Genomic DNA, 54,775 nt, shown 5'->3' on the forward strand with positions numbered 1-54,775 from the left:
GCGATTACATATATGCAATCTCGAGTAGATATGATGAATTACCAAAAATATATCGAGGAGGATTTGCCGATTGGAAGCGGGATGGTTGAGGGAGCCGTTCGTAATGTAATCGGCGAACGGCTGGATTGTTCTGGGATGCGTTGGAAACCTGAACGAGCTGAAGCGTTGCTTCACCTGAGGTGTATCGAACTCAACGGCGATTGGGATCATTTTTATGACTGGGCATATGGCCAATGGGTCAAGCGAATGCAAAGCGAAGAAAGAAACATCCAGGTGAGATCAAGTAAACCGTTGGAACTACCAAAGGCTGCGTGAATTTTATGCTTTATGGGAGATCGGCTGCACCCCGAGCCACCAGACACTTGAACAAAGGTGGGAAGTAGTTTTAAGTAGTTAAATAAATTAATATCAACAGATGCGATTAAAAACCACTCAGGAGGCTGCTCAATGAAGGAAGCCAGTTGTTCGACAGTATAGGCACTATTAGAAATTTCCACAAACTTTCTAGAAATCTCTACAAATCCAAAAGTTGAAGAAATAACAAAGCCAGGGAACTCTTCGTCTACATAGCCCTGATGCCAAGAGATTATTTTATTAATAGCGTCGGCTAATACGTTGTTAATCTTATTGATAGGCTCAACTTGAAATGAATCAACTGAATTTTTGTTTGAAAAATATTGAATAAGCAACTCTGCTAATATATTTGTATCCAATACAATGTCAGTCATATCAATCATCTACCTTGATGATATTCTTCCATCTCTTTTTCGACTCTATCTGTCCACCATGTTGAGTCTCCACATAATTTCAAAGATAATATCCTTATAGATCTTCTTGGAGGTATATGAGAAACTGCAGCATCAACAGAAAGACCTACAACTATATCATTACCATCTCTTTCAAATAAGTTAATCAGAAGCTTTTCCTCATCAAGTTCAGATATGCAAACGAACCCATCTTCTTCCATTCTCCTGATTTTCCTATCGATCACATCTAAACTTATTGGGCTTGCTCCTTTTCTATGATCCTCTAATGCATGGAGAGTGTCACCAATGGAACAAATCCCTATAGTTGATCCAGAATTTATCTCATTACGCAAAGTATTATGCTCAATAAACTGTTTAATTTCTGCTGGGGAGAAAAAAGAGGTATCCATATCAGTCCATTAAATTAACTTTTGGTGGAGACAAACTCTCAATATCATCTTTTTCTTTCGGCTCTACAGGGGCACGACTTTTTGCGACTTTACTTATGTGTTGCTTATCTATTTCATCGAGTTCATCTTGAATTGCAAGTTCAACTGAGTTACTTAGTATTGTCAAAAATATTCCAGGTACCCTCCCTGATAAAAACAAAGCCTCCTCTATAGATTCTTCTGTAAAAGGGTTCAAACTACCAATTTTATCAGGTTCTATTCTTGATGCATTCAAATACTCAAGAGCTAAAGGTATTGCAAATTCTTCTTTTAGAGGATCAAAATAGATTGTATACAATTCACTTTGGTCTCCACTTAATGATGCAAAACGATCTAGGCCAGCAGTTTCCCAATGAGGGTTTAACAGTTCTTGAACATAAGGATGTATAGTAAGCAATATATTAAAAAATGAATATTTAGAACTTTCACTTTGACCGTCAATAAAATAATATCTCAATGACTCTACAAACGATCTCCTTTCCTGAGTGTTTTGCGGTGTAACTATTTTTTCAACTTCATCTACAAAGATCAAACTCTTTGTAAAACCGGCCTCTCTCAACAGACTGACTAAAGCATCGAAATACTGTATACCTACTTCTTTCTTCCAAAAGAAATCAGTTTTATTCTTAAGTGCTTTTTCTTCAAATTCTGTTGGATTATGTCCAAAGAATATAATTTCCTCACGCTGCTCTTCGCTAAACCCAAGAACATCTAATTTTGCCTTTAAATAGCTTCTCAAATCCCAATTAACATCGACGCCCTTGTTTTTTAGCCACGCATCATTTCCGATAGTATTTTCAGGATGATCTCCTATATCTGTCAATACATCAACTGGAATACAATCAGAAAAAGCTCTCATCCTCCACATAGCTTGAGCAAGCACATCCTGTTTAACTATTGATTGAATTATGAGTTTAATAAATTGCCAAAACTTACTATTTCTCCCTCCTGGAGATGGCAACAAGTATATGGCAAACAAGACTTGACTATCTCCACTTAACTCAGCTCCATGATCTTTATTTATGCGTCGACATTGTTGCTGAAGAAAAGCAGTTTTCCCAATACCCCGCCCTCTTCTTGTCGCATAGTCCATCAAGAAGGTAATCGGCTTTACTTGCGCACGCTCCGGGTGAGGAACCATTAATTGTTCAAATTTTGCCTCTTCATTCTTACGTAATTCAGCTAAATATATTGATCCGTTTTCTCTAGTATCAGGGCTATCAATCATTACACCAGGTTTAGGTGGAAACGGATTACGTGTAAACCCATATTTTTCGTATTTTGATTGTTTTACTGGCACATTAGTTTTATCTACTTTACGAAATAGACTAGACATTTAATTCTCCTTGTTAGATCTAGGCTGAGTAATAGCTATAAGAGAATGAGGAGTACCATTAAAAATTACTGGTCGTCTTATCAATCTATGAGCAGCTCTTTGATCCTCTCTAATATCTGTTTCGAGAGAAATTGATAATGAAGCAGTACAAGAAAGCGATTCTCTGATTATATTATGCAAAAACTTGTCAAAATGTTCAGCACTCAATCTTAATTGCCTACAAACCTCATCTCTAACATCAAGAAGTGGCACATATAATGAACCTACTCTCGAAAAGGTTTTATGATGTTCTGCAACTAATATTTCTGTAAAAGAATCTCTTAGCGAATCCCATTTTGGCGTATGTAAATATAAAGTTTTCCCTACTGGATTTTGAATATCAAGTTTTTCAAACTTTTCAGAATCATTACTAATGCGGAAAACAGAGGTGGGAAATATAATTCTTCCCGGAGCTTTTGGATGGGAATCTGTATAAAATAATAACTCTAACGCTTCCAACCTCGGGCACCATGCCATATATGTTCTGGGCTTTAACGGTGGTCGATTGATGGCGAAATCTCTTTTCTCGTTTTTTGAGAACTTATTCGAAAAAAAGAATGAGACTGCAGCTTCCTGCATAGCCATAGCTAACCTCCGCCTCGGGGCGAAGGTTTTCATTTTCCTTTTTTCTATACTTGAGTCGTCTTTTTTATCCTTAGCAACTTTACGCTGCTTTAGGTTACTAAGTCGATTCCAAGAAATTTCAACCAAGCTTATCCAAGCATCTATTGGAATAGGTAAACTTCCTGGAGACAGGCGTTGTATAATTTCATGAGAATTTGCGGTCTGATTAATTAAATCTTTACTCCAGGAATTATCTTCCCACGCTTTCGAATGAGGCCTCCATGATTGCACAGGTGTTGGAACAATTACCTCTCCTTGTCCTTCCGGATTAATTGTCCAAAGTCGATCGACAAACCAGCCAGGGATCGTATATACATTATGCATCTTGCGTGTTAGATACCTTATAAAACGAACCTTATCTGACTTTGAAAGCCGATAGGCTTTTTCTCCTTCATTAGTCAACGCATACTTGGAATTATTAGTCTGTGAAGAAGAATATTTTATTCTTTTTAGCCAACCAAAGTTCCTAAACTCTCTGACGAGATCTGTCATCCCCCGTGAACTTTGGTTTCTTACAAAAAGTAACCCCTTGACACGCTGTGGCATTTCATCGATCAACTCTTGAACAGTGATATATTCCTGCGAATGTGCTAACTCCAGAGCCTCGAAATATAGCCTTATGTCGTTAAACAGTGCGATACTTCTGCTTTTGGGTTTGTTCCAATATTGCATCTAATATGCTTCCACAAAAAAAACGGATAAGAAATTGAGCATAACCGAAAAAAAGATCGGCACTATAACACTATGAAAGACTTATTGACTAGCTTGCAAGACATGTTTATGCCTGAATACACAACAACATAACTCGAAAATTACTTACCCTCTATACTTATATCTTCCACTTACTAACTTAGTAGAGTGAATAATACCCTCCCTGCGTCAAAATAAGTATACTTCTCTTGACACTTTTTGACCTGCCTGGAGACTAAGGTTTAACGTGTAAAATTAAGCTTAAAACAAACCATATTGACATGCTGTAAAATATCGTCCAAGCTTGATTATACATAACCGCAGTTCACATGGAGACATTCATGGTCGGTGCAAAAATTGGATATATCAGAGTAAGCAGTATTGGTCAGAACACAGAACGACAGCTGGAAGGGGTTGAGTTAGCAAAAACCTTTACCGAGAAGATATCGGCCAAAAGTAAAGACCGACCGGTTTTGAATGACTGTCTTGATTATTTACGGGAAGGAGACGAATTGCATGTACACTCAATCGATCGCCTTGCAAGAAACCTAGCTGACCTGCAACATATGATTGGTGACCTACAGGCTCGGGATATTACAGTCTACTTCCACAAGGAAAACTTGGTTTTCAGTGGCGAAGAAAATCCAATGAGCAAGCTCATGATGCAAATGATGGGCGCTTTTGCTGAATTTGAAAGAAACCTGATCAAGGAACGCCAGGCAGAAGGGATAGCAGCGGCAAAGAAAAAAGGGGTTCGATTCGGGAAAGCTCCGAAACTGACGCCTGACCAGGTGGCCGAGGTAAAGGCAATGGCTACAGAAAAGTACAACAAAACTGAAATCGCTAAGAAATTTGGCGTTTCCAGGCAGACAATTTACAATGTACTGGCACAATAAACAGTTTCTACCGGCTTCCTCACTGATTCGGAATTGTGTTCTTTACTGAGAAATAGCCAGCGTTATGGGATTTCCCATAACGACATGTTAATTACCCCGAGCTTTCAGTTCCGATGTACGTCAATAATAACTGGTTGGTTATTTGTTCGGTACTTAGCGTTACAGGTGCTCGCGTTGATAAAGGTTGTTCCTTCTTTGGTGATCATTCCATAGCCTTCATGAATGTGACCAAATATATGGTACCTGGGGTGGATCTCCAGCACTCGTTCCCATAGGTCGACACAACCTTGGGGAATTCCCTTCACATTATCCAAAATTCCCGCTGGTGGTCCATGCGTTATGAGGACATCGGTTTCTTCAGGGATTCTGTTCCATTTGCGCCGGATATGCTCCCCTCGGTCAGCCATAAAGTACCACTGCATGAAAGTTGGCGTCCAAGGGGAACCATAAAAAGCCAAACCATCGATAGTAACCATCTTGTCCTGGAGATATGTTGCCTCTGGCGCTAGAGCGGCGAACATTTCCCTTGCCAGAGTATTTTTTCTTTCGAAAACTTCGTCATGATTGCCTGCAATAACCAACTTGTGGCGGAAAGGTTGGTCGTGCAGCCATTGGGCGAAGTCGTGAACGTCGGCAATTGTTCCCCAGGGACAGATATCTCCTGCCACAATGAGTATATCACCTGGCGGCAGGTCGATTTCGGCATGCATGCCGTGGGTATCCGCAATAGCCACGAGCTTCAAATTATTCATCATAAATCCTACTGGTTTTTATGGTTCAAAATAGGAAACTTGAAACAGGTGAAAATTTCCTGTCTAATTTCCATATAGTTGCCGTGCTGGTTTCCTTGTTTCTCGCAAATAACCGAAAAATTTTACCTAAATTTCCATGTAGTTTCCATAATGGTTTCCTTTAAACTACAGAAAGTTTCCTATTTCATATACTATGGAGAGGAAACCAGGAAACTTCCTTTTCTTTCATCTCTCGGAGCGGATCTCCTTTACCAGTTTTGAGCAGTACCCTTTGCTGATTTCCATCTCTTCGTCAATGTCCTTTTGGCTATAGCCTTCATCGAGGAGTTTCCCTACCTTATCCTGCAGGCTTTCCTCGATGGTTCACAGCTGCCAGTTCTCCAGCTATCAGGCTGGCTTCAAAGGTCTTTGCGTCGTCACTGTGGATGCCTCGGTTTTTACGGAAATGGACCTTGAACAGTGCGCCCTGGTCGGGCGTATACGATTTCGGCCGCAAGAGTTTGATGACCGTATCCAGTACATCTTCTTTCCTGGAGCTGCCGCGCTGCATTCCTCCTTTGCCGTCGTGGTGGACCAGTAGCACCGATTTTCCCATTGCCTACATAGGCAACGCCCATTCCTGTACTGGAAGCCAGGAGTCGGATTTGTTTTCCGATGTGCTCCGACAGACCGTGGAAATGTTGTCCAGGATTATCAGGCTTATATCGTCGGTCAAGACGGTATCTATTTGGGCCTGGCCTTCCGGTCTGCCAAGGTCGGGGATGCTTCCCGGCTGTAGGCCAGGGGAGATGATCTGCAGGTTGTCGGCTTTGGTCGTATCCATGTTGGCCATGATGCCGGGAGTTATGACCACAGGGGGTGATACACCCGGCAGGTTTAGAAATGGTTTCGGCTGAGCTGCCCCCACCCTGGTGGCTGTACGTAAAGAGGATTTTTCCCAATTTTGCGAACTAGAATCATACAATCACGCTAAAACAGCAACTTAAAGATTACACAAATGCCCTTATGGCACTACTTCTTTGTTTTATTCATATTGTGGTCTTTATCTGCTTACCAGCCATACTTTTTCCCCCCAATGCTGACAATATTTCCTGCTGGTGTGGCTCTGGCCGGGTGCTTTTTCTCACGTGGACTGTACTCCCGTTCTCACACTGCATGGTAATTGTTATCCTACACTGAGAGGAAAGAAGCTTTCATATACTTGCCCAGCTGCTCACTATACCTGACTTCCGCAAAGTGAGCCGAATCATATGCACAAGATGGTAGGCCAGGAACCTTGGAGACATGAAGGTTCAGGCCGTGGCCGTCGGCGAGCTTGTACGATTTATCTCACGGCTTGTCGTTGCAGATCTGGATTGCAGTGAGCTTGGACATATGGGTATCTTCTGCTGAAATGCGTGCGGGTCAAAAATCGTGAGGGTATTCGCCTCCTTTTTGAAATACCCACATTTGTACCCACAAAAATACTGGATGCCAATGGACGAAAATGGATAGAAAGGAAAATCAGGGAACGAAAAAACCCGCTAACCATTGCTGGTTGCGGGTTTTACGAATCAAGGTGGAAAACCTTGGATTAGTCTGATGGTGCCGAAGGCGAGAGTCGAACTCGCACGACCGTGGGCCACTACCCCCTCAAGATAGCGTGTCTACCAATTCCACCACTTCGGCACAATCTATTCTGCTAGTTACTGCTTGCTCGCTTGTTCTGCCGGTTGCTCTGTTTCCACAGGCTGTGCAACCTGCGGAGTAGCTTCCTGAGGCTCTGCCTTCTGCTCTACAGTGACGTTTACGTTTTTCATCACCGAGCTGGAGCTTTTATTCATCGACAGATAGGCCAAGGTCACAGAGGTTCCCATGAACACTATTGCTGCAAGAGTAGTTATTTTATTGAGCAACGGAACAGGACCTTCAGCACCAAACAGCGACTGACTGGACCCACCAAATGTTGCTCCTATATCGGCACCTTTTCCGTGTTGTAACAACACTATAGCGACCAAGAAAAGGCAAACGATTACGTGTATTATAATTAATAAATTAGTCATGTAAACTTGATAATTCGAGAAAAAGACTCGAACTGCAGTGCTGCACCGCCTACCAGCGCACCATCAATATCCGGTTGCGCCATCAGCGCATCAACGTTCTCAGGTTTGACCGAGCCACCATACAATATTCTTACGCGTTTGGCAACATTTTTATTCATTTTCTCTTCTAAAAGCTGCCGAATAAATGCGTGGACCTCTTGGGCCTGTTCTTTTGTGGCAGTTTTTCCTGTACCTATAGCCCAAACAGGCTCATAGGCAATAACAACAGATTCCATCTGTTTCTCATTCACACCTTGCAAACCATCTGTTATCTGTTGCTCAAGGACGGTAAACGTCTTGTCTGCCTCACGTTCCTCCAGGGTTTCACCTATACAAAATACTGGGACCAGGCCATGTTCCAAAGCGCCGAGAACTCTCTTGTTAATCATTTCATCACTTTCACCAAAGATTTGACGTCGTTCAGAATGACCTATAATCGCCATGCCAACATGCAGGTCCTGCAGCATAACAGGAGAAATTTCACCGGTAAAAGCTCCTTGCTTTTCCCAGCATACATTTTGTGAGCCAACATGCAGTTTTGATCCCTTCACTGCTGCGGTAACTGCATGAAGTGCAGTAAAAGGTGGTGCCACCATTACCTCTCGATCACTATAGGCATCAGCTACTGGTGCAAGTTGCTCTGCCAGTTCAACGCCCTGGGCAACGGTGAGATGCATTTTCCAGTTCCCTGCTATCAAAGGTTTTCTGGCCATGAAAATCTCCTCTCTGGTATTCTTTCAAGCGTTCGGCAGCAAACGGATTCTCCCTGCGAAAAATTGAGCCACCTGTGGAATATGGTAGAACGCTTAAAGTTATTCTGTGTTGTCAATATTTCCTTCACAGGTGAATGATCACCCTTTTTCGGTCTGATATTTACTGTAAAGCCAGGACACCTGGTAGTTCCTTACCTTCCATAAGCATTAGAAAAGCTCCGCCGCCAGTGGACATGTAAGAAATATTGTCAGCTTCGCCAGCCTTTTTAATTGCCGCATTGGAATCCCCCCCACCTGTAACACTGAGCGCATGGGAAGCGGCAACCGTATGGGCAATTGCCATGGTACCCCTGGAAAAAGCATCCATCTCAAATGCTCCCATGGGACCATTCCAGACAATGGTTTTAGCCTCATCCAGGGCTTCTGTAAAATACAGTACAGATGCAGGGCCAATATCGAGGGCCATCCATTGATCTGGGATATCCTGAATAGTTACCTGTTTGCTTACAGCCTCATTCTCGAATTTTTCAGCTGCAACCACATCAACGGGAAGATAGACTTTTACGCCTTTTTCAGAAGCCTGTTTGAGTAATGCCGATGCCGTGTCAACAAGATCGTCTTCAACCAACGACGCCCCCACATCATATCCCTGGCTTTTCAGAAAAGTATTGGCCATGGCACCGCCAAGGATGAGCCGATCCACTCTGTTCAGCATATTTTCCAGGGCTTGTAATTTGCCAGATACCTTTGCTCCACCTACAATTGCCACCAAAGGTCGTATAGGGGTATCAATGGAACGTTGAAAATAATCCAACTCTCGTTGCAACAAAAATCCGGGAGCCTTATCTTCGATGACTCCTGCTACTCCCACAACGGAAGCATGGGCGCGGTGAGAAACGGCAAAAGCATCATTAATGTATACCTCAGCCAAGGCACCGAGTTGTTGTGCAAACTGTGGGTCGTTTTCGGTTTCCTGCTTGTAAAACCTGACGTTTTCCAGCATCAATACATCACCGTTCTGCATCTGCTGGATACTTGCTTCAACTTCAGGTCCTATGCAATCCGGTGCAAGGGTTACCTTTTTGTTAATCAAGGTGGACAGATGCTCTGCCACAGGAGCAAGGGAAAATTTCTCCTGTCTTTCACCTTTCGGCCTTCCCATATGGGTACACAGAATAATTCGCGCTCCCTGCTCCATTAAATATTCAATGGTTGGCAAGGCCATCTGTATTCGAAGGTCATCTTGTACCCTTCCATTTTCCATGGGGACATTGAAATCAACTCGGACAAAAACTCTTTTCCCAGACAGGGATAAATCTTGGATTTTTTTCACGGGTTCCTCCGATCATCTATAGGTCTCTGTAAAATTATGGCATCCTCGAGAGGTTGCGTGTAATAGTTTTTTCTGGTTGCAATAGCAACAAACCCCAACTGTTCGTAAAACACCCTGGCAACGGTGTTGGAACTTCGAACTTCTAAAAAACAGGTCGTTGCCCCTACAGCGCTCAGAGCTTTGCTTCCCTGCTCCCAGAGGGCCCGCCCTACTCCTTGGCGACGATAATCAGATGCGACCCCAATGCGTAACAATTCTGCCTCGGAATCCACAAACCTGAAAATCACGTAGCCGCATATCGCCAATCCTTCAACTGCCAGCAGACGAATACCCTTGGGGTACTCCAATTCAGCCAGCAACTGGGTATTTGACCAGGGAGTGTCCATACCTTGCACTTCCAAGGTATGGACAACTTCCAGGTCGTCATGAGCAATCGTGCGGATTTTAAACCATTTTTTCTGCAACAGATACCGTGAGATCCCCTAACATATTTGTATAACTACCCAACTCATTATCGTACCAGCCATAGATAACCGCCTGAGTCACAGGGACATCTAGAATTGAAGGAACACTATCTCCGGTAAGAGATACTCCTTTAACATGTTTCAGATTAACTTTGATAGATGCTGTTCGAGTATGGATTTCCGTTGATTCGATCACAGCCGCTGCTCTTGGCACTCCAATAATATCTGAAGAGACATTCTGTTCTTTAGAGTGAACCAGATACGGTGTATTTTCCGCATACTCGCTGTAGATGGAGTTGATCAAATCTCGTTTTATAGGGTTATCCATCTCATCCTGCAGATTAAGGACAAGCACGATTAACGAGCCTGTGGAAGTTGGTATACGGACAGACTCGGCAATAAAACCGATTGTCTTCATCTCAGGGATAACAAGACCAAGAGCCTTGGCAGCACCAGTGGTGGTTAAAATGATATTGTTAAATATCGAACGATTCTTTCGAAGATCCGTAGCCCCTGAAGCTGGCATTCTGTCCAGAACCTGTTGACTGCCCGTTGCGGCATGCACAGTCACCATGGATGCTGAAAGCATCCGATCAGCTCCGAAATGATCAAGCAGTGGTTTTATCATGTAGGACAGACAGGTTGTGGTGCAGGAAGCGGCAGATATAATACTGTGACGTGATGGATCATAGTCATCATCATTGATGCCCATCACCGTGGTTATCGCGTCTTCAGGCATATCAAGGCCTTTTGCCTTTATTTTAAAAGGTGCAGATAACATGACTTTTTCAGCACCGGCCTGAAGATGACCGCGAATGGCTCCTTTTGCGTCATCGGGATCAGCGGTAGGGTCTTTGAACACCCCGGTGGTGTCTACCACCAGTCTGACATCATTTGTCTGCCAGCCAATATCTTTCGGATTACGTGCTGTCCTGAGAAAACGAACAGGTACCCCATCGATGGTCATGGTGCCTTCGGCTTCATTGAAATTCTCAATAACTCTGCCACCCTTATGCCCATGCAGGTACATGCTCAGTCGGCCATAGGAGGAATCTTTCTCTATAGATGCAGCAATATCTTCTAAACCAGAGCCCACATTTCTACCAAGATTAACCACAATCTCGGAAAAATGTTTACGTGATACATGATGCCATAATGATAACTTTCCTATTCTACCAAGTCCGTTCAGTCCAAGCTTCATGGGCCTTGTTCTCCTCTCTTATGTAATGGTTGCAAGTATATAGCGAACTTAATTATAGCCTGTTGGCAACTACAAACGTAACTACTCATAAGGGAAACGAATAAACTTGAAACTCCCCCTGTATTTATAACTGGTTACAGGGTGCCTGAGATTTTCGCAATCAGGATGGCGCAGCGTATTGGTCATACATAAGCCAGACTGATCGCGGCAAGATCAGATGCACGGTGAGCAGTTACCTACAAACATAAGTAGACAACAGGTGAGAGCGCTGCTCCTTGTATTCAAGGCAACGCCGGTAATTTCTTATTGCCCGGTTGTGAGCTCCTGAGTATAACAAATAATCGTTTCTCATACTTGTTACACAAAGAGTCGCATCCCTGAACGGATGAAAGAGACTTCACCCATCTTTTCACCTGGCATTGGCAGTATGTGACATACCGTATCACGCCTGAAACTTGCCTGTTACTGAAAAATAAACTTTAGAGAAAACCGGACTAAAGAAGAAACCGAGGATGTCCCTCCTTTCCTTATGAAATAAAAATCTACCTGAAAATGTCTACTCCCCTCATTTTTCCACTCAATGCCTGAGCAGATTCAGGTTGTACCTTTCTTAACAGATTGTTTTGACAGCTCAGTACAACTTACGATTATATTATTACTTTACCACTGATTTATCAGCCTTAAAAAAATGCTACTTCCAAAACAACAGACTGGCGCTACCCTGCTGAAGCGCTATAAACGTTTTCTGGCAGACGTCCAACTTGAGGACGGATCCATACTGACCGTTCATTGTCCAAACAGCGGGTCAATGCTTGGATGTTCTTCTCCGGGACTGCCCGTAATAATCTCTCGCTCCAATAATCCCAAACGGAAATATCCATGGACTCTGGAACTTGTCAAGCTTGACCAATACTGGGTTGGTGTCAATACCTCTCTAACCAATAAGCTGGTTCATGAGGCATTGCAAAATGGGCAGATTAACAATTTTGCTGCAATCAGTTCCATTCAACCTGAGGTAAAAATTTCAGAGAAAAGCCGCCTGGATTTCATGCTGGAACACAGGGACAAAACACAAAAAACGTATTTGGAAGTCAAAAATTGCTCCCTGGCACATAACGGGACAGCTCTCTTCCCGGATGCGGTCACAGCCCGCGGCACGAAGCACCTGGAAGAACTCATTCGCCTTTTACAGCAGGGCCATGACGCAGCGCTCATATTCTGTATTCAACGTGAAGATGCCCTTTCCTTCCGGCCTGCGGCGGATATTGATCCCAAATATGCCGATACCCTGCATAAAGCGAAAAAGGCTGGAGTAAAGCTCCTGGCCTATAAAGCCCACGTCTCACCAAACGAAATCTACATCCAGCAGGAAGTACCTGTGTCTGTATGATTCGCATAGAGTTTCAGCCTCATCGTTTACCAGCACCTGCGGGGACTCGGCGTTTGGTCGCCTGCCTCTGTGCGCCACACCACTGTGCAGATATGAAAAGATGGTAACCATTTCTAACCATGGGATGATAATTACATATCCAGATCGTGGTAAACAGCTGCATTTTTCCAAATGCTACAAGCTAAGGGTCACGGAAAAAATAAATTATCCAATCTTACTTGTCTCTTAACTCGGTAACGTTGTCGCGTCAATGGCTCAATACGGCCAGTATGGAACCATTGACGCGACAATGTTACCAAACCGATATCCTACGCAATTTTTGGATGTGTATTATTTTCCGCGACCCCAAACTGCACTATTCCATCCACCATGGTCAACACAGCCCTGCCTTTAAATTGCTGACCGATAAAAGGAGAATTCTTACTTTTGGAAACGATCATTTCTTCTGTGTATGTGAACACATCTTCAGGGTCTATGATCGTTATATCTGCTCGTGCTCCTGGTGACAAATGCCCCCCTTGCACGCCCAGAATCTTTGCAGGCCAAACGGACATCAATTCAACCATTCGTGAAAAATCTAAAACATTCTCCTGCACCAGCCTGAGCGTAAGGGGTAAGGCTGTTTCCAGCCCGATAATGCCGTTTGCTGCAGCATCAAACTCAAGCTCTTTTTCTAAAATGGAATGGGGGGCATGATCTGTAGCTATGACATCAATAGTTCCGTCACACAAGGCAGATCTTACAGCATCCACATCTGCCTGCTGCCGCAGTGGAGGATTCATTTTTGCGTTGGTATCATACCCTGTGACGGCATCGTCGGTCAGGCTGAAATAATGAGGGGCTGTTTCAGCCGTTACACGAACTCCCCGCTGCTTAGCCGCCCGGATAAGCTCCAAAGACTGGGCACAACTTACATGAGCGATATGCACGGGCTTTCCGGTAAACTCAGCCAAAGCGATATCCCGGTAAACCATCACCGACTCTGCAGCAACAGGGATACCTTTTAAACCCAGGAGTGTTGAGGTACTCCCTTCGTTCATCACCCCTGTACTCAACGCGGGATCCTCACAGTGGGAAATCACAGTTAACTGAAAGTCACTGGCATATTCCAGGGCACGTCGCATCAGCTGACTGTCTGTTACGGGAACTCCATCATCAGAAACCGCAACTGCCCCGTTCTCACGCAGGTCGCCCATTTCGGTCAACTCGTGTCCGTTGCTCCCCTTACTAATGGCACACACGGGATAAACACGAGCAGGCGCTTCTCTGGCCTTGTCCAGTATAAAACGGCATACAGAAGCGCTGTCATTTACGGGGCTGGTATTTGGCATACATGCCACTGCTGTAAAACCACCATGTACAGCACTGCGTGTACCGGAAAGGATATCTTCCTTATATTCCTGACCAGGTTCCCGCAAATGGACGTGCATATCAATCAGTCCGGGGACAACGATTTGTCCCTTTGCGTCAATAATTTGAACATCTGCAGGCAAGCTTGCAGCATCATCTGTAATTTTTCCATTCAAGACATAGATGTCCTGACATTGATCAACAGCATTTACCGGATCAATAACCCGGCCCTGTTTGATAATCCATGAAGTATTCATGAACACTAGATATAAGCAAATATTTCAGTGAAACGGCAAACAGTATTATGAATTGCCCATCACCAGATAGAGTAATGCCATACGAACAGCTACACCATTGGTAACCTGATTCAGAATGACAGACTGAGAACAGTCCGCAACATCCGGGCTCATTTCAATTCCCCGATTAACAGGACCAGGATGCATAACCAGAGCATCTGGTTTTGCAAGGGCTAATATTTTTTTTGAGATGCCGAAATGCCGGGCATACTCACGGAATGAAGGAAGCAATGGATCGTTCTGGCGTTCTTTCTGAATACGCAGGGTCATAACCACATCTGCATCACGTACAGCGTCCGGCAAGGAAGACTCAACCACTGCGCCTAATTGTTCCAACCCCTTGGGAACCAAGGTCGAAGGTCCATATACATGGACACTGGAACCCATTTTAGTAAACCCTTCGATACCGGAGTGAGCTACCCTGCTATGCATGATATCGCCAACAATGGCAACTTTAAGATCATGCAGACGCCCCTTGTGCTCTTTCACGGTCATCATATCCAAAAGCCCCTGGGAAGGATGTTCATGGGCACCATCGCCGGCATTGATGACAGAGGCGTTCACATACTTGGCAAGTAAATGGGGTGCTCCTGAAAATGAATGCCTGATAATGATAATATCAGGGTGCATTGCTGAAATATTACGGGCAGTATCTATGAGCGTTTCACCTTTCGTTGTACTGCTTGTGGACGGTGATATATTAAACGTATCTGCGCTCATCCTCTTCGCAGCCACCTCAAAACTCAGCCTGGTACGGGTGGACGGCTCGAAAAAGAGATTGATAATCGTATGCCCCCTAAGTGTAGGCACCTTTTTGATGGGGCGAGCAGATATTTCCTTAAAAGAATCTGCAGTGTTCAATATGTGGGTGATATCATCTGGAGAGAGTTGATCAATACCCAGTACATGTCGATGGGGAAAAAAATATCCTGTTGCCACGTGCACTCCGGTTCAATGAACAATGTCACAAATACGACCCCAGCGGATGGACCTGAAGCGATCAATGGAAAAGAAATCTTTCTGGACATCCCAGGACCAATAGATCATGAAAGCTTTGCCTCGCACTGCCTGTAAGTCGACAAACCCCCAAAAACGCCCATCATGGGAATTATCCCGGTTATCTCCCATAACAAAAAGGCTATGGGCTGGAACAGTTACCGGGCCAAAATTATCCCTTGGCCCATAGACTGCTGACAAAATATTGTCATCCCTATGAACACCATGGGCATCTGCAAACGGTACACCATCAATATATACCTTTTTATCACGAATTTCTACAGTCTGTCCTTCTGTCGCGATGACACGTTTGATGTAGTCCAATTTAGGATTTTCAGGATATTTAAAAACAATAATATCGTTGGGTTGAGGGTTCTTTACAGGTATAACCACTTTTCCGGTAAAAGGTACCTTCACACCATAAATAAATTTATTTACAAGAATATGGTCGCCAATTTGCAAGGTTGGCAGCATTGAGCCCGAAGGGATTTTAAATGCCTGCACAACAAATGTGCGTATAAACAGAGCCAAGATCAACGCGATGACAATGGCTTCGAAATTTTCACGTACAGCAGATTTTTTTTGTGGGGATTTGAGAGAAGTCACTCGTGAGCCTCTAAAAGAGATATTGGATATGAAATTGGATGGCAAGCTACCCCATAGCTGATGAAAATTCAAGCAGGATTTCGAGTGCAACCAATGCACACTATTCATAAAATCATTTCAGGAAGTTAACCAAATACAAGGAGATAAAGAACAAAATCCAGCCATATCTATCCCCTTGTTTTTAATGAAAGAAAAACATAAAAAAACGAGCTCAACTCTTGACAAAGGCTGGTGTTTATGTGCTTAATACTAAAAGATAGACGCACGCTTCCCTTTTGTGCTGTCAATTCAAGCTTCTGCATTCAATATTTCTAAGAGAACATTATGGCAAAAAAAGATCAACTCATCACAGGTGTAGACATAGGCTCTCACGCCGTGAAAGTTTGCCAGCTCCAGCGATCTGGAAAAGGATACAAACTATCGGCTATAGGCAGCGCTCTGCTTCCTGAAGGGGCAGTTGAAGACGGCATTCTTCAAGAACCTGAAATTGTCGGCAAAGCCATTGCGGCCTTATTTAAAAACCTCAAAATTAAAAGCAAACGCATAGGCATCTCCATTTCCGGCTATTCGGTCATTGTGAAAAAAATCAATCTTGAATACATGACCGATGATGAATTGGATAAGTATATCCTAGCAGAAGCTGAACAGTACATTCCTTTTGACATTGAAGATGTTTACCTGGACTATCGAAAACTTCCCACCAGCAGCAAGGAACGTGATCGCAGCGACCTGATGCTCGTTGCGGCTAAAAAAGAAGTTGTCGACGATTACCTCATGATGCTCGATGAGCTGAAATTAAAAACTGTTCTCGTCGATGTAGATGGCTTTGCTTTGGAGAATATCTGGGAGACCTCATCCAAAACAGGAGCCGAACAACAGAATATAGTCCTGGTTGATATCGGTGCCTCCAAGATGAATATAAACATCATCAAGGAAGGAATCAGCGTTCTGGCCCGTGATGTTGTTGTTGGCAGCAACCAACTCACCATGCAATTAGCCAATACTCTTGATATAGATGAGGAGCAGGCTGAACAGATAAAACTGGGGGCCATTTCCCCCGGCGAACATCAAGATCTGGTCGAAGACATTTTCAACCAGACCTGTACCCAATGGATTCTTGAAATAAAGAAAGCCGTTGACCTCTACCAGGCAAATAACCCGAATCATCCGCTTTCCGCTCTGGTGTTGAGCGGCGGAGGGTCAAAAGTTGCCGGTTTGGTTGATTATATTGGGCAGGAAACCGGACTGAACGTCATTTCGTTTAATCCTTTTGAAACGATGAAAGTTGACGAGAAAAAAATTGATCGTCACTATCTTGACTCAATAGCCCCGGAAATGGCTATTGCAACTGGCTTAGCCATAAGACAAGCACCTTTTTAACGACATGATACTAATAAACCTTCTTCCTGTCAGAGAAATCCAGAAGAGATATGCGGCCAAGAAACAACTTTTTGGTTATGCAGGTGTGTTTGTTCTCGTTCTAGTTTTGATTGGTGCTGTCCTGTATTGGCAAAAAGGTACTCTTACCGATACCAAGCAAAACCTTACAACTCTACAGAATCAATTGGCACAACACCAAAAAGAACTGGCTGAAATCAAAAAACTTGAAGCAGACAAGGAAACCTTGCTACGTCAAATCGAGGTTATTGACAAGCTGAAACAGAGTTCATCCCTTACCGTCCATGCACTGGATGAAGTTTCACGTTTTGTACCATCTCAGAGATTATGGCTCGAATCCTTGAACCAGAACGGTCTTACGTTGAAAGTGAAAGGCATGGCCCTGGATAACAGAACCATTGCCAAATTTATGGATGACCTGAAAAGCTCAGCATATATTGGAGACGTTGCACTTTCAGGTGCCTCCATGAAAACATTTGCTGGCAAAAATTTAAAAGCATTTGAAATCTCATGCAATCTGGTTACACCGTCAAATGATACAGAAGATACGGTAGTGAACCAGGACGTAAACCAGTAAACAGCACACTACAGTCCAGATCTTATGAAGAATAAAAGTCAGTTCGACACATTCATTGATGAAAAGTACCTGCCCCTGGATATCAAAATCAAGGCTGGTCTGGCAATACTGCTCCTGCTACTTCCATTACTGGGCGCCTACTTTTTAATGTACCAACCGACCTCAGAAGAAATTACACGGGTAGAGACGCAGATTAGTAAGACTGAGCAAGATCTACGAAAAGCTGAGCAAATCATTCGCAACCGGCATAAATATGAAAAAGAACTGGCGGACACCCAGGCCGAATTTGCTGAAAAAGCAATTATTCTACCTAAAAGCCAGGAAATACCAAATCTTTTGCGTAATATCTCTGACCTGGGAAAAACAGCAGGACTTGATTTTCTCAGTTTTAAACCAGGAGCAGAGACACCGCAGGAATTTTATGCAACCATTCCCATTAATATTGAAACCCAAGGTCCCTATCACAATATGGGATTTTTCCTGGATCAGGTCAGTAAGATGGAACGGCTGGTCACGGTGGACAATATTACCATGGGCTCACCGAAAAAAGAAGACAACGAAATGTTGCTCAGTTCCAAATGCCAACTGTTAACCTACAGATTTACCAATAAACCGTTACAGCAGCCAGGGCAAAACAAAAAATAATTCCTTACCTCGCAGGACAAGGGAACCATGTTACGTAGACCACCAACCACATACAAGGGCCAGCAAAGCATGCACTTGTTAAAAAGAGTATCAGCACTGTATATTATCGTTACTGCTTTTGGCGTTGCCGCCGTCAGCTCAGTCACAGGAACTGAAGGTGACCTGACAGCACCCCAACTGACAGATACGAAAACCGGCGACAGTGGCGCCTACGAGTATCCTATCAATGTGCGTCCAGACCCATTTGTCCCCTTCCTGTCCCCTGAATCCCGGCAGATCGGACCAGATCCCAATGAAATCATTGAGGAGGACAAGGTATTGACCGGTATGCAACTGTTCGAACCAGGACAGCTTGATCTGGTTGCAATACTGGAAACCGATGGTGAACGTATAGCCATGGCTCAGGACGTCTCCGGTAAAGGGTATATCCTCAAAGCCGGAATGCTCATAGGAAGAAGGGGGACGATCCAGGAGATTAACCAGTCGCAAGTAATTGTAGAAGAACGTGCTGTTACCCGTGCAGGGAAAGAGATTTTAAGCACGGTTTCAATGAAATTAAAAAAAGAGGGGGACGATTAAACATGTTTCACTTGTCTTTCCCGCGCACTCATGTGTTCCGGATACCTATTGCTGCACGAAAATCGTTGGCATGTCTTGCCGCGGTAACGCTTATCACTACAACCAATGTGTTGGCGGCTGATCTGATCCGCATCTCCAGCCTGAACAGTCAGGAAACAGATGCATCCTATCAGGTTATGCTGGTCACTGATGGCGAGCCATCATTTACCTCGTACAAACTGTTTAATCCGCCACGCATAGTGATTGATATTGCAGAAGCAGGATTTGCAGAGAACTTCACCCCCACCCTGCAGATCCCAGGTGCAACTGTAAAAACCGAAACTCTTTCGGATATGACTCCACAGCTTGCGCGCATTGAGATCAGTCTGGACCAGGAGCATGATTTTAAATCCGAGCAGCTCGGCAATCAAATCGTGCTTAATATCACCAAATCCAGTGCTGAAGCACCTCCTGCTGCAGAGACTGCTCCATTACGGACAATTAATCAAGTCAAAGTGTCCAGCACCAGGAACCAGACTAAAATTGTCATAACTGGTAACGCTGAACTCGGTGATTACACCTATGATGTCCTGGACAAGGATGGCACCAATCCTCCCCGCCTATTCATTGACTTGAATAACGCAACCGGAGATGACCTGCTTCAGGAACAGTTGGTCAACTCCCCGTCACTTGCCCAAATACGGGTTGCCAAACGGGGCTCTGGGTTACGTTTCGTCCTGGATGCCGTGAACAATGAACTCTTTCCCTTTACCATCAATGCAGTTGATAACAGTATTGAAATTGTAATTGATGAGACAGGCAAACCTGATGAAGTCGCTTCACTTATAAACCAGCAGACTTCCATTGAAAGCCAGTTGCCGGAAGTCGATCCTTTGGACAAGCAACTTTCGCCCCAGGCAGAAGAGAAGCAGATTCAGGACGCATTCAATTTTTCAGGATACAACAAACAACGCATCACTGTTGATTTTTATAAAATCGACCTGCATAACGTCTTTCGTATCTTTCGCGAGGTCAGCGGTATAAATATCATTGTAGACGAAGAAGTGAGTGGCTCTCTCACCCTTGCTCTGGACAATGTTCCTTGGGACTTTGCCCTGGATGTTATCCTGAACCTCAAAGATCTGCAAAAGGAAGAACGATTCAATACCTTGGTAATTCTGCCAAAAGATAAAGAGTATGCCTGGGCAGCGGGAGCCAATTCCAACATCACGTTTGAAACCGATGTGGAAGTAGTTGAGACCGAGGCGCTGACCATTCGGCAGCAGCAGAGCGTTTCCAAAGAAATTATTAAGGCCAAACAGTTTATGAGTGAGGCCAAAGGTGCAGAAAAGAGAGAAGATTTTGAAACTGCTGTCCATTTATACGAGAAGGCACTGGAGCTCTGGCCGGACAACTCGAAACTTGCCAATCGAATCTCATCACTCTACCTTGTACATCTTCGCCAAAATGCCAAGGCGGTATTTTTTGGCCAAAAAGCCCTGGAAGCGGATAACAAAAATGTTGCAGCGGCTCTTAACACCGCTATTGCCTCAGCCAACATGCAGGAAGTGGATCGTGCAATTGAGTACTTTGACCAGGCCATCAGTGTGGAAAAACCCTCCCAGGAGGCACTTCTCAGCTATGCAGCCTTTATTGAAGCACATGGTGATCCACAAAATGCACTTAAATTGTATCAGAAGCAAGATGAACTTTATGGCCAAAACCTGAACTCCATGGTTGCTACGGCCCGGATATTCGACAACATTGGCGACCACAAGGGAGCAACCGAAAAATACAAAGCAATCCTGTTATCAGGGGTAAGGGTTCCACCTGACCTGGCAAAGTATATCAAAGGTAGACTTGCACTTAATCAATCCATGTAACAGCCACCAGATACGATTTGAGGAAAGCCCATATGAAGTTAACAAAAATCAAAATAACGATATTGATTTCGTTGTTTGCCCTCGCACTTACCTCCTGTGCTCAAAAAGAGCCTGGGAACGATGTGCAGGAGCCTGACAACGACAGTACCGCCCAAAAAGCGGCTCCGGTTGAACCGGCAAAACCAGCTCAGTTGCCCGTTCGCTTTCAGACACCGGGATATCTTGCCGCAGATATTAACAGTGACGACGAACTGGAAACCGAAAAAGGTGCTGAATATCGTCTCAAAGTAGGCGCAACCATTCGGTCTACCGGAGGTCCCCAACCACTGTGGGATATTCTGAACAGACTGGCTTCTTTAAAAAACATGAGTGTCAGTTGGGCAAGCGATGTTGAGCGTGATGTCTTGGTGGATGTTAATATCGCAGCTGATGACGACTATTTTGAGGCCATTGATAACTTGCTACGCCAGGTAGATTACTATCAGGAAGTTGTAAAAAACACGATCATTGTCAAATATCGTGAAACTAAGCAGTTTTATATCTCTATTCCTCACATGAAAGGCAATTACAACACCACCGTTGGTGGAAACTACCTCATGGACAGGGAGGCAGCCACAGGAACAGAGGGAACTGTCAAAATTACCAGTGACGAAAACACGTTTAATGTCTGGGAAAATATTCAAGCAAACCTGGACGTTATCATGCAGCAATGGAGTACCACTAAGGAAGGTGGAGAGGACGATGCTGCCAGCGCTACTGAAACGGAAACCGAGGATGAAGCCGCTACTCCCGAACAAAAGGCTACACGTCGCATGGCATCAGGTTCGTCGTACTATACCCTAGACAAATCTGTTGGCCTGATTACGGTAACGGCTCCCAGGCCTTTATTACAAAAAGTTGAACTCTATATCAACACACTGAAAAAAGAATTGTATCGTCAGGTCATTCTTGAAGCAAAAATAATTGAAGTGTATCTCCAGGATAACTCAAAAATCGGTCTTGACTGGAGTGCAGTACTCAAAGATTTTGACATTACAGGTTATGCATATTTCGGTAACTCAACAGATGCCGATGTATCAGCCGGACAGGTCTATCCATGGATTCCAGCAGAGGGCGATGAACATAGTGTGACAAGGTTTATCAGTAAAATCACCATGGATCCTCTCAACTTCTCGGTTATGCTTAATGCTCTGAATGAACAAGGGGATGCCAATGTACTGTCTAATCCTAAAATTACTGTTCTCAACGGGCAACCTGCGTTGATCAGCGTTGGACGTGATATTGCGTATGTAAAAGAAATGGAACGAGAGGAAGAGGTTTCTGACGGCGTAAGAACTGTCACCTACTCCATTACAGTCGACAATGTTGTTGAAGGTGTGTCCCTTGGTGTTGTGGCTTCGATCCTAGATGATGATAAAGTGATTCTCCATTTAACACCTGTTACAACAGACCTCATTGACGACCCCATTCAATACCGAACATTTGGTAATGTTTATGAAGTTGGTTTACCACGCGTTGGTATTCGTGAGATGTCCACAATGGTTGAAGTCAGTAACGGTGAAATGCTGGTTATTGGAGGACTTATCGATGAGGTAGAATCTACAGACGGAAGCTTCATGCCCATTGTTGGCAGCATTCCTCTTATCCGCTACCTTTTCGGTGCTGAAGAAAAGATCCATCAAAAGCGTGAGTTAGTTATTCTTCTCACTCCACGAGTTATTTAAGCTTGGGAATACACAGATACCATGCTAACCGTATCCAGAACACATAGGAGAAATGGAATGAAGTACAATCGCTACTTGCTGATAGGTTTATTAGCGCTTTTTCTCGGAGGCTGCGGGACAACCGTACAAGAATCCCTGAAAGTTCAACCAGCAACCAAAAGCACTGTTGGCGCAGATAAAACTGTAGTTATACTGCCTTTTGCAGATTATTCGTATGCCGATACACTTGATAAAGCATACAATCGAAACTTATATGTCACTGAAAACCTTACAGACCAATTTGTCAGTAACAGTTTTCATTTACCTGTGCAGGAAGACGTATTTCTCTACCTGGTGGACCACAAAATCATTGATGTGGTTTCCTATGAGAAAAAGAAAACCTCTATCCTGGAAGACGAGATGAAGGATGAATGGTCTGCAGGTATGAAAAGTCACCTGCAGCGCTATATCGACCTGACCAAATCAAGAAGCAATGAGATGCCTGTTCTTGGCAGTCCTGGTACCCATGGCCTTAGCCAGCAGGAGGTTATAAAAATCGGACGCCATTTCTCAGCTGACTACATTGTCCGTGGCCGTATCCTCCAGTACAAAGATCGTCTGGATCCATCCTGGGCTCCATGGAAACGCGGCGTAATAGGATTTGTTACCGGAGTAACCAACCAGATCGCTTTTGGTCAGGCTGACTCAGACAAATATGATAACTGGGGTAATATGCTTGCAGGCGGAGTTTACGGTGCCTGGTATGGGGACGGTGCAGACTGGCCCTACTCCAAAGCTGATCAGACCATCTTTGGCGTATCTGGCAGTGATATGGGTAACACCATTCTTTGGGGAGCCTTTGGCGGATACCTCGGACACATGGCCCACAATTCCGGCAAGACTCCGCAGGCGGTGGTACAGCTGAGGATCTGGGTCCAGGATGCTTATACCGGCGATGTTGTATGGACCAACCGTGTGGACGTAAAAGTTTCACCGGAGACCTTACTTGCTGACTATCAGTACGATGCCCTGTTTGAGGGAGCCACCGAAAAAGCAGTTTCTACTTTGATCAACGACTTCGTTGCTACCTTGTAATTAAACCGCAGCGGTATTGTTCATCATTCCAACTAAAAAGGGGTGTCACCAAAGGTGACACCCCTTTTTTACTGTATCCCTGCAAATGTAACTGATCTCGGGTTAACAACACTGATATTTCGGTTAGTTTTGAGTTGTAACTGGTCACGGGTGCTTCAGATTTGTGCAAGCCCGGTTTTTCGCAGGTAAGCGACCAGCGGGAGACTCCGTGGAGTGATCAGTTACCTGCAAACTCCTGCTAAAACGGACCTCAATAAAATACTACTTCAGTTTGCTGCCTGCTTCTGCTTTTGAGCATTATCAAACAGGGCAACAAAATTAATGGGTTCCATTAAAAATGGCATAAAGCCTCCATCTACAGAAGCCTGACTGACAATTTGTCGTGTAAAGGGAAATAGCATAAGTGGACAGTCGACTCCCATAACCCTGGCTAGATGCTCTTCAGGAATATTCTTTAAAATGAAAATTGCCGCATGCTCTATTTCCATGATAAATAACACACGGTCATCATTATTCTTATCCTGAACCTTGGCAGTTATCAGCAAAGATACTTCATAATGATCATTATCAACTTTGGTGTTTTTTACCTGTAAATTAAAATCAACTTTTGGGTCCTGATTTCGTTCAAGAAAAACCTGAGGGGCATTAGGGCTCTCAAAAGAAAAATCTTTAATGTACATTTTCTGCATACGAAATATCGGGGCTTCTTGTTCTGCCATTTCTTTTCCTTTTTTCATTAATTAATAAATACTGTAAAATCAGAAGTTACAGTCACTATTTCCTTCATTATCCGACTCAGCTAAAAATCTCGGACTTCGATACCATCTTAGTATACCAGCAAGAAATACAGGTTATCAATCCAGCCCTAAAGTCTGAATCAAAAATCTGCCTGTGTAGGAAGATTTTACCTTTGCCACTTCTTCGGGAGTTCCACAGGCGACTAGCTGTCCACCGCCGTCTCCGCCTTCAGGACCGATATCTATTATATGATCAGCTGTTTTTATCACATCCAAGTTATGTTCAATGACAACCACTGTATTTCCCTGATCCACCAGCCTGCCAAGTACAGTCAACAGGTGTTGAATATCAGCCGGATGCAGTCCGGTTGTTGGTTCATCCAAAATATACAAAGTCTTGCCAGTTGAACGACGACTTAATTCTTTAGCAAGCTTGACACGTTGTGCTTCTCCACCAGAAAGCGTGACTGAAGACTGTCCCAGTTTAATATAGCCAAGGCCAACGTCATAGACAGTTTTCAAACGGTTATAGATAGGGGGGATATTTTTAAAAAAATCAATGCCCTCTTCCACGGTCATATCAAGAATATCAGCAATATTTTTTCCCTTATACTCGATATCCAGAGTTTCCTGATTATAGCGTTTACCATGGCATCGTTCACAGGTCACGTAGATATCCGGTAAAAAATGCATGGCAATACGCAGTACTCCGTCTCCTTCGCAGGTTTCGCACCGTCCCCCTTTGATGTTGAAACTGAAACGACCCGCTGTATATCCCCGAGCCCGTGATTCCGGCAGACGTGCCAAAAGTTCACGGATAGGAGTAAGTACGCCGGTATATGTCGCCGGATTGGACCGAGGTGTACGCCCAATGGGACTCTGATCAATATCAATAACCTTATCCAGTTGTTCCAGGCCTTGTACAATATCTTTATGTCCGGTTTTTTTCTTATGATCCTGAAAAAAATTATATGATTCATTATACAGTGTCTCAATGATCAAGGAACTTTTTCCAGATCCAGATACTCCTGTAACACACGTCATCATACCAAGGGGAATATCAACATGCAGATCCTTCAAATTATTTCTATTTGCCCCTGTTATCCTGATCGAACTACCTTTACCCTTAGAAGGTTTGCGTCGTTTTTCCGGTATGGCAATTTCAAGACGCCCAGACAAGTATCCCCCGGTCAATGAATCCGGACAATCCAATAATCCCGGCACAGGACCTGAATACAGGACATCTCCGCCATGGACTCCCGCACCTGGTCCAATATCAAGGACATGGTCGGCAGCAGCAATGGTGTCAGTATCATGCTCAACAACAATGACCGTATTGCCAAGATCCCGCAAATTGAGCAACGTTTTAATCAACTTGTTATTATCTCTCTGGTGCAGTCCTATACTCGGTTCATCTAAAATATAGAGCACGCCTGCCAAACCAGAACCGATTTGTGAAGCCAATCTGATGCGTTGCGCTTCGCCTCCTGAAAGCGTGCCGGCCTTTCTGTCCAGTGATAAATACCCCAGGCCAACACCCAGAAGAAAGGACAGGCGCTCCCTGATTTCTTTCAGGATCGGTGTTGCTATCATCTCTTCCCGAGGTGTGAATTCGAGTTCCTCCAATCGACTGACCAAATGTTCGATGGAAAAAGCTGTAAGATCCATTATTGACCACTTGCCAACCTTGACTGCCAAGGCCTCTGGCTTTAAACGTTTCCCCTTGCATACGGGACATGGCTGTTCGTTCATGAATTTGGTCACTGCCTCACGCACTCTTGGCGAGGAAGTCTCCCGGAATAAACGTTCCAGGCGGGGCAAAACCCCCTCAAAGGCAAGATTCGAAATAATAATCCTGTCTCCCCTTTGATGATGAAATTCCAATTTTTCCTTACCGGTTCCGTATAATATACCCTTCTGCACTTTATCGGGTAACTCTTCAAAAGGTGTGGCCGGATTGAATTGATAGTGCCGCGCAAAGGCCTCTATCCATTGCCCTGCATAGGTTGACAATTTCCGATGCGTCCACGGTACAATAACCCCTTCAAGAAGACTCAACGATGGATCAGCCACGATCCGTTCTTCGTCTAAAAACTGATTGGCACCAAGCCCACTGCATACGGGACAGGCACCTTGCGGATTATTAAAGGAAAAAAGTTGCGTAGATAATTCAGGGACGGAAATACCACAGCGATGGCAGGCAGCAGATTCGCTGAGCAGCAATTCCTCACCGCTTTCAGGAAACAAGGCCACCAGGATACCATGACTTACCTGCACGGCAGTAGAAACTGACTCATCCAGACGCCTGCGTATTGAAGGCTTCAACACTAACCGATCAACAACCACATCAATAAAATGATGCTTATTCTTTTCCAGCTTGAATTCTTCGGTTAGTTGTCTGATCTCGCCATCAACACGAACGCGCACAAATCCATCCTTGCGTAATTTCTGGAACACCTGTTCATGTTGACCCTTTTTTTGTTTTATTACCGGTGCAAGCAGGATCACTTTTTCCCCTTCTTGCCGATCAAGAAGGATATTGACCATATCCTCAATGGACTGGGATTGAATGGGATCACCACATTCTGGACAATGGGGCCGCCCTGCCCTGGCATACAGCAAACGCAGGTGATCATAAATCTCAGTCACAGTACCCACTGTGGAACGAGGATTTCTACTGGTTGTTTTCTGCTCAATGGAAACAGCTGGCGAAAGTCCTTCCAACAGATCCACGTCAGGTTTATTCATCTGCCCAAGAAACTGCCTGGCATAGGTAGACAGGGACTCCACGTAGCGGCGTTGTCCTTCTGCGTACAAAGTATCAAAGGCGAGTGTCGACTTCCCTGAGCCTGATAACCCGGTAAAAACGACCAGCTTATTACGGGGAAGATCAACAGAAATATTTTTCAGGTTATGCATTCGAGCACCACGAATGCGCAAAAACTGTGGTTCCATATTATTTCACACTGCACAGTAAAACTGGAATTAATGTAAATGGCCCGGTGTAGGAAAGCTTATACCTGAAGTAACAGCTGACGACAAATCTGATATAAAATATATAGCCATTACAGATAGCTGCAACGCACATACAACCACAAAGTCACTGAGCCATCCGGTAGGGCTCCATATACAAGCACAGCCACAGCATCGGTAACACATTGATATAATGAAGCATTATTAACTGCCTTGCTGTGTTGCCTCTGCATCCTTTCCGAAAGCCCATAAATTCAGAATATATACAAATTCGTTTACCCCACCAGGCCACTATGGTAGATTGTAGAGTTACAGTAGCCATCATTTGTTAACAATCAACTTAGGATTTTCACCTGACCATGTACTTTCAAGATATCATCGGTACACTGAACAGTTACTGGGCATCAGTAGGATGCGTTGTTCTGCAGCCTTACGATATGGAGGTGGGTGCCGGAACATTTCACCCTGCCACCCTATTACGATCTCTAGGACCTGAGCCATGGAAAGCAGCATACGTACAACCTTCCCGCCGTCCAACAGACGGACGATATGGTGAAAATCCCAATCGCCTGCAACACTACTATCAGTACCAGGTGGTCATTAAACCTTCTCCAAAAGATGTCCAGGAAATGTATCTGGAGAGTTTGAAACGATTCGGACTTAACCTGCTGGAACACGATATCCGTTTTGTCGAGGATGACTGGGAATCTCCAACCCTTGGAGCCTGGGGACTGGGCTGGGAAGTATGGCTGGATGGCATGGAAATTACTCAGTTTACCTATTTCCAGCAAGCAGGTTCCATAGATCTGAAGCCTATTACTGTGGAGATAACCTACGGACTTGAGCGCATCGCCATGTACCTGCAGAAGGTTGATTCAGTCTATGATATCAAATGGAATGAGCACGTAACCTACGGTCAAATTTTCCACCAGGCAGAAAAAGAATTCTCTGCCTTTAACTTTGAAGAGGCAAACATCGAGGATATGATGACCTCGTTCAACAATTACGAACGGGAAGCCCTCAAACTGGTGGAAAAAGATCTCATTTTACCTGCCTACGATTACTGCCTCAAATGCTCCCACACCTTTAACCTGCTGGATGCCCGCAAGGCCATCAGTGTTGCTGAACGAACCCGGTATATAGGCAGAATTCGTAATATTGCCAGGGCGGTGGCCCAGAAATATGTTCAACAGCGCGCTGATATGGGGCATCCTTTACTCGAAACGGCCTGACACACAAGGATCATCCATCCCTGCACAGGCACAGGCATTCCGTAGCGTGTTTTCATACATTCTTCCACCTGAATATTTGCAATATTCAGGTGGAACTTTAGGGTCGCGGAAAATAATAAATATCCAAAAATTGCGTAGGATATCTGTTTGGTAACGTCGTCGCGTCAATGGTTCCATACTGGCCGTATTGAGCTATTGACGCGACGACGTTACCAAGTTGAGAGACAAGCAAGATTGGATAATTTATTTTTTCAGTGGCCCTTGCATCCTCCGATATCCTTAAGTTCCAAACCGGCCTTTCCTCGTAACAGCATACACATTTTTTGCATAGCTTCTCAACGTTGATCCCAATACCTGGGAAACAAGTCACTATCTTTCATCCCTACCACAGCCAGTGAAGAATAAACTATCACAATACCTTTTGCGGATTATTTAATAATAAAATTTTATATTCTTAACCCCATCTTAATATACCTATTAATTTTTTTTACAAATCTGGCTGTTTTTCCTTAATTTTTTTTCCATTCGCACTTTTTCTTCCCCACCTAGATCTCATATTTCCTCCGGAACCAATTGATTTCAATACTCTAAATCAATTAAAAGCAGCGTATTCAAAACAGGCCTGAATATTGCTAAAAACATTGCAAATACAATATCTTTTGACATTCTGTTCCGATTAGACGTAAAATTTTAGAGGGTAAACAATCTTATCTCGTAATTTATATTTATATGCTCACTTCAATATACAATTGGGGCAAAAATGATACGTTTAAAAACCGAACATGGATTCACCTTAGTTGAAGTATTAACGGTCATGGTGATTATCGCTATCCTTTCTGCTATTGCCACCCCCGCCTTTTTCTCCTGGTTGCCCAATTTACGATTGCGGCAGGCTTCCCGTGGCTTTTTCCTCGACATGCAGGAAGCTAAATCTCTTGCTATTAAAAACAACACTCCCATCGGCATAACGGTCACAACGGTTAGCTGCCCAGGTCTTCCCAATATCCCGTCGCCGGGAGGTTCCTACACCCTGTTTACCGATGACGGAGCTGGTGGAGGGGCAGCCGGCGATGGAATACGCGCCCCTGGTGAAGCAGTCATCAGAACCACTCAAATGCCCACAGACGTGGCCCTATGCAATGGCGCTGCACAAATGGCCAGCACAAGTTTCCTGCCAACTGGAAGTCCAATAGCCTTTGGTACCGTTACACTCAATAACAGCCAAGCAAATACATCAACCATAACCCTGTCTCTTTCTGGAAATATTCGACAAAACTAACTCCTGTGAGCAAGATCATGAACCTGATGAACAACATGCACACAAGCCTCTTTCGTCGTACAGGGCAAATAGGCTTCACCCTTGTCGAACTGATGATCACCATGGTGATAGCATCGCTGATATCTGCCGCTTTGTATTCTGCATATATCAGTCAGCAGCGAAGTCAGACAGCCCAAGATCAAATTGTTGAAATGCAACAGCATTTACGCGGTGGGGTCAACTTTATGGTACGTGAACTGCGTATGGCTGGCTGCGACCCACAGCTTACTGCTGATGCAGGAATAGTAGCAGCCACCAGTACCACCGTTACCTTTACTCTGGATGTAAATGATAATGGTGCTGAAAAAAGCCCCGGTGATGGTGACGTAGCAGACCCAGAAGAAAGCATTACCTATGGATTTACTGCTGGAGCTGACGCGAATAATGATGGCGTGGTGGATGCCAATTTTACCCCTTTTGCAGGAGCCACTGCTGGCACGGCCTCTATTGATCGAACGACCAACGATCCTGTAAATCCCGGCCCTTTCCCCATTGCAGATAATATTGAAGCATTGGAACTGCTTTATCTGGTAGGTGATGATTTTACCCCTACACTTGCCCCGGCTGCAGCCGAGTTTGACAATATCAGAGCTATTGTCATTTCTATCCTGGCACGTGTACGGAACCCGGACCAAAAATTTACAAATAACCAAGTGTACCTGCCAGCCTCCAATGACTCAAACATCCAAAAAGGTGTTTACAACATCAACTCAGGTGTCTCCTGGGCTGTAAACGATAACTATCGGCGTCGCTTGATGATCACTACTGTTAACCTGAGGAATATGGGACTATGAAAGCCAGAATGTTACGAGAGGAACAGGGATTCACCCTGGTTGAGGCTATGGTTGCCCTCTTTGTACTGATGGTAGGCGTCATGAGCCTGTTTACCATGCAACTCACTGCAATCAATAGCAATACAACGGCCACCGGTATCACATGGGGAACAGCATGGGTTACTGATCAGATAGAATATCTGATTAAGCTGCCATATGACGACAATCTGCTAAAGGATACGACAGCCAATCCTGCCCCCGCTCCAGTCGCATCACCTGACGGCCACTACAGCGTCAGCTGGACGGTAAATGAAGATTCCCCAATGGAAAATCTGAAAGCACTCACCATCACAGTTCAATATACAGATAGAGCGACTCAGAAAAGCATGGTCATGGACTATGTAAAATCAAGTATGTAGACGAGGGATAGAAAGAATGGATAACAGGGGAAAAAAAAATCAGGAGCGAGGATTTGTCCTGGTGACCTGTCTGATCATCATGCTTGTTCTGAGCTTGATTGGCATTATGGCCACCCAAACCTCCATTATGGAATTGAGATCATCTGCCAATGATCGTATTGCCAAATCAGCCTTTTACAGGGCAGACAGTGGTATTTATGCAGCTCCTAAACCGATAAGGGAAGTCATTGTATCCAGGTCGACGATAAATATACAGAATGTGCAGATGATAGATCCAGACACCAATGCTTCTGAAGTCGGTAATGATTTTTATAAAAAAATTGCAAAGCAATTTGATAAAAGTTCCGGAAGAGATCCAAGCACGACCATTACCTTCCAGCAAAGCACTGAAACTACCTCCGTAAATATTCTCCCCCTTGGATCAAAACTACTAGAAGGCGAGTCAGCTGAATATGGCGACCTATATGGGGGGGGAAGTGGACCAAAGTCGTTTGCACTTCTGTATCTCCTTAATTCAACAGGAACAGCCCCTGGCAATGGTGAAGCCAATATTGAAGCTGTGTACAAATATATCCCCAGACCCGGAGGATTATGATGAAGACGATATCCTTGTACAACCTCATTGGGATGACGGTATTGGCCGGTGTATTTATTTCCGGTCCGGCCACTGCTGCTGAACCAAACCTGGCCGATTATACGGCCTATCCTGTCTTTACAGTTAATCCGGTTAAGCCCAACATTCTGATCATGTTGGATAACTCCGGCTCCATGAACTTAAACGCCTATGGATCACCAAAATCCAATGGTGGCGTCGTAACCGATCAGCCCTACATCGGCACCCCCTACCCAGCAGAATTGACGTACCGGGTCGCTACCAGTACCGATGATGCAGAGGAATACGCAAGCGGTGTCACAAATACAAATAATGGCAGTGCAGACCTGGATCTTGGTGGTTTTTCAACCAACAGTCCCAACACCGTCGGCGTCCGCTTTCAGGATATTGAAATACCTCAAGGTGCGATAATCACAGCAGCATGGCTGGAGTTTACCGTGCAGCGAGTTCCAAGTGGAGGAGCAGGAGCAGTCGGTACGGAATACGCAGACATTTCCCTGGAAATTGTGGGAGAAGATACCGATAATGCCGAAACATTTGCAGATAGCGCATACAATATTTCCAGCAGCACAGACAGGCCAGAAACCAGTAGTACCGTAACTTGGAATGACACCACCAGCCCTACCACCCAGCCATGGTCCCCTATCAACGACGTAAAAAAAACGCCAAGTATTGTATCAATTGTTCAGGAAATAATCGACCGGTCCGGCTGGGAGTCAGGCAATGCAATGGCTTTCAAAATCAGGCATGACAGTGCAGGCCAAACAGGAAAAAGAGATGCGTATTCCTATGATGGCAGTTCTTCCAAAGCGCCTACCCTGCATATCACCTACAAAATGTCTGAACAGGAACAATTATATTACGGCTATTTTAATCCCGACTGGTTCTACACCTATTCGAGCAACAAGTACAACCATAAATACAAGAAAGTCGACTACGACTTCACCAACTCCTGCTGGAATGTTATTTATCCCAGTGATTTAAGTAATCCTGGAGATGAAAGCGGCTGGAACTCAACCTGCCTTAACAACGCTGCAATCGTAAGCAACAACCTCTGGGACGGTAACTGGATGAACTGGGCAACCATGCGCCGTATAGATGTTGCCAGAAAGGTTATCATGGGCGGTCTTGCCAGTTCCAGGCAGGGTAACGGCAATCAGGTGAACTATGCAGAAGACCCTGCACAGTCAAGTCGATATTTTAACAGGTATTTCAACAGTTCCGTCGGTTCAGCAGTCACCCCATACTCCACAGGTAACAATACAGTCATGTATGGCATTGATGATGGATATATCAAGGTAGATACTGACAACGATGGCAGTCCCTATGACAACAATGGCCATCAGCGGTTCAGCCTTTCCATTGACAAGCAGGTTAATTATGACACCGATGATTTTGACGATGATCAGAATCTGGCTGGTGTGATGCAAAAATTCTGGGACAAAGCGTATTGGGGCAATGAATTCTTTTACTACGGTACAGGAACCAATCGCGAAGGTGGCTTTATTGCCAGCAGCATCGGATCCAACCTGCAGAGCCTGATCACAGACCTGCAAAATACAGGGGCCGATACATACACCCCGCTGTCTGAAGCCTATTACGTGGCCATGCAGTATTTCAAACAGGAGGATCCTTTATCATCCCTTGGTTTTCACGGTTCTGCCATTGGTGCAATCAACAATACCAATGACCCCTATTATCAGGACAGTCAGTTTGTTGAATGTGCGAAAAGCTTTGTTATCCTCCTTACTGACGGAGCTTCAACCAAAGATGGAAAGCTCCCAAGTTACCTGAAAGATTACGATGGTGACGGAGACAACACCGGCTGCGTTGAATCCTCGGGTAGTAATTGTGACTACTCCGACGGAGGAACTGATTTCCTGGATGACGTTGCCCTGTATGCCAGGACCAATGACCTTCGTTCTGACCTTGATGGGGATCAAAATCTTATACTGTATACAGTGTATGCCTTTGGCACCGATGTCAACGCTGAACAGCTACTCAAGGACGCTGCCCGTAATGGTGGTTTTGAAGATCTGAACAGTAACGGCGTACCCGATGGTGACTACGGTGATGCCGCTGTAGATCGCAAAGAATGGGATAATAACGGTGATGGAGACCCTGACACCTATTTTGAGGCACAGGATGGATACAAGCTTGAAGACCAGCTCATTGCTGCCATCAACGATATTCTGGAACGGGCATCTTCAGGAACCGCGGTTTCAGTTCTGGCCACATCCAGTGAAGGTGAGGGAACACTCAGCCAAGCCTACTTTCGTCCAACAGTGAACACGACAGATGACCAAATCAGTTGGGTTGGCTATCTGCAAAGTCTCTGGGTAGACACCCTGGGAAATATAAGAGAAGATACCAATGGTAACCTCACCCTTGATCCTGGTGAGGATTTAATCGTTCAATATCATTCGGCTGCTGACGGCAATACCGTCATACGGAGATATGCGGTGGATAAAATTGTCTGCTCATCCACTGACTCAAGTGTTGATGACGCCATTGCCTGCAGCGGTGTATTAGGAACATCAACCGGCTATTTCAACAGCAATGCCTGTTACTGTGAAGAAGACAATTACCCTGAAATCGAGATCACCTGTTCATCCACCGATCCTCTTATTGATGTATCCATTGCCTGTGCAGGTGTGGCAGGTGATGAAAACGGCACATTTAACGGAGGAGACTGCCTCTGCGATGACGGTGCTATTGACGAAATAGCGATGGACGAAATTACCCCGATTATGGAAGTGGGTAGTATTCTTGCCAACTTGACAGATCCTGATACAGAACGAACCATTTTCACCACCTTGGCCGGTGACGGTTCTGAGTCTTTCTATGGTGGTATCGAATTTTCTCAAAGCAATGCTTCGTTACTTAAACCCTACTTCGGAGTTAAAGACAGTACAACCTGGAGTTATCTTGGTGAAGATGATGCCACCAATGGTATTGATCAGGATGATAGAGTTAGTAACCTTATTCGCTTTATCAGGGGATATGAAGACGGCTTTAGTGGTGAAACCGAGATACGTAGTCGTCTGTTACCAGTGAATGGAACAAATGTAGTCTGGCGACTGGGTGATATAGTCCATTCCACACCAGTTACAGTGGGGGCTCCCGCGGAACAATTTGATCTTATTTATGGAGATGCCTCCTATGACGACTTTTACCTGAAACATATGGATAGAGAACAAATCATATACACAGGTGGCAACGATGGCATGCTTCATGCCTTTACACTCTGGCAATTTGATGAGGATAACTCAAAATTTGTAGCTCCAACAGCGGCGGCAAGCACCGAAGAAATCGGAACAGAACTCTGGGCCTATATTCCCAGGACCTTGTTGCCCCATCTGAAATGGCTTCCCAGGACAGATTATACCCACGTCTACTACGTTGATCTGAAACCTAGAGTTGCAGATGTCAAAATATTTACCAGTCAGGCCAGTGACGGGGTACACATTAACGGTTGGGGAACAATCTTGATCGGAGGTTTACGAATGGGTGGCAAGGAAATTTCAGTCACCGATGATTTTGACTATGACACCAATACAGCAGATACCACTGAAACCTTTACACCTTCATATTTTGCCATTGATATTACTGATCCTCGTAACCCCAAACTGCTTTGGGAAAGAGAATATGTAGGAATGGACTTTACTTGGTCAATTCCCAATGTCATCAAAGTTGGCAACAAATTTTTTGCTGTCCTTGGATCTGGCCCTGATGATTATGACGGTTCCAGCTCGAGTTCAGGCAAAGTATTCATCGTTGATCTTGCAACTGGTGCACCCTATACAGACGGCACGAATGAGTGGCGTTTTGAGCTTCCTGAAATCCAGGCCTTTATGGGATCTGCCGTGAGTCTAGACTATGGACTCAACTTCAATGTTGACTCGGTATATATTGGTCAAAGTTACGACAGCAACACCAATGCCAACAAGACTCCTGACTGGAATGGAAGCATGTACCGAATCACAGTCCCCTGGTCCTGTCAAACATCCTGTAGCAGTGAACCTTATGGAACAGTGGAATCATTTGATACCAATGGAGACAGTATAGATGACTGTGAGTGCACCTACAATGACGATCCATCATTTTGGACTATTCGCAAATTGTTTGATTCACCGGCACCCATTACAGCTCCAGGTTCACTGTCAATGGATTTTTCAAGAAATATATGGCTGTATTTTGGAACTGGCCGATATTTGAGCCAAGATGATAAAACTGATGTTGAAGATAACTATTTTTATGGTCTCAAAGATCCTTTTTTCAATATGAAACACTCAGCATCGGGTCATGACAGCTCCTACAACTATGCTGCCGCTGTTGGGACTGATACCTACTATCTGGACCAAAGCAAAACTTTGACCATGGACGAAAACGATCTGCTGGATGCCGACCCATATAGCGTTATTCATCCATGGGGCTATTACGAAGCCCCTGCTGGAGACTGTTCTGCTGTACCCTCCGGAGCGGTGGGAGATATTTACAATGATGGCTCCTGTATTGCTGAGTATGACTGGCCTGAATCCTCCTGTACATCTGCAACTGCAGGAATCGATGATGCCACGGCCTGTGCAGGCGTAACAGACGGCACTCTTGGCCTGGTTAACAATGGCAGCTATCAGTGCTACTGTGCACCTTACCAGGAGCCCGTGTGGGGATGTATAGAAAAAGTTGCCAATGGCTGTGACGGAGTACAGGAAGGGGTTGTGGCAGACACAACCGATTACCAGTCCATGTACTGGCAGCAAACAGAGATTGTTACTGATGGCTGCGTCGGTGTTAGCTTTGGAGACATCGTTGATGATGGGAACTGTAAAGCTGAAGAGATTTCTCCGCCTTCCTGGTCTTATACAGAACGTGCTGCTGGAAATTGTACTGCAGCCGGAGTAACCGTTGGCATGGAAGGAGATCTCCTTGAAGACGGAGGCTCATGTTATGCAGGCTATTGGGCGTGTACGGAAACTGTCACAGATGGCTGTCTTTCAATGGACTATACACTGACAACAGGATTCCTGGGCACATCAGGAGATGGCGACTATTTTGGTGACGGTTCCTGTATCTGTACATTTACTGAAGATCCAGTGGCCATGGTTACCTCCTCAACCAGTCTTGGTGCTTTAACTTTTTCTCAACAGGTTTCCAACGCAAGAACCTATGAAGGATGGCGGAGAACCTTACCTGATCCAGGCGAAAGGTCTGTTGAAAAGCCCGCTTTAATCGGTGGTATAACGCTGTTCACCTCATACGTGCCTAGCGACGACATCTGTGCCTTTGGTGGCAACAGTTACCTTTATGCGCTGTATTTTGAGACCGGCACCGCCTATGCTGAGCAAGTCTTCACAGGTGGAATAGGACTAAATATGGGCACGCCCCCTACTGTTAGAGATCGTGCTCCTTTAGGAGCAGGCCTCGCCAGTTCACCGGTTATTCATGTTGGCACCCAATCTAACAACGAGGCTAAGGTATTGATTGAAGAAAGTACAGGTGTTATTGGAAGTCTACCCATAGACCCTGCCTTCAACATCCGCAGTGGACTGCAATACTGGCAGCAAAAGTAATCCGTACAACCTTGGAGATGCAAAAATGAGACTTTTCCATACATTCGCTCTACTTGTTGTGATGGTCAGTCTGCTGAGTTGGGTAACACCGGCTCTGGCAGAGGACAGTGATTATCCCACTCATGTCATGACAGTGACGGTCAGCGACAAATACGAGGAAAGTAATAACGCAGAAGGCGTTGATTCGGCTGAGGAAGGGGACGGTGCCTCGTCTTCAGGTATGCAATATGTTATTGCAGAACAAACACGTTATGAACTTCTGGAGACTACAACGTATGTGAACAAACAGGGGGTGGAAATCACTCCCGACACCTTGCCTGTACCCTGTAAGGCACGGATAAGTTTTCAGATACTCAGCAATGGCACTCGAAACCTGCTGAGCCTGAAAGTACTACGGAAACTATCAGGTGCAACAACCAACTGGTCGGAACTGCCCATCGAGTAATCGAATCCGCGAGCAGCATCACCTAGAATAATAATCAGATGGCCGGAAGAAGCCCGGCCATCTGATTTTTTTGTTTTTACAGTACAGAACTCTGATCCATATGCTTGATCAGATCGAGCATACGGTTGGAGTACCCCCACTCATTATCGTACCAGCTCATCACCTTAATGCTCTTGCCAATGACTTTGGTGCACTGCCCGTCAACAATGGAAGAATGGCTGTCTCCCTTGAAATCAATGGACACCAGGGGCAGGTCTGTATAGCCAAGATATCGGTTGGCAGCTTCTTTCAAGGCTGCATTAACCTCTTCCACGGTGGTCTCCTTTTCCACTTCCATAACCGCGTCAACAAGAGACACTGTGGGGGTAGGAACACGAACAGCCAATCCATCAAATTTCCCTTTAAGTTCCGGAATCACCAGGGAGACAGCGGCGGCGGCTCCGGTCTTGGTGGGAATCATGGAGAGTCCTGCGGCCCTGGCCCGGCGGAGGTCAGAATGAGGGAAGTCCAGTAAGCGCTGGTCACCGGTATAGGCATGTACAGTGGTCATTAAACCGCGAACAATACCAAATTTATCCATGATCACTTTGGCAAACGGTGCCAGACAGTTGGTTGTGCAGGAGGCATTTGATACAACGTGATGGATGGTGGAGTCATATTCGTCTTCGTTCACTCCCATGACAAAAGTCTTAACACCTCCCTTTGCAGGTGCTGAGATAATGACCTTTTTTGCTCCTGCATCGAGGTGAGCCTGAGCAGATTCATTGTCACGGAACAGGCCGGTGCATTCAGCAACATAATCAACCCCTGCAGCACTCCAGGGAATATCAGCAGGGTTGCGCTCGCCGGTAACCGCGATTCTTTTCCCATTGACCACAATGCCATTTTCATAGGTCTCCACTTCAGCGTCCATGGTTCCCATCACGGAATCATATTTTATCAGGTGGGCCAGGGTTGCTATGTCGGTCAAATCATTGATGGCCACAATCTCAATGTCACTGAAAACAGGATCTTTGAGCAGGGCACGAAAAATATTTCTACCAATTCTACCAAAACCATTAATACCAACTTGAATACTCACAATATATCTCCTTCTTCTCGTCAATGATGACTTTTTGTATAGATGACTGCTTATCCTGAAATGGATTGTTTTTCATGTAAACCTAACGTTAACAATGGCTGAAAAACATTTCAGGATGCACGCTATTTACGTTTTAAATCTATGAGTTCCATCCTGTCGTTTCGATCAGGATACTTTGAAGACGGCCCTTCGGTCAGGATAACCCAGTTACCGTTGAACCCGTACTCTTTGAGTTTTGCTTCAATCCACTTACGCCAGTTGGTGGGATGATCCGGTTCATGGACAGGGATAACACCGTAGGAGAACACCATATCCTTGTAACTTTTTTCTTTTGAACTGACTCCCACTACCCACACGGGCAAGTGATACCTGGCAATATTCCTTGCTGTGGCGCCACTGCGCGTGGGAACAAATACAGCCGCAGGTGAAAGTCGATACACAGACGCCTCCACACTGGACGCAATGATATCCAATGAACATATTGTCGGGCTAGTGATAGTGGCGGTGTCGGATTTTTTCGTGCTCCGTAAATTTTCGGCCTCCACAGCTATATCGCTTAAGGTGGTGACAGAGACCACCGGATGCTTGCCCACCGCCGATTCACCAGATAACATCACGCAGTCTGTTCCATCCAGAATAGCATTTGCCACATCCGTAGCCTCAGCCCTGGTGGGGATGACATTATGGATCATGGATTCCAGCATATGAGTCGCGGTAATAACTGGTTTACCCATCAAATTGGCTTTTTGCACGATCATTTTTTGCACAATGGGTATCCTGGCAATGGGTATCTCTACACCTAGATCCCCCCTTGCCACCATAATACCATCAGCCTGCTTCAGGATGTCATCCAGATTTTTGATGGCCTGGGATCGTTCAATTTTTGCTATAATAAAGGGGTCGTAACCAAGACAAGTTGCCACCTGTCTGAGTTGAGCAATATCCTCCCCTTTTTCAACAAAGGAAAGGCTCAAGGCATCCACTCCATTTTTAAGGGCAAAGGCAGCAATTTCTTTATCTTTGTCAGTCAGGATATCAATCCCCAGGTCAACGTCCGGTACATTCAATCCTTTTCTTGAACGTAAGGGCCCACCGACAACAACCAGACAATGAATATCCCTGTCCTTGATTGCCTTAACTTTCAGCTGAATAAAACCGTCATTGAGAAAAATATAACTTCCAGCCTGAACAACTTCATGCAAATTCGGTAAATTGACTGAAATCTTCTCCGTGGTCCCGATAACAGTTTTTGTTGTCAGAATCAGATCCTGATTGGTTAGCAGTTCGATTTCCTCTTCGGCCAGATCGCCAATACGAATCTTTGGGCCAGGTAAATCCGCCATGATGGCAACCGGCTTACCCAATCTGGTTGCAACGGTTTTTATCTGTTCGATGTCTTTTTTATGTTGCTCAAACTCTCCATGCGAAAAATTCAGCCTGGCTATGTTCATGCCGGCTGTTAATAACTTTTCAAGTATTTCCGGTGACCTTGAGGCAGGACCTATGGTGCATACAATTTTAGTTTTATTTGGTGCTGGCATGGTATGTTTCACGTAATGATGTTAGTCAAAAAGAAAATCCGTTCTTATAAAGTATATGATAATACCGAAAAATTACGAAGCTATTTGGAAATGGCTAATAAATACAAAGAAGGGCGACAGCGGTAGGGGGTAAACAGGGGCCGAACTCTTTTGCACGTATCACCTTTCCGACCGGTGCCCTTCCAGTCGAAAAAGTGATCAATATGATTGCTTACTGCACACAGCGTCTATTTCCAGAAGTGTTGATGCAATCCGGAAAGGGTAGTTACTGTATTCCCTTTCAGATTCATCAGCCAACTGCAAAAAATTACGACCTGCAAGTAAGCATGCACTCAAATGTCAAAGGAGACATGAATTACTCCGGATTTCTCACGAACGATTGTTTATATACCGGCCTGATATCGGAATATTAAACCGTACAAAGTCGTGAGAAATCCGGCTTAAAAAAATGACTAGAATGCCATGGCAGCCTGGACTGCTTTTTGCCAACCAGCATACAGTTTGGCAGCTTCCTCAGCTTCCATCTTAGGACCGAAATCACGATCAATGCCAAAATTCTTTACAATGTCGTTCTTATCAGCCCAGAACCCTACTGCCAGACCAGCCAGATAGGCAGCACCCAGTGCAGTGGTTTCAATGCAGATTGGTCGCTCGACAGGTACTCCCAACAGGTCAGCCTGGATCTGCAGCATCAGGTCATTGGCCACAGCACCACCATCTACCCGGAGTGTTTCCAACTTGATACCTGAATCAGATTCCATTGCAGAGAGAACATCCTTGGTCTGGTAACAAAGAGATTCCAGAGTTGCACGGACAAAATGCTCTTTGGTGGTTCCACGGGTCAGGCCAAAAACAGCTCCTCGTACCTCGGAGTTCCAATATGGAGCACCAAGGCCGACAAAGGCAGGCACCATATACACGCCATCAGTTCCCTGGACACGGGTGGCGTACAGCTCACTGTCCTTGGCATCGCGAAACATTCTCATACCATCACGCAGCCACTGAATGGCTGAGCCGGCAACAAAAATGGACCCTTCCAAGGCGTACTCAACCTTGCCATCTACACCCCAGGCAATGGTGGTCAGCAGACCATTCTTTGATGGTACCGCTTTTTCACCAGTATTCATGAGCATGAAACAACCGGTTCCATAGGTGTTTTTCGCCATACCGGCTTCAAAACAGGTCTGACCGAACAATGCGGCCTGCTGATCACCGGCCATCCCGGAAATAGGCAGTTCGAGCCCTTGAAATTTCTCCTTATCTGTTGTGCCGTACACTTCAGAAGATTGTCGAACTTCCGGCAGCATGGATGCAGGAACAGTAAGGTGCTCAAGAAGCTCTTCGTCCCATTTCAGTTCGTGGATATTATACATCATAGTTCTGGAAGCATTGGTGTAATCGGTAACATGTACCTTACCACCAGTGAGCTTCCAAACCAGCCAGGTATCAATGGTACCGCACAACAGTTCACCTTTTTCGGCTTTTTCCCTGACACCTTCCACATTGTCCAGAATCCACTTTACCTTTGTGCCGGCAAAGTACGCATCAATAAGCAGGCCGGTTTTTTCTCGAACCATGGGATCAAGGCCTTTGGCCTTCATTTCTTCGCAGATATCCATAGTTTGTCGAGACTGCCAGACGATTGCATTGTACACAGGCTTTCCTGTGTTTTTATCCCAGACAACAGCGGTCTCACGCTGGTTAGTGATACCAATGGTCGCTATATCATCAACATTAATATCCTGATGTGCCAACGCTTCAGCTACTACGGACTGCACAGAAGTCCATATTTCCATGGCGTCGTGTTCTACCCAGCCCGGATTAGGAAAGTACTGGGTGAATTCTTTTTGAGTAACGTTAACAATCTCACCCTGCTTGTTAAAAATGATGGCGCGGGAGCTGGTGGTTCCCTGATCAATAGCCAGTACGTATTTTTTACTCATTATATCCTCCTCTTCAATAACCAACCTGTATACGGTTCATCTTCCAGTTTATATACATGAATGTATGGTAGGAACTTCCAGACCATCAGCCAACCATTAGCTTATACATCCAGGCACCAGTTACACCGCCACACAGGGGAGCGATAACAGGAACCCATGCATAATGCCAACCACTCACGCCTTTTCCGGGAATAGGCAGCAACATGTGAGCGATACGAGGGCCCAGATCACGGGCAGGATTAATGGCATATCCTGTTGGTCCCCCCAGTGAGAGACCGATGGCTACAATGAAAAAACCAACGACGAGCGGGTTCAGCCCCTGACTGAATTCGTTTGCACCGATTCCAAGTAGAATAAAGAGGAGACAAGCTGTACCAATGAACTCACAAACAAAATTTGAAAAAGTGCAGGGAATTGCAGGACCGGTTGAGAAAACCGCCAGCTTCAATCCAGGATCCTGGGTTGGAGCCCAGTGGCAGTGATAGACAAAGTATACCAGGCAGCCGCCAATAAAACCACCCGCCATCTGGGCAGCTATGTACCCGGGCACCTCAGCCCAGGGAAAAGCACCTATGGAGGCCAGTCCTAGTGTTACGGCAGGGTTGATATGTGCTCCTGAATATTTACCAGCAACATAAATAGCAAAGGTTACCGCAAAACCCCAGCCCATGGTTATTACGATCCAACCGCCGTTCTGCCCTTTGGATTTCTCGAGCACAACATTTGCGACTACGCCGCAGCCAAACAGTGTCAAGATCATTGTGCCGATCAATTCACTTAAATACACATTCATAGCCAACTCCTACCAAAAAAAGTGATTGTAAAAAAAAGCTCGATCCCTCCTGAATCGAACTGCTACCCAGAAAAGGATTTACTCAAAAGTGACAATTTCGGTAAATCCCTCAAGTACAACTAATTGACAATATAGTTTTCAGCGAGCTTGGTGAATTGCTCCACCTGTTCCTTAACCCATGTATCGTCCTTACCAAGTTCTTTCGCCATGATCTCAGCCGTTTTCGGGGCTGCCTCAACAGCAGCTTTCGCGTTGAGAATAAGGGCACGGGTACGCCTGGAAAGTGTATCTGCAACTGTCAAAGCCCATTCATTTCTTGCAGCCCATACCACTTCAAGCCAGGAATACGGCAGGTCGGGGTGCATAGTTTCATCAAGTTGAGGGTATTCTACTGCAAGGTTCTTGATATCAGCTGCATCACTGCCGTACACATGCATATGATTCTTGTGATCAAAATCGTCGGTGTAACCATGGAGCTTAACGTCTTTGGTTGGAGATGGACGAAATGTATGTCCTCCCATCTTAATGGCGTTGTCAATACAGTCTTCAGCCATATGCCTGTAAGTGGTCCACTTGCCACCAGCTATGGTGAGCAGGTTGTTGTCAGAAATCGTAAGATAGTGATCCCTTGCCAGATTCTTGGTTTTACCGTCGGATTTATCTGCTGCTACGAGCGGCCTGATACCGGTAAATACACTCAAAACATCTGCCCTGGTAAGAGGTGTTTCGAGATACCTGGCAGAATGATCCACCAGGAAGTCGATTTCCTCTTCCATTGGCTTGGGCTCCATGCAAACACTATCAATTGGAGTATCTGTGGTCCCGACAACCACTTTATCATGCCAGGGAACAAAAAAGATAACGCGGCCATCATCGGTTTTGGGTACCATAATGCCGGTTTTTCCACCGAGGAATTTTTTGTCGATCACGATATGAACGCCCTGGCTTGGTGCAATGAGTTTCTTATGGTTCTCATTGTCCATATTCATAATATCGTCTGTGAAAATACCGGTGGCATTAATGACCGATTTGGCCTTCAAGTCGTATGATGCCCCTGTCTGTTGATCAGTTACGCTCACACCAGTTATTTTTCCTGCCTGATCCTTAAGCAGCGTCGTCACTTTTGCATGGTTGATCGGATAACCGCCATGGTCGGCCATTGTACGGGCCAGGGTAATGGCAAGGCGGGCATCGTCGAATTGACCATCATGGTATGTCACGCCGCCTTTTAAATTTTTTCTGAGTACTCCAGGAACTTCCTTGATGACTGTTTTTTGGGAAAGAATCTGAGATTTGCCGAAACTGTATTTCCTGGCAAGCATGTCATAGGCTTTAAGCCCTATGCCATAGTAGGGGAGTCCCCACCACTTATAATCAGGAACTACAAATTTTTGATTATAACACATGTGCGGGGCATTCTTAAGCAGCACACCACGCTCATACAGTGCTTCCATCACCAGACTGATATTTCCCTGCTGAAGATAGCGCACCCCACCGTGCACCATCTTAGTACTACGGCTTGATGTTGCTTCGGCAAAATCACCCTGCTCAAGAACAAGGACCGAATACCCCCTGGCAGCAGCATCAAGACCGGAGCCAAGACCAGTTGCACCACCACCGATGATGATAAAATCCCATATTTTTGAGCTGTCTTCCAGTTGAGAGATACACGCTGATCGTTTCATTTACTTCTCCCTCATTTATCTCGGCAAGGGTACAGCCGAAGGTCTAAATGAATTGGTAAATCTGGTCGAGATTGAAAACAAGATGAACACATCAACAACAAATTTTGTTACATCAAGGTTAGTTTTAGATGAAAACGAACACAATATTTTCACTTATGAAAATACAAATGCCACACGAGCGCCAAGTTTGCAAGAGAAAATATTCGTTTTTAACCATATAATGAACAAATAAGAAAAACTGATTAAGACAAAGAAAAGACTGCAGTTTAAATGATACCACCACAACTTAAGGAAAATAATACATTTTTCGCACTGCAAAAGAACAACAAACGCAGCAAAAAATCATGATAAAACCCAAAAAAATCAAACCTTTGAGCGGAAACTCTCTGTTTTTTCCCATGCTATTTGTTTTTTCCTGTTCAATATAATCCAGCATTACTCAAGATAGCACTTCGCCTTATAAAAGATTAAAAATAGGATCGCAGAACCTCGTTAAAACGCACCCCGCCTCAGCAACACAAATTCTAGCCATAATAAATATCCGCACAAAAACAAGCACAAAAGATAACCATATATGCAAAGGCAATAATTTTTCATCGCACATCTTGCACTGCGCATTTATGCCAGACAACCTGTATGATAGAGCGAAAAGCATGGTCACCAGACAAAACCAATGTTCGAAAACGAAAATTTATTGCACGATTAAACGAACTCGTTTACTGTACATGTATTGCCGCCTCAAACACTGTTGAAGATATCGAAATAACGACTAAATAACATTCTAGTGAGTACTCTCGACAGGTTTTCAGAAATGAACATCAGAAACTTTTTTTAACCACTATGGAACAAAAAAAAACCAAGAGCAACAGATTGAACCTGGAATCTTTATCAGCCAGACAGCGTGAGATACTGAACCTGGTCAATGAGGTGGGCTTTTCATCCATAGATTCACTGGCCAGCCAGTTTGACGTTACCCCTCAGACCATACGGCGGGATATTAATCGATTGTGCAGCAACAAACTCCTTCAACGACACCATGGGGGAGCAAGCAGAACCTCCAGTGTGGAAAATGTCGATTACAACACCAGGCAGACCATTTTAAACCAGGAAAAAAAACGTATTGCAGAGATGGTTGCTCAACAAATTCCTGACCGGGCATCGTTGTTCATAAATCTGGGCACAACAACCGAAGAGGTTGCCAAGGTCCTTTCTCAGCACAAACGGCTGAAAGTTATAACCAACAATCTGAATGTTGCTGTTACCATGAGCCAGAATGAGGATTGTGAGGTCATAGTTGCAGGCGGCATGGTGCGCCATCGAGATCAAGGCGTTACAGGGGAAGCAACTGTGGAGTTTATCCGCCAGTTCAAGGTCGACTACGGTATTATTGGCGTTTCCGGTATTGATGAAGATGGTACCCTGATGGATTACGACTATCATGAAGTACGCGTTGCCCGGGAGATTATCAACAACTCAAGAAGCGTCTTTCTGGTAACAGATCACACAAAATTTACCAGAAATGCGATGGTACGCATCGCAGATATGTCTGAGATAGATGCGATATTCACGGATAAAAATCCGCCCATGCACTTCAGAGAACTTCTGAAAAGCAAAGAAGTGGCGCTTTATGTCGCAGAAAAAAATGAAAAAATCAGCTCTGAGCCGTAATTGTTTACAGGTGCTTCTGATTTGGATAAAAGCGTTTTTCCATAGGTAAACGACCAAATGGAAACTCTATGGAGGATCTGTGACCAGATACTATTATGCAGTTTTGCTTGGGCAATGCCAGTTCCATCTCACCTTTACAGACAGCATGAAGCTCATTTCTCTCGGTAAACGCGTTCTATTCTTCTTCCTGCTTAGCCCCTCTTTTCTCTTTGCAGCCGAAGATATGGAAACCATAACCTATAAATTAAGCCAGTCCAGTGGCTCCTACCAATTCTGGACCACACCACCCACTGAACGGGTCTTTAAAGATGACCAGGTTCCCACGGCTACGGGTTCTGGCATCAAGATCTATGCCGCCCGCAATGAATATGAACCCTTTCAGCTGGTAATCCAACCCCAGACCTCGGGGAATGTCTCGGTATCCATGGGAAGTTTCGGAGCCGGCATCACCACCGAGATCTATCAGGTCAAGTACGTCCCCGTTACCCAGGTCAGTGATAACCTGGGCCGCACGGGCGATTACCCCGACCCCCTCTGGCCGCTTGAAAACAACACCTCAATAGCACTGAGCGCCGGAGAAAACACCTCCCTTTGGCTAACTGTCCATGTGCCAATTTCTACCCCAGATGGCGACTACAGCACCAATATCCAGGTCGACGGTATTGCCATCCCTGTCAACCTGCATGTTTTCAACTTTGCCATTCCCACTGAGCTGCACGTCAAATCACAGATGAACTTTTCCCACGAAACCATCCTCAATGCCTATGGCGTAGGCGGAACAGGGACGGCCTATTGGAGCTATGTAGACAAGATAAAGGAATTTTTCATTGATCACCGCCTGACACCGAAGAGCGTTCTTTGGTCCGGAGGCCTTACCAGCAGCGGTGGAGCTTCCTATCTTAACTACAACTGCGACACTCATACCATTACCGATCCCTACGGTATCTGGGGCTTTGTAGAACCCTCGGCACGATACCTTGACGGCACCGGAATGATGAACGGCACCTTTACCCAGCCCTTTAACGGTGGCCAGGGATTTCCCTCCTTTATGGGAATCACCTTTCAAAACAATGATGCCTCCGCAGACCAGCGTCCATCAAACTTCTGCGGACACATCCGCAGCACCGATGACTGGTACCAGAATGACAATCCGAGCAGTGCCTATAACACAGCCTGGTTTCAGTACATGACCGCCACCCAACAATACCTGCAGTCCCTGGGATACCTGGACAAGGCCTACTATTATTTTGCCAATGAGCCCCAGAATCAGGCTGGCTATGACGCAGTCGCCTGGTATTCACGTTACCTTAAAGAGGCGGCCCCCAACCTTAAACTCATGGTTTCTGAAAATCCCAGGCCGGAAATCTACAACAGCACCGACTATGTCAGCGATGGACAGATAGACATCTGGCTTCCGGTCCTCAACGAGTACGATCCTAACGTTTCCCAGGTCAGGGAACGGGACCACGGTGAGGAGAGCTGGATTTACTTTCTCCACGGCACCAGGCCTCCCTACTTCAACCCCATCACCCTGGACCACCCCGGCATCGAGAGCAAACTCACAGGCTGGTTTCTCTGGAAATACCGTATCCGCGGCATCGCTTATTACTCTCTCAATAACTGGAGCACGAATCCCTGGGCCGACCCGCTCTACTCGGATCACAATGGTGACCGCTTCATGCTCTATCCGCCCAGCGAAAACAACGCAGCCATCATCTATGGCGCCAATAATCACCGTTTTGTCCCCTCCATCCGCTTTGAATTAATGCGCGACAGCCTGGAGGACTACGAATATCTCTATGTGCTCAACGGAAACAGTGGCCCTGAAATAGACGTCGAAAGTACGGCCGATCAGCAGGCGGACAAGATCGTCAGCAGCCTGACCACCTATACCCGTGATGGCGAGTTTATGTACAACCTGCGCCGACTCATCGGCCTGAAAAACGGTGGAGAAATCAGTGCGATCCCCGATATCACCCCACCTTCCTCCCACCCACGGACAGAAGGGCAGCCGGGAAACTATTATATCAACTTTCAGAATCCGGTAGGCCCGCCAACAGCCATTCCCTTGACTGTCGATGGTCATGAGTACCTGAAAATCGGCTGGAACAACTACGATAAGACCCTGGGATACGGCTGGTACGGCGACATGGCCCATGTGATGTATCAATACCTGACAAGCGGTCCCAACGAATTGCAGAAAAGTATCCTCTTTGATGACTGGGGACGGCTCAAGACTTTTGAGTTCGACCTCCCCAACGGCACCTATGAAGTGACGGTATCTGTCGGCTGGCAGGGAAAAATTTACCCTCGCAACATGATCGAAATCGAGGGTGTCAGCTTTGTTGACGACGAAGCCAGCAGTCCCTACCTGGTCCGCACCAGAACCGTTCAAGTCAGCGACAAGAAACTTACTATGAATATGGGGATCTTTGATGAGTACACCATGCTTAATTACCTCAATATCGAGGCCAGTGGACAGAGCAGTGGTGATCCGGTGGCTCAGTTCTATACCAATGCACGCCAGGGAACAGCCCCATGCACCCTCACCTTTTATGACAGCTCACTGAACAGTCCGATCTCCTGGCAATGGGATTTCGACAATAACGGTACCGTTGATGCGACCAGCCGCAATCCCAGCCACACCTACTCCACTCCGGGATCATACACTGTGCGACTGAGAGTTACCGGGGCAAATGGAGGCAGTGACGAAGTCGTCAGAACAAACTATATCGAGGTGCAGGAAAAAAATTTCAGCAGCACAAAAATCCAATGGCTGCTTTTTATGCCCGCATTCCTGAAGCAATAGTCGGGTGGCGTGGGGGAGGATCTCTTTCCACGCCCGTCCCCTTAGTAACAGCCTGCTCATAGTAAATGATCACGGGGGTTAACAACACAAATATAGGGAAAAAACTCTCTCCAGCAGACTCCTAGCCAAGATCGTCGAGCGGATTAAGATCCTACCTGTTAAATCTACAAAGCCCAACGAACCATAGCAGCAAATGCTGCTTTATCCCATGTTGGATTAGCTATATAATTCTAATATAGCTATTAACATTTGAGTTTCCCCATCTGTACCAGTTTTAGGTACCTGTTATTCTACTAATAAGGTTGAACATGACAGAAACGGGTTCTAATTCACATACCCTTCATGACAGGATAGAACGTACTGCGACCAATCAAGCTTTTTTTTCCGAGAAACTGTTTCGGTACTTCATCAAGCATTGCCCAAGTGCTGCTGCAATTTATGATCGGAACATGGTTTGTCTTGCCTGCAGCGATCGCTATCTGCAGGACTATGAGGTTTCTGAGGAACAGGTCATCGGGAAAAAACACTATGAAGTTTTTCCAGAAATGCCCCAGAAATGGCGTGATATACATAAGCGGGTTTTGCGCGGAGCTGTTGAAAAAAATGATACAGATTGTTTTGTACGGCTTGATGGATCCGTCTGTCATACGAGTTGGGAATGCCGACCGTGGTACGATGCAGAGGGGAAAATCGGTGGAATAATTCTCTATTCAGACGTAATCACCGATCAGGTGCGTATCCTCCAGGAAGCGAAGGCACAAGCAGAACAGGATAAGAAACAGCTAGAAGCTGTACTTTCCAACATGGATAGTGGGGTGGTCGTGTTTGACATGGAGGGTAGCGTCATCCTTGCGAACAATGCGCTGGCAAGCATTCTTGAATATAAGGACAAGTCTGAACTCCCCTTGAACATCGGCTTTTTCGAGCACCTCTACCGCCGCTTTTCCTATCCCGAAAGAAAAGAAATCCCGCTTGATGAATGGCCACTGAAGCGGTTGTATCGCGGCGAAACGGTGGACCACGAAAAATTCGTTGTTTCACACCTTGAAACGAAAAGGGAACGGATTGTCGAATACTTCGGAACCCCTGTCTGCAATGCAAATGGAGACCCGGAACTCCAATTGCTAATATTGACAGACATCACAGAACGCCAGCAAGCTGAAGAAGAACTACGAGCAACCAAAGAGTTTGCTGAGCAGGAACAGGCCAAGTGGCTGGCTATACTCGACCACATAAGCAATGGCGTTACCGTTTACGATACTTCTGCAAACAGGATTTATGCAAATAGAGCTTCAGCCATGAACTATAAGTTTGACCACAAGGAGGAAAAATTTCTTAACTGGCAATTTATCGTAAACAATTATGCTATACAGACCTATCCAGACCGCAAAGACCTGAAGAGCGATGAATGGCCTACCCTCAGAGTACTGCGAGGCGAACATCTGAATGGGGAAATCTTCTGCTTTAGAAGGTTAGGCTTTGATTTTGAGCATATATTGAAGATATTCGGTGTCCCAATCTACAATGCACAAGGTGACGTGGTATTAGCTGTGCTTGCCTCCCATGACATTACCGAAGAAGTAGAACGTGAAAAGCAGGATAAACTCATGCAAGAGCGCATGGCGCAGACACAACGCCTGGAAAGCCTGGGAGTACTGGCCGGTGGTATTGCCCACGACTTCAACAACCTGCTCATGGGCATTCTTGGTCATGCCGACCTCGCTTTGCTGAAGCTTTCTCAGCCATCATCAGTGGCAATAAACCTGGAAAATATCAAGACCGCTACTTTGCAGGCTGCGGATCTTTGCACGCAGTTACTGGCTTATTCCGGCCAAGGAAAGATAGAGGAGAAAGAGTTTTCCATGAGCAAGCTGATCAGTGAAATGACCCAGATGCTCAAGACCTCTATTTCTAAAAACTGCCTTCTTAACCTGAACCTGGAAGAGCAGCTTCCTTTGACGGTCGGCGATCCCTCTCAGATGAGACAGATCGTGATGAATTTCGTTATTAATGCCTCCGAATCCATCGGTGACCGTGAAGGGACCATCAATATCTCGACAGGTAGTATGTATTGCTCGCAGGAGTATTTTTCAGATAATTTTTTGATCAAACCGTTGAATGCAGGCCCTTATGTTATGTTGACGGTATCTGACAATGGTCCCGGCATGGACAGAGAGACGCTCGGGCGTATTTTTGATCCTTTCTTTACCACCAAATTTACTGGTCGTGGACTCGGGCTGTCGGCTGTTCTTGGCATAATTCAATCCCATGACGGTGGGCTCGGAGTCTATAGCGAGCCCAACGTAGGGACAACTTTTAAAGTGTTCCTTCCTGCGGTACATAGCACTTCGACAGAGAGTCCCGCTCGAGTTGAAGGGATCGGAGCCAACAAAGAACATCTTGCCGGGAAGGTACTATTGGTCGATGACGAAGAATTGGTTCTCGAAGTATGCACGGAGCAACTGGAGCTGCTCGGTCTTGAAGCTCTGACGGCCAGGAATGGGCAAGAAGGCGTTGAGGTTTACCGGGAAAAACAAGACGAAATCGACCTGGTTATTCTCGATCTGACCATGCCGAAAATGGGAGGCGAAGAAACATTCCGAATCCTCCGTCAATTGAATCCGGAAATAAAGGTAGTGTTGGCCAGCGGCTATGCGGAGGAGGAAATGACCAAGCGATTCGCTGAAGAAAAACCCTCTGGCTACCTGCGTAAACCCTATACTTTCAAGGAACTCTCCAGTGTGTTGTTCGGCTTGTTACCTGAACAACATTGATAGGGCTTCAATTCTTCTTGTCCCAGGGGCGACTGCATTACTTGTTGGTTTTAAGTGTGATACTATATCACAGTTTGGGAGGAGAACCAGCCTTCTCTTCTTACCTTACCTGTACTCAGGCATCCTCCAGACCATCACTCACGAGATCGCCCTTGCCTTCGACTAGTAATTATGTTTCTGTAATGAAGCAGAAACAGGATTCACATACAGGGGACTTGCACCCCATACGATCACGCCCATGACGGGAGTACACCGGACAGACCAAGCAGTCGTAAACTTGCCGCTGGCTTGTTCGCGCCGGTTATCCGCGTGGTTAACTTTAAAGAAACAACACGCCCATACAGAGTTCGAATCCATGATGTACCGGGAAGTCCTAAGCGGCATGGCCATAGCGTTGACGTTTGTTGGCTTCGTTCCGTATACCCGAGCCATCCAACAAAAAAGGACTAGGCCACATGTCTTCTCATGGATCATATGGGGGACGACAACCTTCATAGCTTTCCTGGCACAACTCAATGGTGGTGGTGGAATTGGTGCCTGGCCGATTGGCATCTCCGGACTTATCACCATGTACATTGCTTGGCTAGCGTACGCCCAAAAAGCTGATAGCAGCATCACATGGCATGACAGGTGCTTTTTCCTCGCGGCCATGAGTTCACTGCCTGTATGGTATTTCACCACAGACCCGCTATGGGCTGTGGTTGTCCTTACTTCTGTGGACGTCATCGGCTTCGGCCCTACACTACGAAAAGCCTATGCATTGCCTTTTGAGGAGAGTTTGACGTTCTTCATCATCTTTGCGACGCGTAATCTCGTTGCAGTAGCGGCATTGGAGCAGTATTCGCTCACGACAGTTTTGTTTCCGGCTGCCACAGGTATTGCGTGCTTGGCGCTTATTACGATGGTGCAACTTCGGCGTCATGCCCTATCGTGATGTTAGGGTCAGGGAAAACATAAATTATCCAATCTTGCTTGTCTCTCAACTCGGTAACGTAGTAGCGTCAATGGCTCAATACGGCCAGTATGGAACCATTGACGCTACGACGTTACCAAACCGATATCCTACACAATTTTTGGATATTTATTCTTTTCCGCGCCCCTTAAGGAGGCTGTTGAAGAATTACTCTTTTTTCTCAGACTTACGGCATTATCAGGCAATCAAGCACAGCCATATAGTTGATATTGCGAGGTGGATATTGGCCATATGTATACAGGCAATATGCAAATCCATACCCTTCTTATCAGAATGGGCCTTACAGAGTGCTTGAGCCGTAGCCTGGAAAACTCGTTTGTACGGTTCAGAGGGAATGAGGTCGAAGATCTCGGATCTACCAGGTCTTCGCGACACCTAAGAGAGATAACTATGGTCACCTGTTATTTAAAATATGTAATTGATCCTTATAAAGTAGCTGAATTTGAAAAATACGCCAAAATGTGGATTCCACTAGTGAACAGAATGGGAGGCAACCATCATGGATATTTTCTTCCCCATGAGGGTGCAAACAATATTGCCGTTGCTCTTTTCAGCTTCCCTAGTCTATCTGCCTATGAAAAATACCGGGAAGAAATGTCTACTGACCTAGAGTGTCAGGAAGCTTTCAAATATGCAGAGCACACCCGGTGTGTAGTCAGCTATGAACGTAGTTTTATGAAGCCGATTTTTGAATAAATCTCAATCAAGATAACCATTAGGTGGCTTGGACGCTGGTTCCTCGCATTCCACACCCAAAACGTTGACTGTAAATGGTATGAAAATACGTCGATACAGAAAAGGGGAAGAGCAGACGCTTTGGTCACTGCTGTATAAGACCGTCCATAAAGTAAATAGTAAGGACTACACCCAAGCGCAAGTAGAAGCCTGGGCTCCATCCCAATGGAATCTTCCCAACTGGATAAAGCGCCTGAACAAAACCAATCCTTTTGTGGCAGAAAAAGACAATCAAATAATCGGATTTGCAGAACTCGAGTCAAACGGCCACATCGACTGTTTTTACTGTGCCCATGATTGGCAAAGAAAAGGTGTTGGCAGCTCTCTATTGCAAGCCATTGAGCATGAGGCTATTCAACTGGGTATCTCACACTTATTTGCCGAGGCCAGTCTTGCAGCAAGAGGTTTTTTCGAGAAAAAAGGGTTTTCGGTAGAAGTTGAGCAAACAGTGTCACTCCGCGGCGAGCAATTTACCAACTACGCTGTATCAAAACGCATCAGCAGCTATCGGGACAGAAACGAGTTATGATCGAAAGTGGTGTTTGAGGAAGACATAAAAAATAAATGACGTATCCTGTTGGGACCAATCCGCCAAGAACAATTCCAACACAAAAAGGATACGTCATGAACAAGAATAAAATTATTAGCCTGAAAAAGCCTGGAGAGTTTTCCGAGGATCCACTGACCGAGTTGTTGCGACATGGTGCTCGACAACTTATTGCTGACGCTGTCGAAGCTGAACTTCAGGATCTTCTGCAGCAGTATGCAGATGTGAAAAATGACCGGGGGCATAGGCAAGTGGTACGCAATGGTTATTTGCCTGAAAGAGAAATCCAAACGGGAATCGGCCCGGTCAAAGTAAAGGTCCC

The 54,775-nt window shown here is 45.3% G+C and carries 44 protein-coding genes, 1 tRNA gene and 1 pseudogene; 23 read left to right on the plus strand and 23 right to left on the minus strand.

Annotation, left to right across the window (positions count from 1 at the left end; all coding sequences use genetic code 11):
* Positions 1-212: 212 nt before the first annotated feature.
* Genes G493_RS0117160 through G493_RS0117175 form a run of 4 tightly spaced genes read right to left on the minus strand, consistent with a single transcriptional unit; the run spans position 213 to position 3,866 of the window.
* Positions 213-728 (minus strand): hypothetical protein, encoded by a 516-nt coding sequence (locus G493_RS0117160; protein WP_153306567.1) that lies wholly within the window; start codon positions 726-728, stop codon positions 213-215.
* 5 nt (positions 729-733) lie between these two features.
* On the minus strand, positions 734-1,156 hold the full coding sequence (locus G493_RS0117165) for a hypothetical protein (RefSeq protein WP_028581398.1): 423 nt from the start codon (positions 1,154-1,156) through the stop codon (positions 734-736).
* 1 nt (position 1,157) lies between these two features.
* Positions 1,158-2,531 (minus strand): hypothetical protein, encoded by a 1,374-nt coding sequence (locus tag G493_RS0117170; protein ID WP_028581399.1) that lies wholly within the window; start codon positions 2,529-2,531, stop codon positions 1,158-1,160.
* Positions 2,532-3,866 carry a hypothetical protein gene (locus tag G493_RS0117175; protein ID WP_028581400.1) on the minus strand — a complete coding sequence of 445 codons (1,335 nt, stop codon included), beginning with the start codon at positions 3,864-3,866 and terminating at the stop codon, positions 2,532-2,534.
* A gap of 359 nt (positions 3,867-4,225) precedes the next feature.
* Here G493_RS0117175 and G493_RS0117180 point away from each other — a divergent pair, with 359 nt between their 5' ends.
* Positions 4,226-4,780, plus strand: a complete 555-nt coding sequence (locus tag G493_RS0117180; protein WP_028581401.1) for a recombinase family protein — start codon at positions 4,226-4,228, stop codon at positions 4,778-4,780.
* A 104-nt stretch (positions 4,781-4,884) separates the two neighbouring features.
* On the opposite strand, the gene G493_RS0117185 is transcribed toward G493_RS0117180, so the two are convergent.
* The 9 genes from G493_RS0117185 to G493_RS0117235 all read right to left on the minus strand — a co-directional run bounded on the left by G493_RS0117185 (position 4,885) and on the right by G493_RS0117235 (position 11,324).
* Complete coding sequence (locus tag G493_RS0117185) at positions 4,885-5,535, minus strand: metallophosphatase domain-containing protein (RefSeq protein WP_035274958.1); 651 nt, start codon at positions 5,533-5,535, stop codon at positions 4,885-4,887.
* 334 nt (positions 5,536-5,869) lie between these two features.
* The gene (locus G493_RS32415; RefSeq protein WP_153306568.1) at positions 5,870-6,127 is read right to left on the minus strand and encodes a hypothetical protein; all 258 of its coding nucleotides are present in this window, start codon (positions 6,125-6,127) and stop codon (positions 5,870-5,872) included.
* Positions 6,128-6,130: 3 nt separating this feature from the next.
* Positions 6,131-6,496 (minus strand): hypothetical protein, encoded by a 366-nt coding sequence (locus G493_RS32420; protein WP_153306569.1) that lies wholly within the window; start codon positions 6,494-6,496, stop codon positions 6,131-6,133.
* A 618-nt stretch (positions 6,497-7,114) separates the two neighbouring features.
* Positions 7,115-7,200 (minus strand) — tRNA-Leu (locus G493_RS0117210).
* Between the two features lie 17 nt (positions 7,201-7,217).
* Entirely contained in the window at positions 7,218-7,517 is a 300-nt protein-coding gene (gene secG / locus G493_RS0117215; RefSeq protein ID WP_232363788.1) for a preprotein translocase subunit SecG, read from the minus strand.
* A gap of 53 nt (positions 7,518-7,570) precedes the next feature.
* A complete protein-coding gene (gene tpiA / locus G493_RS0117220) occupies positions 7,571-8,326 on the minus strand; it encodes a triose-phosphate isomerase (RefSeq protein ID WP_028581407.1) in 756 nt (251 codons plus the stop codon).
* Between the two features lie 160 nt (positions 8,327-8,486).
* On the minus strand, positions 8,487-9,659 hold the full coding sequence (locus G493_RS0117225) for a phosphoglycerate kinase (protein WP_028581408.1): 1,173 nt from the start codon (positions 9,657-9,659) through the stop codon (positions 8,487-8,489).
* Positions 9,656-10,123, minus strand: a complete 468-nt coding sequence (gene rimI / locus G493_RS29815) for a ribosomal protein S18-alanine N-acetyltransferase (RefSeq protein WP_051309438.1) — start codon at positions 10,121-10,123, stop codon at positions 9,656-9,658. Before rimI ends, G493_RS0117225 begins: the two co-directional genes overlap by 4 nt.
* On the minus strand, positions 10,104-11,324 hold the full coding sequence (locus G493_RS0117235; protein WP_028581409.1) for a type I glyceraldehyde-3-phosphate dehydrogenase: 1,221 nt from the start codon (positions 11,322-11,324) through the stop codon (positions 10,104-10,106). The genes rimI and G493_RS0117235 overlap by 20 nt, the downstream gene beginning before the upstream one ends.
* A 688-nt stretch (positions 11,325-12,012) precedes the next feature.
* Here G493_RS0117235 and sfsA point away from each other — a divergent pair.
* Positions 12,013-12,714: a DNA/RNA nuclease SfsA gene (sfsA, locus tag G493_RS0117240; protein WP_028581410.1), complete on the plus strand. Its 702-nt coding sequence runs from the start codon at positions 12,013-12,015 to the stop codon at positions 12,712-12,714.
* A gap of 308 nt (positions 12,715-13,022) precedes the next feature.
* Here the strand turns inward: sfsA and G493_RS0117245 are convergent, their stop codons facing one another.
* Genes G493_RS0117245 through lepB form a run of 3 tightly spaced genes read right to left on the minus strand, consistent with a single transcriptional unit; the run spans position 13,023 to position 15,962 of the window.
* Positions 13,023-14,321: a dihydroorotase gene (locus tag G493_RS0117245; RefSeq protein WP_028581411.1), complete on the minus strand. Its 1,299-nt coding sequence runs from the start codon at positions 14,319-14,321 to the stop codon at positions 13,023-13,025.
* 45 nt (positions 14,322-14,366) lie between these two features.
* Positions 14,367-15,299: an aspartate carbamoyltransferase catalytic subunit gene (locus tag G493_RS0117250; RefSeq protein ID WP_028581412.1), complete on the minus strand. Its 933-nt coding sequence runs from the start codon at positions 15,297-15,299 to the stop codon at positions 14,367-14,369.
* A gap of 12 nt (positions 15,300-15,311) precedes the next feature.
* Positions 15,312-15,962, minus strand: a complete 651-nt coding sequence (gene lepB, locus G493_RS0117255) for a signal peptidase I (protein WP_028581413.1) — start codon at positions 15,960-15,962, stop codon at positions 15,312-15,314.
* 324 nt (positions 15,963-16,286) lie between these two features.
* Here lepB and pilM point away from each other — a divergent pair, with 324 nt between their 5' ends.
* Genes pilM through G493_RS29825 form a run of 7 tightly spaced genes read left to right on the plus strand, consistent with a single transcriptional unit; the run spans position 16,287 to position 23,821 of the window.
* Positions 16,287-17,342: a type IV pilus biogenesis protein PilM gene (pilM, locus tag G493_RS0117260; protein WP_028581414.1), complete on the plus strand. Its 1,056-nt coding sequence runs from the start codon at positions 16,287-16,289 to the stop codon at positions 17,340-17,342.
* A gap of 4 nt (positions 17,343-17,346) precedes the next feature.
* Positions 17,347-17,937: a PilN domain-containing protein gene (locus G493_RS0117265; RefSeq protein WP_028581415.1), complete on the plus strand. Its 591-nt coding sequence runs from the start codon at positions 17,347-17,349 to the stop codon at positions 17,935-17,937.
* 24 nt (positions 17,938-17,961) lie between these two features.
* Positions 17,962-18,582 (plus strand): type IV pilus inner membrane component PilO, encoded by a 621-nt coding sequence (locus tag G493_RS0117270; RefSeq protein ID WP_028581416.1) that lies wholly within the window; start codon positions 17,962-17,964, stop codon positions 18,580-18,582.
* Positions 18,583-18,609: 27 nt separating this feature from the next.
* Positions 18,610-19,161, plus strand: coding sequence for a hypothetical protein (locus tag G493_RS0117275; protein ID WP_153306570.1), 552 nt, complete (start codon positions 18,610-18,612; stop codon positions 19,159-19,161).
* A gap of 2 nt (positions 19,162-19,163) precedes the next feature.
* Positions 19,164-21,023: an AMIN domain-containing protein gene (locus G493_RS0117280; protein WP_028581418.1), complete on the plus strand. Its 1,860-nt coding sequence runs from the start codon at positions 19,164-19,166 to the stop codon at positions 21,021-21,023.
* Positions 21,024-21,055: 32 nt separating this feature from the next.
* On the plus strand, positions 21,056-22,747 hold the full coding sequence (gene mshL / locus G493_RS29820) for a pilus (MSHA type) biogenesis protein MshL (RefSeq protein ID WP_051309440.1): 1,692 nt from the start codon (positions 21,056-21,058) through the stop codon (positions 22,745-22,747).
* Between the two features lie 57 nt (positions 22,748-22,804).
* Entirely contained in the window at positions 22,805-23,821 is a 1,017-nt protein-coding gene (locus tag G493_RS29825) for a hypothetical protein (RefSeq protein WP_035274962.1), read from the plus strand.
* A gap of 266 nt (positions 23,822-24,087) precedes the next feature.
* On the opposite strand, the gene secB is transcribed toward G493_RS29825, so the two are convergent.
* Positions 24,088-24,558, minus strand: a complete 471-nt coding sequence (gene secB, locus G493_RS0117295; RefSeq protein WP_028581419.1) for a protein-export chaperone SecB — start codon at positions 24,556-24,558, stop codon at positions 24,088-24,090.
* 117 nt (positions 24,559-24,675) lie between these two features.
* A complete protein-coding gene (uvrA, locus tag G493_RS0117300; protein WP_028581420.1) occupies positions 24,676-27,513 on the minus strand; it encodes an excinuclease ABC subunit UvrA in 2,838 nt (945 codons plus the stop codon).
* Positions 27,514-27,890: 377 nt separating this feature from the next.
* Here uvrA and glyQ point away from each other — a divergent pair, with 377 nt between their 5' ends.
* The 7 genes from glyQ to G493_RS0117335 all read left to right on the plus strand — a co-directional run bounded on the left by glyQ (position 27,891) and on the right by G493_RS0117335 (position 37,904).
* The gene (gene glyQ, locus G493_RS0117305) at positions 27,891-28,763 is read left to right on the plus strand and encodes a glycine--tRNA ligase subunit alpha (RefSeq protein ID WP_028581421.1); all 873 of its coding nucleotides are present in this window, start codon (positions 27,891-27,893) and stop codon (positions 28,761-28,763) included.
* 760 nt (positions 28,764-29,523) lie between these two features.
* Entirely contained in the window at positions 29,524-30,042 is a 519-nt protein-coding gene (locus tag G493_RS32425; protein WP_051309442.1) for a GspH/FimT family pseudopilin, read from the plus strand.
* A gap of 17 nt (positions 30,043-30,059) precedes the next feature.
* Positions 30,060-30,875 carry a prepilin-type N-terminal cleavage/methylation domain-containing protein gene (locus G493_RS0117315; RefSeq protein ID WP_028581422.1) on the plus strand — a complete coding sequence of 272 codons (816 nt, stop codon included), beginning with the start codon at positions 30,060-30,062 and terminating at the stop codon, positions 30,873-30,875.
* Positions 30,872-31,273 carry a type IV pilus modification PilV family protein gene (locus G493_RS32430; protein ID WP_051309443.1) on the plus strand — a complete coding sequence of 134 codons (402 nt, stop codon included), beginning with the start codon at positions 30,872-30,874 and terminating at the stop codon, positions 31,271-31,273. The genes G493_RS0117315 and G493_RS32430 overlap by 4 nt, the downstream gene beginning before the upstream one ends.
* A gap of 16 nt (positions 31,274-31,289) precedes the next feature.
* The gene (locus G493_RS0117325; protein ID WP_028581423.1) at positions 31,290-31,868 is read left to right on the plus strand and encodes a pilus assembly PilX family protein; all 579 of its coding nucleotides are present in this window, start codon (positions 31,290-31,292) and stop codon (positions 31,866-31,868) included.
* Entirely contained in the window at positions 31,865-37,459 is a 5,595-nt protein-coding gene (locus tag G493_RS0117330) for a pilus assembly protein (protein WP_153306571.1), read from the plus strand. The genes G493_RS0117325 and G493_RS0117330 overlap by 4 nt, the downstream gene beginning before the upstream one ends.
* Positions 37,460-37,484: 25 nt before the next feature.
* Complete coding sequence (locus tag G493_RS0117335) at positions 37,485-37,904, plus strand: hypothetical protein (RefSeq protein WP_028581425.1); 420 nt, start codon at positions 37,485-37,487, stop codon at positions 37,902-37,904.
* Positions 37,905-37,980: 76 nt separating this feature from the next.
* On the opposite strand, the gene gap is transcribed toward G493_RS0117335, so the two are convergent.
* The 5 genes from gap to G493_RS0117360 form a co-directional block, all read right to left on the minus strand.
* Entirely contained in the window at positions 37,981-38,985 is a 1,005-nt protein-coding gene (gene gap, locus G493_RS0117340) for a type I glyceraldehyde-3-phosphate dehydrogenase (protein ID WP_028581426.1), read from the minus strand.
* 122 nt (positions 38,986-39,107) lie between these two features.
* On the minus strand, positions 39,108-40,526 hold the full coding sequence (gene pyk / locus G493_RS0117345) for a pyruvate kinase (protein WP_028581427.1): 1,419 nt from the start codon (positions 40,524-40,526) through the stop codon (positions 39,108-39,110).
* Between the two features lie 452 nt (positions 40,527-40,978).
* Complete coding sequence (gene glpK / locus G493_RS0117350; RefSeq protein WP_028581428.1) at positions 40,979-42,469, minus strand: glycerol kinase GlpK; 1,491 nt, start codon at positions 42,467-42,469, stop codon at positions 40,979-40,981.
* 85 nt (positions 42,470-42,554) lie between these two features.
* The gene (locus tag G493_RS0117355; protein WP_028581429.1) at positions 42,555-43,262 is read right to left on the minus strand and encodes an MIP/aquaporin family protein; all 708 of its coding nucleotides are present in this window, start codon (positions 43,260-43,262) and stop codon (positions 42,555-42,557) included.
* A 119-nt stretch (positions 43,263-43,381) separates the two neighbouring features.
* On the minus strand, positions 43,382-44,947 hold the full coding sequence (locus G493_RS0117360) for a glycerol-3-phosphate dehydrogenase/oxidase (protein WP_028581430.1): 1,566 nt from the start codon (positions 44,945-44,947) through the stop codon (positions 43,382-43,384).
* An 840-nt stretch (positions 44,948-45,787) separates the two neighbouring features.
* On the opposite strand from G493_RS0117360, the gene G493_RS0117370 reads away from it, so the two are divergent.
* From G493_RS0117370 to G493_RS29845, 7 genes and pseudogenes are all read left to right on the plus strand, one after another.
* Positions 45,788-46,615 (plus strand): DeoR/GlpR family DNA-binding transcription regulator, encoded by an 828-nt coding sequence (locus G493_RS0117370; protein ID WP_028581431.1) that lies wholly within the window; start codon positions 45,788-45,790, stop codon positions 46,613-46,615.
* Between the two features lie 79 nt (positions 46,616-46,694).
* A complete protein-coding gene (locus G493_RS0117375; protein ID WP_028581432.1) occupies positions 46,695-49,424 on the plus strand; it encodes a glycoside hydrolase domain-containing protein in 2,730 nt (909 codons plus the stop codon).
* A gap of 308 nt (positions 49,425-49,732) precedes the next feature.
* Entirely contained in the window at positions 49,733-52,198 is a 2,466-nt protein-coding gene (locus G493_RS32435) for a PAS domain-containing hybrid sensor histidine kinase/response regulator (protein ID WP_051309444.1), read from the plus strand.
* Positions 52,199-52,553: 355 nt separating this feature from the next.
* A complete protein-coding gene (locus G493_RS0117385; RefSeq protein ID WP_028581433.1) occupies positions 52,554-53,132 on the plus strand; it encodes a hypothetical protein in 579 nt (192 codons plus the stop codon).
* 429 nt (positions 53,133-53,561) lie between these two features.
* Complete coding sequence (locus tag G493_RS0117390; RefSeq protein ID WP_028581434.1) at positions 53,562-53,867, plus strand: NIPSNAP family protein; 306 nt, start codon at positions 53,562-53,564, stop codon at positions 53,865-53,867.
* 79 nt (positions 53,868-53,946) lie between these two features.
* Entirely contained in the window at positions 53,947-54,435 is a 489-nt protein-coding gene (locus G493_RS0117395; protein WP_028581435.1) for a GNAT family N-acetyltransferase, read from the plus strand.
* A gap of 95 nt (positions 54,436-54,530) precedes the next feature.
* Positions 54,531-54,775 (plus strand): annotated as a pseudogene (locus G493_RS29845) (IS256 family transposase); the annotation flags it as partial.

Source organism: Desulfogranum japonicum DSM 18378 (genome assembly GCF_000429945.1).
In the GTDB taxonomy this organism is placed as follows: Bacteria; Desulfobacterota; Desulfobulbia; order Desulfobulbales; family Desulfobulbaceae; genus Desulfogranum; species Desulfogranum japonicum.

Coding starts and splice junctions, on each gene's coding strand:
- G493_RS0117160 (WP_153306567.1), bottom strand. CDS start 728: ATGACTGACATTGTATTGGATACAAATATATTAGCAGAGTTGCTTATT.
- G493_RS0117165 (WP_028581398.1), bottom strand. CDS start 1,156: ATGGATACCTCTTTTTTCTCCCCAGCAGAAATTAAACAGTTTATTGAG.
- G493_RS0117170 (WP_028581399.1), bottom strand. CDS start 2,531: ATGTCTAGTCTATTTCGTAAAGTAGATAAAACTAATGTGCCAGTAAAA.
- G493_RS0117175 (WP_028581400.1), bottom strand. CDS start 3,866: ATGCAATATTGGAACAAACCCAAAAGCAGAAGTATCGCACTGTTTAAC.
- G493_RS0117180 (WP_028581401.1), top strand. CDS start 4,226: ATGGTCGGTGCAAAAATTGGATATATCAGAGTAAGCAGTATTGGTCAG.
- G493_RS0117185 (WP_035274958.1), bottom strand. CDS start 5,535: ATGATGAATAATTTGAAGCTCGTGGCTATTGCGGATACCCACGGCATG.
- G493_RS32415 (WP_153306568.1), bottom strand. CDS start 6,127: ATGGGAAAATCGGTGCTACTGGTCCACCACGACGGCAAAGGAGGAATG.
- tpiA (WP_028581407.1), bottom strand. CDS start 8,326: ATGGCCAGAAAACCTTTGATAGCAGGGAACTGGAAAATGCATCTCACC.
- G493_RS0117235 (WP_028581409.1), bottom strand. CDS start 11,324: ATGAAGCTTGGACTGAACGGACTTGGTAGAATAGGAAAGTTATCATTA.
- sfsA (WP_028581410.1), top strand. CDS start 12,013: ATGCTACTTCCAAAACAACAGACTGGCGCTACCCTGCTGAAGCGCTAT.
- G493_RS0117245 (WP_028581411.1), bottom strand. CDS start 14,321: ATGAATACTTCATGGATTATCAAACAGGGCCGGGTTATTGATCCGGTA.
- pilM (WP_028581414.1), top strand. CDS start 16,287: ATGGCAAAAAAAGATCAACTCATCACAGGTGTAGACATAGGCTCTCAC.
- G493_RS0117265 (WP_028581415.1), top strand. CDS start 17,347: ATGATACTAATAAACCTTCTTCCTGTCAGAGAAATCCAGAAGAGATAT.
- G493_RS0117270 (WP_028581416.1), top strand. CDS start 17,962: ATGAAGAATAAAAGTCAGTTCGACACATTCATTGATGAAAAGTACCTG.
- G493_RS0117275 (WP_153306570.1), top strand. CDS start 18,610: ATGTTACGTAGACCACCAACCACATACAAGGGCCAGCAAAGCATGCAC.
- G493_RS0117280 (WP_028581418.1), top strand. CDS start 19,164: ATGTTTCACTTGTCTTTCCCGCGCACTCATGTGTTCCGGATACCTATT.
- mshL (WP_051309440.1), top strand. CDS start 21,056: ATGAAGTTAACAAAAATCAAAATAACGATATTGATTTCGTTGTTTGCC.
- G493_RS29825 (WP_035274962.1), top strand. CDS start 22,805: ATGAAGTACAATCGCTACTTGCTGATAGGTTTATTAGCGCTTTTTCTC.
- secB (WP_028581419.1), bottom strand. CDS start 24,558: ATGAAAAAAGGAAAAGAAATGGCAGAACAAGAAGCCCCGATATTTCGT.
- uvrA (WP_028581420.1), bottom strand. CDS start 27,513: ATGGAACCACAGTTTTTGCGCATTCGTGGTGCTCGAATGCATAACCTG.
- glyQ (WP_028581421.1), top strand. CDS start 27,891: ATGTACTTTCAAGATATCATCGGTACACTGAACAGTTACTGGGCATCA.
- G493_RS32425 (WP_051309442.1), top strand. CDS start 29,524: ATGATACGTTTAAAAACCGAACATGGATTCACCTTAGTTGAAGTATTA.
- G493_RS0117315 (WP_028581422.1), top strand. CDS start 30,060: ATGAACCTGATGAACAACATGCACACAAGCCTCTTTCGTCGTACAGGG.
- G493_RS32430 (WP_051309443.1), top strand. CDS start 30,872: ATGAAAGCCAGAATGTTACGAGAGGAACAGGGATTCACCCTGGTTGAG.
- G493_RS0117325 (WP_028581423.1), top strand. CDS start 31,290: ATGGATAACAGGGGAAAAAAAAATCAGGAGCGAGGATTTGTCCTGGTG.
- G493_RS0117330 (WP_153306571.1), top strand. CDS start 31,865: ATGATGAAGACGATATCCTTGTACAACCTCATTGGGATGACGGTATTG.
- G493_RS0117335 (WP_028581425.1), top strand. CDS start 37,485: ATGAGACTTTTCCATACATTCGCTCTACTTGTTGTGATGGTCAGTCTG.
- pyk (WP_028581427.1), bottom strand. CDS start 40,526: ATGCCAGCACCAAATAAAACTAAAATTGTATGCACCATAGGTCCTGCC.
- glpK (WP_028581428.1), bottom strand. CDS start 42,469: ATGAGTAAAAAATACGTACTGGCTATTGATCAGGGAACCACCAGCTCC.
- G493_RS0117355 (WP_028581429.1), bottom strand. CDS start 43,262: ATGAATGTGTATTTAAGTGAATTGATCGGCACAATGATCTTGACACTG.
- G493_RS0117360 (WP_028581430.1), bottom strand. CDS start 44,947: ATGAAACGATCAGCGTGTATCTCTCAACTGGAAGACAGCTCAAAAATA.
- G493_RS0117370 (WP_028581431.1), top strand. CDS start 45,788: ATGGAACAAAAAAAAACCAAGAGCAACAGATTGAACCTGGAATCTTTA.
- G493_RS32435 (WP_051309444.1), top strand. CDS start 49,733: ATGACAGAAACGGGTTCTAATTCACATACCCTTCATGACAGGATAGAA.
- G493_RS0117385 (WP_028581433.1), top strand. CDS start 52,554: ATGATGTACCGGGAAGTCCTAAGCGGCATGGCCATAGCGTTGACGTTT.
- G493_RS0117390 (WP_028581434.1), top strand. CDS start 53,562: ATGGTCACCTGTTATTTAAAATATGTAATTGATCCTTATAAAGTAGCT.
- G493_RS0117395 (WP_028581435.1), top strand. CDS start 53,947: ATGAAAATACGTCGATACAGAAAAGGGGAAGAGCAGACGCTTTGGTCA.